The sequence below is a fragment of the Hafnia sp. HMSC23F03 genome, assembly GCF_001816025.1.
Taxonomy (GTDB): Bacteria; Pseudomonadota; Gammaproteobacteria; order Enterobacterales; family Enterobacteriaceae; genus Hafnia; species Hafnia paralvei.
Window position 1 is genome coordinate 1 of record NZ_KV824242.1, and the last position, 57,671, is coordinate 57,671.

A 57,671-nucleotide genomic window follows, 5' to 3' on the forward strand; every position below is an offset into this window, starting at 1 on the left:
GTGTCGATGGAGGCGCATTATAGGGAGTTCTCGCGGGCTGACAACCCCTAATTTCACTTTTTTTTCTATTTGGCTCATTTTCAGCCATATAGTGTACTAAACACGCTGTTTTATCACTTTTGGTAAATCTGCGAGGCTATTAATCACAAAATCAGCTTTAGCTTCTGCTTCTGGCGTGACTGGCTTACCCGTACGGACTAAAACTTTGGTCGCAACTCCCGCAGCTTCGCCCGCAAGTAGATCTTCAATTTTGTCGCCTACTATATAAGAAGCGCTCATATCGATATTTAGTTCTTCTTGTGCAGACAGCAACATGCCCGGCTGTGGCTTGCGGCAATCGCAGGCCTGACGGAATTCTTCTACCGTCCCTTCCGGATGATGTGGGCAATAATAGACACCGTCTAAATCAACGCCGCGATCGGCCAGTGACCAATCCATCCATTCGGTAAGATGCATGAACTGATCTTCGGTAAACATACCGCGAGCAATACCTGATTGGTTCGTGACCAAAACCAAGGCGAAGCCCATCTTTTTCAGTTCAGCCATCGCGTCAATTACGCCGTCTATAAACTGGAAGTTATCGCTTTCATGAACATATCCGTGATCGACATTAATCGTGCCATCACGGTCTAAAAAAATTGCAGGAACAAGCTGGGCCACAGATATTCACTCCTTATGGCGTTAGTTGCTGCTAAGTATCGCATGATTTGCGCTAAAGAGAGAGCACCTAACTCATTCGACTTCTGTTGACTTAGACGTCTAGACGCCTTAACATCCAGTTCAATACTTTGGACCTTCCCAAAGTTTGCTTTTTATCTGCCACGGGCAACACCAAAAGTAAAAATATAAAAATGATTAAACTTACAAATATCACCAAAGTTTTTCAGCAGGGGCAGCGCCAAATTAAAGCGCTATCAGACGTGTCACTGCACGTCCCTGCCGGACAAATATATGGCGTCATCGGTTCTTCCGGTGCCGGTAAAAGCACGCTTATCCGTTGCGTAAATCTATTGGAACGCCCAACCAGCGGCACAGTCCTCGTTGGCGATCAGGATATGACGGCACTTTCTGAAAGCGCACTGACCAAAGCCCGTCGCCAGATTGGTATGATCTTCCAGCACTTTAATCTGCTGTCATCTCGTACTGTTGCAGGAAACATCGCCCTGCCTCTGGAGCTTGATAATACGCCACGCGACGAAATGACACGCCGCGTCAGCGAGTTACTGGATCTGGTTGGTTTAAGTGATAAAAAAGACGCTTATCCTGCAAATTTGTCGGGGGGACAAAAGCAGCGTGTCGCTATCGCTCGCGCTTTAGCCAGTAACCCGCAAGTATTGTTGTGTGACGAAGCGACTAGCGCGCTCGACCCTGCGACAACGCGTTCTATATTAGAACTACTGAAAGATATTAACCGTCGCCTAGGCTTAACAATCCTATTAATCACCCATGAGATGGACGTGGTGAAACGCATCTGCGATCAAGTTGCCGTAATTAGTGATGGTCAGTTGATAGAGCAAGGTACCGTGGGTGAAGTTTTCTCACATCCTAAGACTCCACTAGCACAACAGTTCATTCACTCAACGCTGCATTTGGATATTCCAGACGATTTCGCAGCGCGCATGACGCCAGATCGTAAACCGGATACTCAGCCGTTATTGCGTTTGGAATTCACAGGGCAATCCGTGGATGCACCACTGATCTCTCAAGCAGTACGTCGCTTCAATGTAGATATCAGTATATTAAGCTCTCAAATGGATTATGCCGGCGGTGTAAAATTCGGCGTTATGTTGGCAGAACTGCACGGAGATGATGCTGACGCGTTATCTGCTATTGAATTTTTCAAGAATCATCAAGTGAAAGTAGAGGTACTGGGTTATGTCTGAGGCAATGATGTGGTTGATGGGCCGAGGCATTTGGGAAACCGTCGTCATGACCTTCGTATCTGGCTTCTTTGGCTTTGTTATCGGTCTGCCAGTTGGCGTACTTCTTTATATTACGCGCCCAGGCCAGATCTGGGAAAACGCCAAGCTATATAGCCTACTTTCCGCATTGGTTAATATTTTCCGTTCCATCCCATTCATTATCTTGCTGGTTTGGATGATTCCATTCACTCGCATCATCGTTGGGACGTCTATCGGTTTGCAGGCAGCATTGGTTCCATTAACCGTTGGTGCAGCTCCGTTCATCGCGCGTATGGTTGAAAATGCGTTGTTAGAGATTCCAACAGGCCTGATTGAAGCCTCGCGAGCTATGGGTGCAACGCCGATGCAGATTATTAGCAAAATTCTGCTGCCGGAAGCATTACCAGGGCTAGTTAACGCAGCAACCATCACACTGATTACCCTAGTCGGCTATTCAGCGATGGGTGGTGCCGTAGGAGCCGGTGGTTTGGGACAGATTGGTTATCAGTACGGTTATATCGGATATGACGCAACCGTGATGAATACGGTATTGGTATTGTTAGTCATTTTAGTGTATCTGATCCAATTTAGTGGCGATCGTATCGTTAAAGCGGTTAGTCACAAATAAAGCAGTCCTAATAATAAAAACGGCGCTTGCTATGCCGCGCCATACGATGTTTCAAAACAACGTCTCAAAAACAATGTCTCAAGAACAAGTCAAAAGAAGGATACGGGTATGTCACTAAAGTTTAAGTCGATTGCTGTCGTTGGCGCACTTCTGGGTTCTCTGGCGCTGGCGGGCTGTGGTCAGGAAGAAAAAGATCCAAACCATATTAAAGTAGGCGTTATTGTCGGTGCAGAACAGCAGGTTGCTGAAGTTGCGCAGAAAGTTGCCAAAGACAAATATGGCCTTGATGTAGAGTTGGTTACCTTTAACGACTACGTTTTGCCAAACGAAGCACTAAGCAAGGGTGATATCGACGCGAACGCTTTCCAGCATAAACCTTATCTGGATCAACAGATCAAAGATCGTGGCTACAAACTGGTTCCAGTCGGCAGCACCTTCGTTTACCCAATTGCTGGCTACTCAAAGAAAATCAAATCTCTGAGCGAACTGCAGGACGGTTCTCAGGTTGCACTACCAAACGACCCAACTAACCTTGGACGTTCTCTGCTGCTGCTGCAAAAAGTGGGCTTGATAAAACTGAAAGATGGTATCGGCTTACTGCCAACCGTGTTAGATGTAACCGAGAATCCGAAGAAGCTGAAACTGGTCGAGTTGGAAGCACCACAACTGCCACGCTCTCTGGATGACGCTCAAATCGCACTGGCCGTTATCAATACGACCTATGCTAGCCAGATTGGGCTGACTCCAGCAAAAGATGGTATTTTTGTTGAAGATAAAGATTCTCCATACGTAAACCTGATCGTTGCCCGTGAGGACAACAAAGATGCGGAAAACGTGAAGAAATTCGTTCAAGCTTATCAGTCCGATGAAGTCTACGAAGCTGCAAATAAAATCTTTAACGGCGGCGCAGTTAAAGGCTGGTAATTGCTCTGCTCAATATATCGAGTAATATCTTCAAGACGGGCTTATGCCCGTCTTGTCATTTCTGTCATACCTTGATTCAATAGCAACCACTTTATAAAAATCAGGAAATATTTATGCGCGCATTACCTTTATGCTTGCTCGCTGCCTCCTTGGCTTTGTCCGGCTGCTCTTTGCTGCACACAAAATCAGAAACTAAGACACCCGTTGAACCTGTGAAAACACAGACAAATACAACCAAAACGACAAAAACCACTCAGCAACGAGCTCGTCCAGTCAAAGTCTATGAAAACGCAGAAGACTTGGTCGGCAAACCTTTTCGCGATTTAGGGGAAGTGACCGGCAGCGTTTGTCAGGCCACAGCTCAAGACGCTGCACCTAATTTGGCAACGGCACGTAAGCGCATGCAGATTAAAGCATCGACGATGAAAGCAAACGCCGTGCTACTGCATCAATGCGAAATCGTGACAGACACACCAAATTGCTACCAACAGGCGGTATGTAAAGGTTCCGCGTTAAACGTTTCTCAGCAATGAGTCAGTTTTCTTTCAATACTATCGGGCTGATTCGATCGCCCTATAAAGAAAAGTTCGCGATTCCACGTCAGCCTGGACTGGTTGAAGACGGCGATGGCGAACTGGAGCTTATCGCACCTTATAATCAGCCAGAGTCGGTGCGCGGATTAGAAGAATTCAGCCATCTGTGGATTATGTTTGTTTTTCATCAAACAATGGACGGTGGATGGCGTCCAACGGTTAGGCCACCTCGTTTAGGTGGAAATATGCGGATGGGTGTGTTTGCGACACGTTCAACCTTCCGCCCTAATCCTATTGGCATGTCTTTGGTCGAGTTGAAATCAGTTGAAACTCAAGGCGGTAAGGTTTGTTTGAAATTAGGCAGTCTTGATCTGGTCGACGGTACACCGGTTATTGATATCAAACCTTATCTACCGTTTGCAGAAAGCCAGCCACAGGCGCGTGGTGGTTTTGCTCAAGATGCGCCTCTGGCGGATATGTGCGTCGTTTTCTCTGACGTTGCCCAACAGCAAATCCTGCAGCAGCGTTCGCGTTACCCTCATCTAGAGCGATTTATTCGGCAAGTGTTGGCTCAAGATCCACGCCCTGCTTATCGAAAAGGTGAGAACGAAGAACGCATTTATGCCGTCCATCTGCTTGATTTTAACGTGCGTTGGCAAGTAAAAGATGGCATAACCGAGGTAATAGACCTGAATTCAGTCTAGATTTTCGCGCCCTTCTCTTTTGACAACCCGCCGTCACTGATAAACTAAGCCACTTTTCTTTATTTTGGCCGCCTTATCCCGACGGTCTGATACATATTGCGTTCTAACGGAACATATACACATGCGTACAAGCCAATATCTGCTCTCCACTCTGAAGGAGACTCCAGCCGACGCCGAAGTTATCAGTCATCAACTGATGCTACGTGCCGGAATGATCCGTAAACTCGCCTCCGGTCTGTATACCTGGATGCCTACCGGTCTGCGTGTTCTGAAAAAAGTTGAAAACATCGTCCGTGAAGAGATGAACAACGCCGGCGCAATCGAAGTTTCCATGCCCGTGGTTCAACCGGCGGATTTGTGGCAGGAAAGCGGTCGTTGGGAACAGTATGGCCCAGAGCTGCTGCGTTTTGTCGATCGCGGAGAACGTCCATTTGTATTAGGCCCAACTCACGAAGAAGTGATCACCGATATGGTGCGTAACGAGATCAGCTCTTATAAACAGCTGCCGTTAAACTTCTTCCAGATCCAGACTAAATTCCGTGATGAAGTTCGCCCACGTTTCGGCGTAATGCGTTCGCGTGAGTTCGTGATGAAAGATGCATACTCTTTCCACACTTCTCAGGAATCCCTGCAGGAAACCTACGACAAGATGTTTGCTGCCTACAGCAAAATCTTTAGCCGCATGGATTTGGATTTCCGTCCAGTGCAAGCTGATACCGGCTCTATCGGCGGCAACGCTTCTCACGAGTTCCAAGTTCTGGCGCAAAGCGGTGAAGATGACGTCGTGTTCTCCAGCGAGTCTGATTTCGCAGCAAACATTGAGCTGGCAGAGGCCGTAGCACCTAAGGGTGAACGCGCTGCGCCAACAGAAGAGCTGCGCATTGTTGATACACCTAATGCCAAAACTATTGCGGAACTGACTGAGCAATTTAATCTGCCGATTGAGAAAACGGTCAAAACTCTGCTGGTTCATGCAACCAAAGAGAGCGGCCACGCACTGGTTGCTCTGTTGGTACGTGGCGATCACGAACTCAACGAAGTAAAAGCAGAAAAACTGGAGATGGTTGCCAGCCCACTGACATTTGCAACTGAAGCTGAAATTCGCGCAGCCGTAAACGCAGGGCCAGGCTCTCTAGGACCGATCAACATGACCGTTCCTGTTGTTGCCGATCGTACTGTCGCCATGATGAGCGATTTCGGCGCAGGCGCAAATATCGACGGGAAACACTACTTTGGTATCAACTGGGAACGCGATTTGCCGTTACCACTGGTAGCAGATATCCGTAACGTGGTTGAAGGCGATCCAAGCCCAGATGGTAAGGGTACTCTGCTGATCAAACGCGGGATTGAAGTCGGCCATATTTTCCAATTGGGTACAAAATATACCGAAGCACTCAAAGCTACCGTACAAGGCGAAGATGGTCGTAACCAGCTTATGACTATGGGTTGCTACGGGATCGGGGTGACTCGTGTGGTTGCAGCCGCTATTGAGCAAAACCATGACGAGCGCGGCATCATCTGGCCTGACGCTATTGCACCGTTCCAAGTGGCTATCCTGCCAATGAATATGCATAAATCTTTCCGCGTGAAAGATCTGGCTGGGTCGCTGTACAACAGCCTGCGAGCTAAAGGCATCGACGTCATCATGGATGACCGTAAAGAACGCCCAGGCGTGATGTTTGCCGATATGGAACTGATTGGTGTACCTCACACCGTTGTTATCGGCGACCGTAACCTTGATAGCGATGAGATTGAATATAAAAACCGCCGCAACGGCGAGAAGCAAATGATTAAAACCGGCGAAATCGAAGATTTCCTGCTGGCGCAAATCAAACGCTAAGATATCTTTTTCGATAAAACAAAGGCCGACAGTAATGTCGGCCTTTTTTGTAACGGTGTTTTTCTGTTTGACGTTATTTTACTGAGCCTTAGGTGCTACTGGCACGCTGGCTTCAGGCGTTGCCCACGGCATAATTGGCACTGCGCTGATCGCGTTTTTTGGCGAACCATCTACAACTTTGTCAGAGTAAGTCAGATAAACCAACGCGTTACGCGCAGGGTCATAAAAGCGCACTACCTGTAGCTTTTTAAAGACGAGGGATGTCCGCTTACGAAATACCACTTCTCCATCAGACTTTTTGTTCTTAATCTTCTCACTTATCGCTATCGGTCCCACCTGCTGACAGGAGATTGCGGCATCAGCAGTATCTTCAGCCAGCCCTAAACCCCCTTTAATTCCTCCCGTTTTCGCTCGGCTGATATAGCACGTGACGTTTTTGATATCAGGATCATCAAATGCCTCTACCACGATTTTGTGGTCTGGCCCCAAAATTTTAAATACCGTATCAACTGAGCCAATCTGCTCAGCATGAGCGGATGTAAAGGCCGCAGCTACGGAGAAACATATGCCTACAAAATATTTGTTCACCTAAGTACCTCTGATACTTATAATCACGACGGTTATTAATATTACGAACTTAATTGCACAGCGTATAAGTTATATAAATTTTACATTACAGCTCACGTCTGCATAGCACTCTTTGCACTGAAAAAACCTTAATATAAGTCTAAGGCCAAAAAAATTGCTATCATGCCGCTTAGTTGCTATTTAAGTTCATTACTGCTTTTGAGGATGCTCTATGGATCAGGCCAGTATTATTCGTGACCTGTTAAGTTGGTTGGAAGGACATTTGGACCAACCTTTATCGCTCGATAACGTTGCAGCCAAAGCGGGATATTCTAAATGGCACCTGCAACGGATGTTTAAAGAAGTGACCGGACAGGCAATAGGTGCCTACATTCGCGCCCGCCGTTTATCTAAGGCCGCTGTCGCGCTACGCCTAACGAGCCGCCCTATTCTGGATATTGCGCTACAGTACCGTTTTGACTCACAACAAACATTCACCAGAGCCTTTAAAAAGCAATTTAACCAAACGCCAGCACTGTATCGTCGTGCGGAAGATTGGCACGCTTACGGTATGTGCCCGCCAATTCGTCTGGGATTGAGCAATTTGGTTCAACCTGAGTTTATTACGCTACCAAGCACATCGCTGGTCGGTATCACTCAATGTTATACCTGCACGCTAGAACAAATTAGCAAAGTACGTACCGAATTACGTAGCCAGTTCTGGCATGATTTCCTGCATGATGTGAAAAATCTGCCACCGGTGCTTTATGGCCTTCATCATTCTCGCGCAAGCCTTGAAAAAGATGACGAGCAGGAAGTGCTGTACACCACCGCGCTTGAAATTCAGCATCTGCCGCCAGATGTCACTAAAGAAGTGCAATCCATCACGCTGCTTGGCGGGGAATATGCACAATTCTGTTATAACGGCCCCGCAGAAGGATTTCAGGACTTTATCCTAGGCCTCTATGGCACTACGCTGCCAACGCTGAATCTGGTACGTCGTAAAGGCTACGATATCGAACGTTTCCACCCACAGGCAGACTCCTCGCAGCGTCCGCCTCAACACATCTGCTGCGAGTATCTTATTCCGATTCGTCGCGAAGAAGATTAACGCTGAATCTCATCAAGTGCAGGTCTATCCAAATGATGGATATCGCCTGCGCTTTCTACCACCCATCCCGGCGCTAACCACGGACTTTGCTGGTAATCCACTCGAGATAAAGAGCAGTTACGTAGACGCAAACGTCGTTCGGCGTACGGAGGCAATCCCAAGATCGTGCCCAATAATGCCCCTAATGCAATGCCATGGCTCACTAACGCTGGCTGGCTTCCTGCTGGGAGATCAAGACAGCTATTGAGTGCCGCACGCATACGTGTTGCCAACTCAGCCATACTCTCCCCGTCAGGAATTCGCGCATCTGGCGTACCATCGACCATCTGCTTACGCCATTTCTCTTCTTCAGGAGTGAGTGAATCAAGTAAGCGCTCTTCTAATACGCCCATATGCAACTCACGCAAACGTGAATCGAGAATCAACTCGCATCCGCAGGCTTCAGCAATAGCTAGCCCCGTTTGACGCGTTCTTCCCAAATCACTCGCAATCACATGCGTGATCCCCATTTGGCTTAGGCGTGCAGCAACCTGACGCGCCTGAAGTTCTCCTAACTCGGTCAATGGGCTATTGGATTGTCCTTGAATCCGGCGTTCTGCGTTCCACTCGGTTTCACCGTGGCGAATAAGATATACCTGTGTCATGTACTTTTTCCGTATACTGCGAGAAATGCGCTAAAAGGAAGCTAGAAATCATATGTACCATGTTGTAGCTGCAACTACCAACCCTGCAAAAATTAAGGCTATTTCTCTGGCGTTCGACGATGTTTTTGGTCATGACCAGTATCGCATTGAAGGCGTTGAAGTTGATAGTGGAGTGCCCGAACAACCCATCGGAAATCATGAAACGCGAACCGGCTCACGCCATCGAGTCATGTGCGCACGCCAAGTTTGCCCTGAAGCCGATTTTTGGGTCGGTGTCGAAGCCGGTATTGAAGAAAATATGACCTTCGCGTGGATGACGATTGAAAATCACCATATGCGCGGTGAATCACGTTCTGCGAGTCTGATGCTACCCGAAGTTATTCTGCAGGGAATTGCCGAAGGCCGCGCCTTAGGCAGCGAAATGAAAGGAATTACCGGAGTGAGCGATATCGGTCGCCGTGAAGGTGCCATCGGCGTATTCACCAAGGGTATTCTGACGCGTACCAGTGTCTACCATCAGGCGTTAGTGCTAGCGCTGGTGCCCTTCCATAATGAAATTTTCCAGCAGAGCAACGCGAAAAAATAATTACGTACGCAGATGTTTATGAACATTTAACGATGACACTCTAGGGTGCCATCGTTGTTTCTAAACTTTATTTATCAGAGAGCAGTTGCTGTTCCAGCCATGCTTTCAAATCTGCGGGGGCCGTTTTCAAGCTATTGGAACCACGCGTAATAGTAGCAATACCGGCTCCAAGCTGGCTTTTAAGTTCACGCTGGCTGATTTCACCTTTCATCAATTCTTCAATGATTCGCACCCGCGTCGCCAGCGCCGTTCTTTCATCTGGCGTCAAAAACAGCTGAAGCATAGGGCCTTGTAAATCTTCGGCAAACGCCTGCCTTAACAATTCAACAAAGCGTTGCCAGTCATCGTTTTCTTGTGCGCTGAGCGCAGGATCGGTCAGGGATCGGTTTGTCATGATTAGCTGCCGTACTCTTGGTGAGAAAATACTCATTAACTAGTACGGCAGCATACCACAAACTTTGCGCAGTCAAAGCGGCCTAACACAGAAATCAGTAACGGCGCTCCCACTCTGCGTCAGTTAAGATTTTGGTTGGGCGCTTCATAAAGTAGCGATAGTAAGCGTCATAGGCCAAAACATTCTTCACATAACCACGCGTTTCAGAGAAAGGAATGCTCTCAATAAAAGCAACGGCATCAACGCGTCCCCCGGTATTTCCAAGCCAGGTATTCACACGTGACGGACCCGCGTTATACGCTGCGCTAGATAAGATTCGGTTACGCCCCAGACTTTGATACACATATTCTAGATAGCTGGTACCGATCTGGATATTTGTCACCGGATCCAGTAACTGGCTGCTATTCATATAATTGCTCAGATTAAACATCTGCGCGGTATGCTCGGCGGTTTTTGGCATCACCTGCATGAGTCCGCTAGCCCCCACCGGCGACTGAGCCTTAGGATTCCAAGCGCTTTCCTGACGAGCAATTGCCATGGCGTAAGACTGAGAAATACCTTTATCTTCTGTAGCCTGACGGAACTGCTGCGACCACGCCATTGGGAAACGCTCTTCTAAATGATCCCAAAGTTTCGCAGTGATCGTTGCCTGAACGCTCAGATCCGCCCAATTTTGTTCATAGGCATAGCGAGCCAGCGCAGCCTGATCCTGTTTAGATTTACTGCTCACGAGAGAAACCCATTCGCTGCGAGCCGTATTGTCCATGTTCCAATACATCAGTTCACGAATACGATCGATCGCAGGATCTTTCGTCAGCGCTGCGGTCGGTTTATTCGCAACCTCAACCTGAAGTGGATAGGTAATCCCCAGTTTTTGCGCGGCAACCATTGGGTAGAAGCCGCGCTGCTGTGTGAGCGCACGTAAGATACTTTCACCTTCGCTACGCTTTCCATCCTCAATCATCACCGTGGCATTCCAATAACGCCACTCATCTTTATCGCGCACGTCCTGCGGCAATAACGCCAGCCAAGTACGGATTTCCTTCTTATTACCGTTACCCAAGGCCAAACGCACACGTCGCTCGATCAATGAAGCGCTATTGCTATTCTTGATAACGTTATCTCGCCATTGAATATCTTCGGTCGTGGCATCGTTACCCATCAATCGCCACGCAATGCTATCTTCCATGGCCTGTCTCTGCTTAGCATCGATCTTCTGCAGACGAACCAGCGTTGGCAACATTGCCCGAGCTGCGTCTGCGTCCTGACGCGCTAAACTTGAGAAAGCAATTTCAGTGGCATCACGGGTAAAATCGGTTGGACCAACATTACGCGCAAAAGCTTCAACATTGCGCGGATCGGCTTGTAGGCTCGCTAGCGCATCGCCCATCGTTTGATAATCCGCCGGCAGTTGCTTAGCCAAGAAACTCACTAAGCCATTATTGCCTTTCTTGAGCGCCAAACGCATGCGCTCAAGAACAGTCAGCGGAGTCTGATCGCCAGACGCTTTCCAAGCGTCAAACAGCTTGTCACAGTTTGTTGGCAAAGATTGTCCACTCAGCCAGATATCACGCGCCCCATCCCATGCCGTCTTCTGATGTCCCGTTGCATATTGGGCATAGTAGTAGTTACAACGCGCAGCAATGGGCTTAGGCGGTTGAGGGCTAAACACTAACAGCCCAGTCCAATCTTGACGGCGTGAGAGTTCGTTAACATAGCGAGCTGGCAGCGATTTTGCTGGGGGCAACGTTGGGTTGCGGGCGATAAAATCTTTAATCTCTATCGTCGTAGCCTGACCAAGATCCTGTGTCAGTTGGCGGTATTCAAGATAAGGGTAGAGCGGATAATCACGCAGCGTTGGCATGAGCTGATTAACCGTCATCATCTGGTTGCTATCCCAGGCCTGTTTCACCTGTAAGTAACGCTGACGCTGAGCATCCAAAGAGTCAGCAAAACTGCTCCCGGACACAGCGACTAAACATAAACCAATACCCCAAGCACGCCAATTGTCCGCCATGACCATCTCACCTTTCCTCGCGTTAAAACAATACTACTCATAGACAGCGATTTTAGCAGAGCATTCCCTCAGCCCCTGTCTTTCTTCACAACTTTTACTTTCAGCCTGTAGAGTACCAACATAAACAGCCAATGCTGCAAAACAAAGCAGTAGCGAATTTTAGGCATAAAAAAACCCGCTCAAGGCGGGTTTTTTTCGTTCTAGTATTCTTTAACTGCTCAGGTCTATACCGTCATCGCTATCGTAAACAATACTAAACTATTGAGATTACAGAGCGACTACGTTCGCTGCTGCTGGGCCTTTAGCGCCATTCTCGATAGTGAACTCAACTGACTGACCTTCGTCCAGAGATTTGTAGCTATCGCTCTGGATTGCAGAGAAATGTACGAATACATCTTTGCTGCCGTCAGCAGGAGAAATGAAGCCGAAACCTTTATCAGCGTTGAACCATTTTACTAAACCAGTCATTTTATTAGACATTAGATACTTCCTTTCAATTTTTTAAGCCACATTATTGCAGCGAACGAGGTTCGTCGTCAGAGCTAGCTTATGGGGGCACTTAGGAGGAGACTCACGAGAAGAAGAGGTATCTAAGGATAACGCTTGAACTGAGGACTGCTTTACTAAAACTGCTTTCACATAAGGTCTGTGTTCCAAACCGATGACGCTATTTACTCATGCCTAAGGTTTATAAGCAACACCTATTTTCTAATCATCTCGAATAACCCGCAGTGATTTCATGGGTAAATCCTGTGCTGACGCGGCCTGTAGGAAAGAAAATTCTTATCTATTTATTTCTCGCTTGAGAGAAATAAACCAGATATTCGGCATAAATGATGAGCGCTGTCTCTACAATTTAAGCGGAAAGCGCCGGCATGATGCGACGATGGCTGGGATAAAACGCCAAAACGGGCTAAACTCCGCCTTCATAAAATGCCCTGTCGCGCCAATGACAGAACGTCATTTAAATGCTTATGCCCCGCCTGTGTCCCATGAAAGCATGAGGCAGAGGTAAAACCCTTATAAATCAAGGAGTATATAGCCGTGGCTCAATACGTCTATACTATGCACCGCGTCGGCAAGATCGTTCCGCCGAAGCGTCACATCTTGAAGGACATTTCTCTTAGTTTCTTCCCTGGCGCCAAAATCGGCGTTCTGGGTTTGAACGGTGCAGGTAAATCTACTCTGCTACGCATCATGGCGGGTATTGATACTGAAATCGAAGGTGAGGCTCGCCCTCAGCCTGGGATCAAAATCGGCTACCTGCCACAGGAGCCCAAACTCAATCCAGAACAAACTGTTCGTGAAGCCGTTGAAGAAGCCGTTGGCGAAGTAAAACGCGCTCTGACCCGTCTGGATGAAGTGTATGCGCTGTATGCCGATCCTGATGCAGACTTCGACAAACTGGCGAAAGAACAGGGTGAACTGGAAGCCATTATCCAGTCTCACGACGGACATAATCTGGATAACCAGCTAGAGCGTGCCGCCGATGCGCTGCGTCTCCCTGCATGGGATGCGCAGATTGCTAATCTGTCCGGTGGTGAACGCCGTCGCGTTGCGATTTGCCGTCTGCTGCTGGAAAAACCAGACATGCTGCTGCTTGACGAACCAACTAACCACTTAGACGCAGAGTCTGTGGCATGGCTGGAACGCTTCCTGCACGACTATGAAGGAACCGTTGTGGCAATTACCCATGACCGTTACTTCCTCGATAACGTTGCAGGCTGGATCCTCGAACTTGACCGTGGCGAAGGTATTCCATGGGAAGGCAACTACTCTTCTTGGCTGGAACAAAAAGATCAGCGCTTGGCACAAGAAGCTTCTGCCGAAGCCGCTCGCCGCAAATCCATTGAGAAAGAGCTGGAATGGGTGCGTCAGGGTGCCAAAGGCCGCCAATCTAAAGGTAAAGCGCGTTTGGCTCGCTTTGAAGAACTCAACAACGTTGAGTATCAAAAGCGTAACGAAACCAGCGAATTGTTCATTCCACCTGGACCTCGTCTAGGTGACAAAGTGCTGGAAGTACAGAATTTATCTAAATCCTATGGCGATCGCCTACTGATTGAAGATCTGTCATTCTCACTGCCAAAAGGCGCGATCGTCGGTATTATCGGCCCGAACGGCGCAGGTAAATCGACCCTGTTCCGCATGATTTCAGGGAAAGAACAGCCAGATTCAGGCACTATCGATCTGGGTGAAACCGTGGTGCTGGCCTCTGTCGATCAGTTCCGTGACAGCATGGATGACAAGAAAACCGTTTGGGAAGAAGTTTCCAACGGTCAAGACATTATGCGTATCGGTAACTTTGAAATGCCAAGCCGTGCCTACGTTGGGCGCTTTAACTTCAAAGGCGTCGATCAGGGTAAACGCGTAGGCGAACTGTCTGGTGGTGAACGTGGTCGTTTACATCTGGCCAAACTGTTACAGGTTGGCGGCAACATGTTGCTGCTCGACGAACCTACCAACGACCTCGATATTGAAACCCTGCGCGCACTGGAAAACGCCTTGCTGGAGTTCCCTGGTTGCGCAATGGTCATTTCCCATGACCGCTGGTTCCTAGACCGTATCGCAACCCACATTCTGGATTATCAGGATGAAGGTAAGGTTGAATTCTTCGAAGGTAACTTCACCGAATATGAAGAGTACAAAAAACGTACTCTGGGTGCTGAAGCCCTTGAACCGCATCGCATCAAATATAAGAAAATGACTAAGTAGTCATTTTTAATGCAAAAGGCTCCCAACGGGAGCCTTTTTCTATTCCGTTCAATCGTTTCATTGTCTATTAACGGAGTGCCTGATTGTATTCAGCAAAAGAAGCATGGTTGAGAGCCATTTCAATAAAGCGATCCAGCGCAGGAGAATTCAATTTTCGACTAGGATAAACAAGATACAGCTCATTTCCCTCAGCTTCCCACTGAGGCAACACTCGGACTAAACGTCCCTGCTCCACCAGCTCCTGCGATAAAAATGCGGGCAGAAGCGTAATCCCAGCGCCGGCCAGAACACACTCGCGCACATACAGTAAATTATCAGCAGCATGATCCATCGGCAGCTCCCAGCGATAGAACTCACCGCCGCGCTGCAATACCCATTCATGCCACGCACGATGGGCAATGCACTGGTGCCGCTCTAGCTGTTTTGGATGCTCCAGCTCTGGATGTTGAGCAAGATAGGAGGGAGAGGCCAATAAATAGCGCGGCGAATATCCTAAGCGGCGTCCCACCAGCGAAGAGTCCTGAGGTTTCCCCGTGCGTAACGCAACGTCAAATCCTTCCTGAACTAAATCGCGCATGACATCTGAAATGAAGATTTCCAAACTCACTTCTGGGTAGCTTAGGCGAAAATCGCTACATACATGAGCTAATAACGTCGCGCCAATCCCAGCCGGAGCAGTAATTCGAAGTCGCCCGCTCGGATTTTCCTTCAAACGTTGCAAGCTCAGATCGGCACGTTCGGCCGCCTGAATCATCTCTCGACAGTGCACTAAATAGCGCTCTCCGGCAAACGTGAGATTTAACTGCCTCGTCGTTCGATTTAGCAAACGTAGGCCAAGCTGCTGCTCTAAATTGCTCACCCTCTGGCTCACGCTAGACTTAGGCAACCCTGCGCGCTGTGCCGCCGACGTAAAGCTTCCGCACTCGACCACCAGCGCAAATAAGGCCATGTCCTGTAATTGATTAAACATTTCACTCCATTGTTCGCTAAATCAGAACACTTCGTTAGTGATTGTCCATCTTATCATCAAGGTTCGGCTCATCTACACTGGTTTCATGCAACGCAATCCTGCCCCCTACATCGGAGTTTCAACATGACTATTACCGCAATCGCAGTAAATCCCGCCAGCCCACAAGAATTTACCGTCATCCACCCGCAAATATCAGCGCCAACGGATTACGATTTGCTGGTTGAGGTCAAAGCCGTTTCCATCAACCCCGTAGATACCAAAGTGCGTGCCAACCTCATTAAAAACGGGCTGGAACAGCCACGCATTCTAGGATGGGACGCCAGCGGCGTCGTGCTATCTGTAGGCAGTAAAGTCAGCGGATTTAGCATTGGAGATGAAGTGTGGTATGCCGGTGACATCACTCGTCCCGGTAGCAATAGCACCCAACAGCTTATCGACTCACGCATCGTGTCGCACAAGCCTAAAAGTATGAACTGGGCACAGGCTGCCGCAATGCCACTCACCACGCTCACCGCTTGGGAAGGTTTGTTTGAACGCTTGAAAGTTCAAGACGCCGATGCGGATAAAACGTTACTGATCATCGGCGGTGCAGGCGGCGTGGGTTCGCTCGCCATTTCGCTGGCTGCCCTGAATAGCAAAGTGAAGGTTATCGCCACGGCTTCAAATAAATCCTCGGCTCAATGGTGTTTAGAACGCGGAGCCGATCTCACCGTGGATTGGCATGATCTAAAAAGTGGTCTTGCTGAGCACAATATCAAGCAGGTTGATTACATCTTCTGTCTTAACGACACTGACGGACACTGGGCGGCAATCAGCGATCTCATCGCACCACAGGGACAAATTTGTACCATCGTGGAAAACAGCCACCCATTAGATCAGTCGGCACTAAAAATGAAAAGCGCTGCTCTGCACTGGGAACTCATGTATACCCGCAGTATGTTCAATACGCCGGATATTGCCGAACAGGGCAAAATTCTGCAACAGGTCGCGGCATTGGTTGATGAAGGTAAGCTACAGGGAACCCTCAGCGATACATTGCATGGTTTTTCTATCGAAAATCTGGAAAAGGCCCATAACAAAGTTGCCGAAGGACGCATGCGCGGCAAGATGGTGATTGAGTTTTAATGATTTCGCTCTCAGCCTCCCCGTTAAGGGGAGGCTTTTATGCATTAATGAGACTGAACGACCTGCCAATTTTTATCAGGATCGAACAGGCTGATTTTGCGCGCCAACGCGTCGCTATCAACACCTAAATCTCGCTGATATACCACGCCATCCTGATTCACCATAAAACTCATTATTCCGCTGTGACCATACGCTACCGGCCATGCCAGCATCGCAAAACCTTTAGTCATCTTTCCGTTATCCAGATAGCTAAGCTCACCGCCTTTAGCCGAAGCGCCTTGCGCAGAGAGAATACGATAGTAATAGCCATGATAATCGGTACCGGGATGATCCTGTCCAAAGGCAGGGCCTAACGGACTAGGTGCTTCTCCCTCCTTCACCGGCCAGTACAAGCCATCTTTTTTCCCATCGCTGCTGATAATCTTCTGTGCATACTGATCCATACCACGCGCCCAATACTCTTTCTGCGCATCCACAAAGGCTGACATCGCACCGATGGCCGAAAGCTCATTACGACCGATGTTGCGAGTTTCGATCTCATCAGCCGCTTTTTGCATATCAAAGGACCAACCGTTTTGAATTTTTACCATCGGTAAAGGCAGTTGCCAGTTATTATCACCAACATTGAGATAAGCGGAATCACCTTGTTGTTCAATATGATGAGATACCTGCCAATCGCGAAGAAAACGATCTACCGCTGTTTGATCCACGCTGTCTTCGGGCAGATATTGGCGCCAGTCGTCACCGAGAATATTTTTTAACGCTTCACTATCATTATCGGCGATAGCTTTCACAAGAGCCTGCGCGGCCTGCTCTGGCTGTTCGAACACCTGTTGCGCTAGTGCCGATAGGGGCAGAGCTAGCATGCTCGCCGCAATCAGGAAATGCCTTATTTTGCTCATCATAATTCCTCGTAAACTAGCGACGATGCAGTTGCAAATTATTGTGCTCAGGTAACGGGCGCGACGGCGCATGATGGGTCGGCGCACTACTCATCCGTTGACGACTCTGATTACCGCGCTCTTGCTGTTGATGCCAATTCGGGGCGCTGCTAGCGTTACCACTGAACAGATTCGCGTGTTGCTGTCGATTAAATTGGTTTACCGCTTGCGGGTTATTATGCTGCTGGAAGCCATTCTGCTGGCTATGATTCTGCGCCGCACTAAAATGTGACTCCCCCACCTGATTGTTATGGGCGGGTCGTTGCTCCACTGAATTTCTGGCCGCAACAGGATGTTGATTCACTGATGGATTCACGGATGGATGTACTGATTGACGTGCAGGGGTCGATGATTGGGCCCGTTCGTGCAAAACAGATTCAGCATTACGCCGACGCTGATCGGGTTGGTTAGCCGCCGCTCCGCCTAACGAATTATGCTGAGCTTGTTGGTTGAAAACCGCCGCTGCATTTTGTCTCTGTTCATCCGTTCCCGTCATACGGGTCGCACCGTTATCAAAACCACGCAGGTTATCACGCTGGGCAATGGCCTTCAGATTCTGACTTGCAGGTGAGTGAGTCTGACCGGATAACACCGACGGGTTTCCGTCTTGAGTATGCAGTGAACTAAGATCGACTTTTTTGGCCGAGCTGCCCCCCACGTTGGCCTGAGTCGCTCCGGAGATAAACTTCTGCGAAGTGGCTGGGTCATGGTATGGCACCCCTCCACGATAGGCAGGATTATGTTGCCACTGCGTTGCACCACCGATATTTCCCCCGGTGATGTGGTTATAGTTGTTGACGTTGATATTCACATGGCTGTTATTGGCGTAGTTATTGCCTTGATGATAATTCCCCCCGCCATGGTAATCATCGTGATGCCCATCGTCATGGTGATAATCGTCGTCGTGGTGGTGATCGTCATGATGGTCATCATCCCAATCCAGACTGCTGAACAAGGCATAGGTCGTCGCGACACCAATCCCAAAACCGATTCCTGAAACTAGACTATTGGTAAACACTTCTCCCGGGGGCGGTGGCAAATAAACAGGCGGATAGGCAGGCGTCGCCCAAGTGCCATACACCACATTAGGATTATAGCTTGGTACATAAACAACCTGAGGATTGGTTGGCTGAATGATGATGGTCTGCGGCTGCGATTCAACTACGGTCGTCGATTTACTGGTGCTATGACCATTCACAGCATTTTTGGCCGGTTGGACAATCACCTTTTGTTGCGCATTAGAGGTCAGAGATCCATTTTTCTGCGCCGCCTGCCGCAGCTTTTGTACCGTGTTCATCACATCATCTGGCTGAGCTAAAAACGCATCTCCCAAATTTTGTACCCATTCAGGATTTTCCCCCATCAGGGCAAGCAACTGCGGCAACGCAACTAATGACTTAACGCTAGGATCCCACGGCTGATTCGCGACTAACTTAACCGCAGAATCCCCCTGAGCCTTAGGATTATCACGTGACCACTGCACGGCCTGCACCACGTTAGAGGGATAAGTAGATGCCATCAGGATCTGCGCTAAAACCGGATCGGGATACAACGCGATAGGTGCCACGAGCTGATCGAGCTGTGGCTGAGTGAAGGTTTTGGCCGCGGGCGCGACTGGCGGCGTCTCCGGCTGAGTTTCTGCGGCCTTGGGCTGTTGCCAGCTAATGTATCCATTTTTCACCAAAACCGTACCCGCAACCGCAACAACGCCAATGCCGCAAAGCAGTGCAATCATTGACGGTTTAAATGACATACTCATTCTAACTCTCCCAGAAACCAACATACGGAGTGCATGGCGATGCTACTAATCATAGTGCACGCCTAATAACAGCAAATTAATTCAACAGCGATGAAGCGGTAAAATAAGAGAATGGATTAAAATCCCTATGACATATCACTATGACAATGCACAGATAAATTAGTTAGCTTGGTAGGCAACAGCAGAAAATAGATGGTTCACCCGCGCTCAGACAATGTAGAGCCAGAGAGAATACACCTAGTTATTATGCGGGTAAAAAGAGTTGAATAAAAAATTCTGTCATATCAATACATAAGAAAGCTTACTGAAAAATAATTAAAATGAAGAGTCAAAAAAACGGCGGGGGAAATTCATATAGAAAATAATACCGAAAGCATCATTCAAAAATCACATAATAAATATGATAGAAATACATACTTAATAACATTAAGTCACACAATTTAGGCCGAGTCAGTGTTTTTTGCCTATTTTCGACGCTGAAAATGAATAGACAATTAGCTCTTCTATTCACTTTCAGCTGAAATTTTAAGCCTGCTCCGTATTCTCACCCAGCATCTGCTTAACCAATTCGACGCAGCGCAGGAAGCGTTCGTCATAGTCGGATGACTCAACGCGAACAAACTCCATATTATTCTTTCGCAGCATTTGCTCTAACAGGTCCTGAAATTCTCGGCGTTCTGCTGAGCTTCCCAAACTACGCAACCCATCCGCCACCCACGGCGTATTGTTCTCCAGCAGAATAATGAGATCGAAACGGTATTCATCAATCAACGCCTGAACAAACGGATGCTCCCGCCCTTCGTATTTTTTACAGAATGCCTGCGTAGTAACAAAATCTGTATCAATAAACGCCACTTTATTGGCATATTTTACTGCAAAATCAATATACTGAGCGTGCCCTAATGCAATTTTATCGTAGTCAGAATACTGCAGAGCCATCTCATCACCACCGAGGTGTGAAAAGACATAGTCGCGACCATACTCCCACGCACTGGTGGTATTGAAAATGTTCGCCAACTTATTCACCAGCGTTGATTTTCCACTGGACTCGCCACCAAGAATTGCCACGGTGCGCACGAAGAAAGGCTTCACTTCGGTGGGGATGTATTCCCAATATCTAAACGGATCGTGACGGATCTGCCCTCCGCTTATGTTCATAAATGAACGCTCGGGATCAATCAATGTCGTCTCCATACCAAAGAATTCGTGATACACCGGCGCATCTTGGCTGTCACCGGAATAGATCACGCTCGGTGTAATCCCGTTTTCGGTCATAAACGCCTTCATCCCGTCGCTCCACACTTTCCACCCGTGTGGATAAGGCTCTATACCTTGTTCGTCAAAGGAATGAATGCGGATATTTTTTTGGTATTTGAATGTCTGCAACAACCAACGTAGGCGATCGCTCACGGTCGGCTGTTGTGACATCGCGCTGTTTTCGAACAGTTCTCGGTCGCGAGGCTCATCGTGGCATAAAATCACATGCAGTTCGTCGACCTGACTACAGGCACGCTGAATTAAATAAATGTGTCCCGTATGCAAGGGGTAGAATTTGCCAAAGACCACGCCAACGCTCTTGGCTTTTCGAGGAAATTCAATATCGAGGAAGCGGTGAATAGCCTCAAGCTTTTGCGCACTTGGGCTTTTGATCTTTTCATTCAGCAGTTGGCTAAGGTAGCCCTTGGTCATTCCGCTGGCATCAGCCACCTGCTGTAATGTGCAGCCTTTTTGCTTAATGGCGGTCTTTAGATAATCAAACTGCGACATTCACGCCTCCTCACGTTTAGTTAACTAAACAAAAGTAGCATGAATGCCGCGATTATACGCGAGATAATTCGCGCGGTAGGACGGGTAAAAACTTATAAATCTTGCAGCACATCTAAAGCGTCAGAGAGCTTTTTCACCCCAAAGACCTGCATATTTGGCAACGGCTTTTTCGGCATATTCGCATGAGGAACAATAGCGCGCTTAAATCCATGCTTTGCAGCCTCGGAAATTCGTTCCTGACCACTGGTGACTGGGCGTACTTCTCCCGCCAATCCAACCTCACCAAACACCACCAAATCTTGCGGTAATGGGCGATCGCGCAGGCTAGAAACCAGTGACATCAATAGCGCCAAATCGGCTCCAGTTTCCGTCACCTTAACGCCTCCAACGACGTTGACAAACACGTCCTGATCCGCCATCTGCAAGCCGCCATGACGATGCAAAACAGCAAGTAAAATGGCTAAACGATTTTGTTCCAATCCAACCGCTACGCGGCGCGGATTTGACATCATCGACGTATCTACCAGCGCTTGAATTTCGACCAGCAGCGGGCGCGTTCCTTCCCAAACCACCATCACTGAACTACCCGAAGTAATCTCTTCACCACGGCTCAAGAAAATCGCAGAAGGGTTGCTCACTTCGCGCAGCCCTTGCTCAGTCATGGCAAACACGCCTAATTCATTCACCGCGCCAAAACGGTTCTTGTGGCTGCGTAAGGTACGGAAACGAGAATCCGCATCGCCATCCAGCAACACGGAACAGTCGATACAGTGCTCTAAAACTTTCGGCCCCGCCAGTGAACCATCTTTAGTTACGTGCCCAACCATCACGATAGCAACACCGCGAGTTTTGGCAAAACGAGTCAAATAAGCCGCCGTCTCACGAACCTGCGCCACACTGCCCGGCGATGACTGGATATCGGCCATATGCATAACCTGAATCGAATCGATCACCATCAGCTTTGGTTGCTCTTGTTCGGCGATCAGGCAAATCTGCTCGATGCTGGTTTCCGATAGCATATTCAGCCCATCGGTAGGTAGTCCCAAGCGGTGGGCTCGCATCGCGACCTGCTGGAGAGACTCCTCCCCCGTTACGTACAAGGTTTTCATCTGCTGTGAGAGCTTGCACAATGTTTGCAGCAACAGAGTACTTTTCCCCGCGCCAGGATTACCACCGATAAGAATCGCGCTGCCTGGCACCACACCGCCGCCCAAGACTCGGTCAAACTCGGCGAATCCGGTTGAAAAACGCGGCAACGCTTCGAGACTAATTTCAGACAGTTTCTGTACTTTACTAACGCCCGCGTCGCCCGCATAACCTGACAACCGCTCCGCACGCGCCACCGCAGGGGAAGCCGCTAAACGGACTTCAGTAATGCTATTCCACGCCTGACAGGCACTGCATTGCCCTTGCCAACGCGGATAATCCGCACCACATTCGTTGCAGACAAAGGCTCGTTTGATTGCTTTCGCCACGAAGACTCCTAGAACGGTGTTAGTCACAAATGAAGATGGGGAATTCTAACAGGAGATAAGGGATATTTACTGTTTTTTTATACAGACTCTTAATGATTACGGCAGAAAATGCAGAGTAGATATCATCGTCGAGCTCCCCTCAATCAAGAGGGGAAACTGAAACGGGATGAAACGGCTAGCGTTCCTCGTGCTTCAAACTTGCACTCAGAACGCACAGTACTCCCATCAAATCCGCATGGCGAATAGCCACCGAAGCCTGTGCATATACCTTTGGCTTCGCATGGAAAGCCACACCTAAACCGGCCGCCTGAATCATTTTTAGATCGTTGGCACCATCCCCGATAGCGACCGTTTGCGACAACGGTATTTCCAGCTTTTCCGCCAGCTTTAACAGGGTATCCGCTTTGTATTGAGCATCAACAATCGGCCCAATAACTTTGCCTGTGAGTTTACCATCCTTAACCTCGAGATGATTTGATACCGCGTCTACCAGCTCAAAGCGATCGCGTAGATGGTCAGCAAAATAGGTAAACCCGCCGGACGCGATGGCGACATGCCAATCCAAAGATTGAAGCTTACGTATTAGGCTACTCAGCCCCGGCATTAGCGGTAACGTTGCCCGCACCGTTTCGAGCACCGAGACATCAGTGTCCTTTAGTTTACCGACTCGCTCACGCAGGCTGGCTTTAAAATCCAGCTCACCGCGCATTGCACGCTCGGTGACCGCTGAAACTTCCTCACCGACGCCTGCTAATTTCGCAATTTCATCGATGCATTCAATTTGAATGGCGGTGGAGTCCATATCCATGACCAGCAAACCGGGCGTGCGCAAATGAGGAATTTTACCCAAGGTGGCGATATCCAGCCCCTGTTCATCGGCTAGCTTTTTCGCACGAGCGGGGAGATTACCCGCAAGTCGGATCACCTGATAATCCTCGATACACCATGCGGTTACCACCACCATGGCCGCGCCGAGACGACGTTGAAAAGCGCATAGCGCGGTCTTATCCAGATTGCGTCCATAAAGAAGCCATCCGGTGTGACCAGCGCGATAATCCAGCGGCATCACTTCATCGCCGCTCAGGGAAAGGGGTAAGCCCGGCCAACGATAAATTTCCGCAGGCAAATCGCAATAAGTCAGACTGTTTGGCATAACAACAACTCCTTTGAAGACTTCAATCGCCACCACAAAACCGAGCATCAAGCTATCCTATCGGTAAGGCTTCTGGCAACATAAAGTGATAAACCTCTTATAGGGCTAGCTATGGTTAAGGCTAAAATTAAATTCAGGCTCCATCGCACCGCTATTGTGCTGATTTGTTTGGCCTTATTAGTGCTTTTAATGCAAGGCGCTTCCTATTTCAGTTTAAGCCACCAAATGGCACGTTCTGAACAGGTGGAGGAACTGGCACAAACGTTGGCCGAACAGGTTTCCGATCGCCTCATTCCATTGATGAATACCGGCAACGACGATCCTGACAGTGAAAAAATCACGCAGATCCTAAATCGACTGACAGAGCATAGTCGTATTTTAGATGCTAGCGTGTACGACGTTGATGGCACGATGGTCGCCCGTTCAGGGGAAAAAGTGGCGGTGCGTGACAGGCTGGCTCTCGATGGAAAACGCGCAGGCAGCTACTTTAACCACCAGATAGTACAAATGATCAGTACCAAAGATGGCCCGATTGGGTTTCTGCGTATGACGCTAGATACTCATGTGCTGGCAACCGAATCTCAGCAAGTGGATAACACCACCAATCTGTTGCGGCTGATGATGCTGTTGTCTCTAGCGATAGGTATTATTCTGGCACGCTCGCTGTTGCAAACGCGGCGTTCACGTTGGCAACAATCACCTTATTTACTGACGGCCAATACGCCGGTGGAAGAAGATCCTGAAGAACATAGCGACGCCGATTCTACCACTGAAAGCCCGCAGTCGTCGGAAAAAGACCAGAAGAAGCACATATAACCCAAATAATTTGAGTTGCAGGACAATCCTTTTGAACAGCGCAAAGCGCGCAACGGATATATGATGCAAAAAGCCCCGCCAAGCATAAGCTTCGCGGGGCTTTTTAACGAATGAGGGAGTTGACCGGTAAGCCGGGTTCTGTCGTGGACAGTCATTCGTCTAGGCCAGCAATCGCTCACTGGCTCAAGCAGCCTACCCGGGTTCAGTACGGGCCGTACCATGTGAACCCCTATTTGGCCTTGCTCCGGGTGGAGTTTACCATGCCACGGACTGTTGCCAGCCGCGCGGTGCGCTCTTACCGCACCCTTTCACCCTTACCTGATCTCGCTTGCGCGAGCCATCGGCGGTTTGCTCTCTGTTGCACTTGTCGTAGGCTTGCGCCTCCCAGGCGTTACCTGGCACCCTGCCCTATGGAGCCCGGACTTTCCTCCCCTCCATCTGTCTCCCCGAAGGGGACGGCAATGAAGCGGCGACTGTCTAGTCAACTCCGCGGCGGATAATAGGGTATTACGCCCTATTTGTCACCCTCTGCGTTCTCAAGCGCGTATTTATACAGCGCATTCTTCTTCACGCCATGGATCTCCGCCGCCAAAGCAGCCGCTTTTTTCAGCGGCAGCTCTTTTTGCAGCAGGCCTAAAGTACGCAATGCCTCAGCAGGAAGGGCATCCTCATCGGCCTTGTGGCCTTCAACGATCAGCACCATTTCACCACGGCGGCGCATATCATCGTCTAATACCCAGTCGAGTAACTCGCCCACCGGTGCGCCGTGGATATTTTCCCATGTTTTGGTCAGCTCACGCGCTAATACCACATAGCGATCGCGCCCCATCACTTCCACCATATCTTTCAGGCTATCAATCAGACGATGGGTAGACTCATAAAAAATTAACGTGCGTGGCTCTTCCAACAACGCCTGCAGCGTATCTTTACGCGATTTGGTTTTCGCTGGCAGGAAACCTTCGTAGCAGAAGCGGTCAGAGGCAATCCCTGACGCGCACAGAGCAGTAATGGCCGCACAGGCACCTGGCAGAGGAACGACGCGAATACCGGCCTCACGGCACCGGCGAACCAAATGGTAGCCAGGGTCATTGATAAGAGGCGTACCGGCATCTGAGACTAATGCAATGCTTTGACCTTCTTGCAGTTTTGTAATCAACTGGTCTGCTTTTTGTTGTTCATTATGGTCATGTAGAGCGAAAAGACGGGCATTAATAGCAAAATGCTGTAACAGTAGGCCTGTGTGTCGAGTATCTTCTGCTGCAATCAAATCGACCGCTTTCAAAGTATCCAAAGCGCGCTGGGTAATGTCGCCGCGATTCCCGATTGGAGTCGGAACGACATACAGCGTTGCAGTAGAAATTACAGCTTGATCGTCTTGATTCATTGTTTCATCCGGTTTACCGATTTAATATTGAGCATCTTTGAAAAAACTGCACTGGATACAGTATGCTTTCCTCACTCATAGTCCGTACCAAGTCCGGACGCATTATCCCCGTCGTACTCGCCGCTATGTTAATGGCGGGTTGCCCGGGACGAGCTCCACAGACACCAGCGGCAGATATTCAGGCTGAAGCAACGTCTTCATCCGAATACTACCTGCAACAAATGCAGCAGAGCAGCGATGATAACAAGGCTGACTGGCAATTACTCGCCATTCGTGCCCTGATCCGCGAAGGAAAGCTTCCACAAGCTGCGGAATTGCTGGGCAAGCTACCGCAAGAGCTAACTGATGTCCAACGTCAGGAAGAACAGTTAGTGAGCGCTGAACTCTACATTGCTCAAAAAAACATGCCTAATGCATCGGCAATTTTGACCAAGCTAAACATCGATTCGCTCTCTGATAGCCAAAAGGCACGCTATTATCAGGCGGTCATCGACGCGAGCCAAGGCAAAGCCTCGCTGCCTGTTATTCGTGCCTATATAGCTCAAGAACCTTTGCTCAACGACAAACAGCGCGTGCAAAACATCAATGGTACTTGGGCCGCATTAACTCAACTGACACAGGCCGATCTCAATAGTCTGGTGATCAACGCGGACGAAAACGTTCTTCAAGGCTGGCTGGATCTGCTGCGTCTCTATCAAGACAACAAGCAAGACCCAAGCCTGCTCAAGGCCGCAATTAAAGATTGGCAAACACGTTACCCAAACAATCCAGCGTCAAAAGTTTTACCGACTGCGCTGGATAACGTGCTGAATTTCAAACAGGCATCAACCTCAAACGTCGCTTTATTACTGCCGATGAATGGTCAGGCTCAAGTTTTTGCTAACGCCATACAGGCGGGCTTCAATGCAGCGAAAAATGGGGCAATAACTCAAAGCGCACCAACTCAACCACAGCCTGCCGCAGCGCCTAGCGATACCAACGCAACGCAGCCAACCACAACAGATCCAAACGCTAACGGCGCAGTCAGCACCAGCGGTACACAGCCCGCTACCGAAGCAGCACCAATAGCACCAACAACACAAGCGGATGCTGATGGCATGCCGATTGCGCCTATCGTGCCGCCTTCAGCCAGCAATGCGCAGATTAAAGTCTATGATACCAGCAGCCAGCCACTGCCGGCGCTTCTGGCACAGGCCAAGCAGGACGGCGCAACGCTGGTCGTCGGCCCATTACTTAAAGAGAACGTTGATCAGCTATCTACCACCAGCACGCCGCTGAACGTATTAGCACTTAACCAGCCAGAACAAGTACAGAACAATCCAAATATCTGTTACTTCGCGCTGTCACCAGAAAATGAAGCTCGTGATGCGGCGAAACATATCTGGGAGCAAGGTAAACGCTCTCCGCTGATTTTGGCACCACGAGGTTCATTGGGCGATCGTGTGGCGAAAGCCTTTGCGCAAGAGTGGCAACAACTCGGCGGTTCTACCGTTCTCCAGCAAGGCTTTGGCTCAACGGGAGAACTTCGTCAAGCCATCAACGGCGGCTCTGGTATTCGTATGACTGGCCAGCCAGTCTCGGTCGCCGCGGCATCACAGCCTCAGTCTGTCACGATTGCGGGTTTAACTATTCCGGCGCCTCCTGCTGATGCAGGTGCTGTTTCCACCTCCAGCGGCAACGTGGATGCGGTTTACATCATCGCAACACCAGCTGAACTGACGTTGATTAAACCTATGATCGATTTAGCCAACGGTTCGCGTAACGGACTAGGCTTGTATGCCAGCTCACGTAGCTATCAGGCAGGCTCTGGTCCTGACTTCCGTTTAGAAATGGATGGACTGCAATTTAGCGACATTCCATTACTGGCAGGAGGCAATCCAGCGTTACTGCAGCAAGCCGCGTCTCAGTTTAAAAACGACTACTCTCTGGTACGCCTGTATGCCATGGGTGCTGATGCTTGGGTTCTTGCGAACCACTTCTCGCAGATGCGCCAAATTGGTGGTTTCCAATTAAATGGCTCAACCGGTGTTCTGAGTGCTGACAGTAACTGTGTCATCAACAGGAAGTTGCCATGGCTTCAGTACCGCTCAGGAACCATCGTTCCGATGCAATAGTGGGTAAGCCTAAAAGTAACCGGCGACAAATCGGCGCGCAGTATGAATTACTCGCGCGCCAGTATCTTGAACGTGCCGGACTTCGTTTTTACGCCGCTAACGTGACGCTACGTGGCGGCGAGTTAGACTTGATTATGTGCGATGGCGATATTTGGGTGTTTGTTGAAGTTCGCTATCGTAAATCCTCTCTCTATGGCGACGCGGCTGCGTCGGTCAGCTATACCAAACAGCGCCGATTATTGCGTAGTGCCGCTATCTGGTTGGCTGAGCGCGGCGGCAGCTTCGAAACCACAGATTGTCGCTTTGATGTTTTGGCAATCACGGGTAGCCAGTTACAATGGCTGCCAAACGCATTTACGGCGACTGAATAATTTCGCCTTAGCTACCTGAACCAATGGACATTTACCGTGCTGGAAAGAATTAAAGGCTGTTTTACAGAAAGTATTCAAACTCAGATTGCTGCGGCCGAGGCTTTGCCCGACGCCATTTCTCGCGCAGCCATGACGCTGGTGCAGTCACTGCTGAACGGCAATAAAATTCTTTGCTGCGGTAACGGCACCTCCGCCGCCAATGCCCAACATTTTGCCGCTAGCATGATTAACCGCTACGAGACCGAACGCCCAAGTTTACCCGCCATTGCACTAAATGCGGATAATGTGGTCTTAACAGCGATAGGCAATGATCGGCTACATGATGAAGTGTATGCCAAGCAGGTTCGAGCCCTCGGTCACGCAGGTGATGTTTTGCTAGCGATCTCGACGCGCGGTAATAGCCGTGACATCGTGAAAGCCGTTGAAGCAGCAGTCACCCGCGACATGACCATCGTGGCGCTAACAGGCTATGACGGAGGCGAACTGGCGGGGCTGCTTGGACAGCAGGATGTGGAAATCCGCATACCTTCACACCGCAGCGCACGCATTCAAGAGATGCACATGCTTACGGTCAATTGCCTCTGTGACTTAATTGATAATACGTTGTTCCCCCATCAGGATGATTGAAGGAGTCTCGATGACTAAGCGTTCCCCGTTAACCCGCTGTTTTCCAATTGCACTCGTCGTGATGAGCGCGCTATTGCTTCAGGGATGTATCGCCGCTGCCGTTGTCGGTAGTGCTGCCGTGGCCACCAAGACCGCCACCGATCCCCGCAGTGTAGGGACACAGGTCGATGATGGTACGCTCGAAGCCCGTGTGTCGAATGCACTCGGCAAAGATGAGCAATTGAAGAAAGAAACCCGTATCGTTGCCACCGCTTACCAAGGCACCGTATTGTTAACCGGTCAGGTACCATCAGCCGATCTGGGCGCTCGAGCCAAACAGATAGCCATGGGCGTAGATGGAACTAACGCTGTCTACAACGAAATTCGGACCGGCAAACCTGTGAGCTTAGGCACAGCCTCCAGCGATACTTGGATTACCACCAAGGTGCGTTCACAGCTATTAACTAGCGATTCCGTTAAATCTTCTAACGTGAAAGTGACCACCGAAAATGGCGAAGTATTTCTACTTGGCTTAGTCACTCAGGAAGAAGGTCAGGCTGCAGCCAAAGCGGCCAGTCAGGTCAGCGGCGTGAAGCATGTCACTACCGCATTTACTATTCTCAAATAACCTGACGATGGTACTCGGTTAGAGACAAAAATCCCCGCTTCAGCGGGGATTTTTATTAGCATTGAGCGGTGACAAACTAATACGCCGCTTAATTCAATTTATTTTGCTTGAGATAACTTTCCCCACCGAGCTGCCTCATCTGGCGCAAAATCCACTGCTGACGACGCAACACATAGCCTGAAGGGGCTTTGACGCTAAAGCGATGCGGATTAGGTAACACCGCAGCAAGCAATGCGGCTTCAGACGCCGTCAAACGGCTGGCTGGCTTATGAAAGTAACGACGTGCCGCTTCTTCCACGCCAAACACGCCAGGACCAAACTCGACGATGTTGAGATAAACCGTGAGAATGCGGCGTTTAGTCCACACCACTTCGGTTCCCAACGTCAGCCCTGCTTCCAAGCCCTTACGAATCCAGCTACGTCCATCCCATAAAAACAGGTTTTTAGACGTTTGCTGTGAAATAGTCGACGCCCCACGAACCGGCTTATCGCCCTTTTCACTACCGTCGATGACCGATTCAATCGCCCCAAGATCAAATCCCCAGTGCTGAGGAAACTTTTGATCCTCTGCGGCAATCACGGCAAGAGCCATATAGGGAGAGATTTCATCCATTGGCACCCAATCTTGGTGGGCTACATAGCCAAAATCACCGGTAAGCCATGCACCAAATTGACGCTCCACCATCACAGCAGAAAACGGAACGGGCAGAAAGGCAAAGATAACAATGCCAGCCAACCAAACGCCGATAATGCCTAAAATGACTCTTTGGCTCCAAATGCGCACTCGTCCTAACAAACCGTGTTTCTGCCCGCGCCGCCTACTCATTCAGCCAGTTCCAGCACTCTTGCAACCAGCTTATCAATACCTTGAGCGGCTTCACCGATCGAATTTGCCAGCATATAGGCCGGCGTTGTCACCACGTTCTGATCCAAATCGACCACAATATCATCCACTGGGCAAACTACATGCTCACCGCCCATGGCATCAATCGCTTCGGCAGTATCAGGATCGTTGCCAATAGTTAAACGAGTATGTACACCTAGCAACTTAGGCAGCAAAGCGGGCGCGATACAAATAAAACCTAACGGTTTTCCGGACTGATGCATCTGCTGAACCAGACGTTGTAGCTCGGCATCAACAGAGCACTCTGCGCCTTGCGTAGCAAAAGAGCTTAGGTTTTTGGCTGCGCCGAAACCGCCGGGGACGATGAGCGCATCAAGCTCACCAGCATCGGCCTGAGACAGTGGTTTGATGTTCCCACGTGCAATGCGTGCAGACTCAACTAACACATTGCGGCTTTCACTACTCTCTTCGCCAGTAAGGTGATTAATCACATGCATCTGCGGCTTATCAGGCGCAAAGAAATGAACCTGAGCCCCCGCACGATCTAACGCCAACAAGGTTAAGACAGACTCATGGATCTCCGCGCCATCAAAAACACCACAACCACTTAAAACTACACCGACTCGTTTCATATTCGTCTCCCAATCACGGCGGCACCACGCTCATGGATATACATTACAAATACAAAGGTATGCACGCTAAGCATTAGTAACGTTTACCAATCACCGTTTATGATGCCTTGGATAAAATAAATACTGGAAATGTCCTAGTAACTATCTAGAGTTAAGTCAACCACTAAAACGTTTGTATTAGCAAACAATAGCCCACATCACACATTTTAATGAATCAACTAACAAGCAGGAAAACATGTTGGTATGTTGGTTCAGTTTCGCGTGAAACCCATAAATTATGTTTACGCAATTGATCCAACTTAATACCTTTAGAAAAACTTAGCGTAAACATTCAGTTTCCCTGGTGTTGGCGCAGTCGTTGCGCACCCCAGCCTAGGCTGGGGTCATTTTTTCTATTTCTTGGTTGCTTTATCAGCCCAATCTCGCAGTACTTTCACATCGTGCCGCCATTCATGCTTGAGTTCATCCACCCACTCTTGGACATTATCCCACCATGCAGGCAGCGATGACGTCTGGATTTGCTGAGCAACCTGCTGTAAATGGCGTAAACCGACAGAACCCGCGGCACCTTTAATTTTGTGCCCTTCTTCGGTGATGCCTTTTTGATCGCGAGCAGTCATATTCGACTCCAGCACGGCTAAATACCCAGGCATCATTTTCTCAAACATATCAACGCTTTGATAGATAAGTTGAGGGCCGACTAAATCAATGTACTGTTGCAGCATGTCAGTATCTAAAAGGTCTTCGGTATTCTGGATCACTTTTTTACTCTCCACCTTTTTCTCTTTAGCCTTCGGCGCCTCATCCCAGAATTTCTTGATCATGGCCGTGAGAGCGGGAACCGAAAGCGGTTTGCTCAGCACATCATCCATACCAGCATCAAGATATTCTTTTTTGTCTTTCAGCACGTTAGCCGTTAACGCCACCAGCGGTGGCAGATCATCATCGCCATAGTTCTCACACAGGCTACGAGCAATATCCAGCCCCGTCATATCAGGTAGCTGAATATCAAGCAGTACCAGGTCGTATTCACCCGGCGTAAACATGTCTAACGCCTGCTGTCCCGTCATGGCAACATCAACGCTATTACCCAACTTTTCTAATACCGAACGCGCCACAATCACGTTCAGTTCAATATCTTCCACCAACAGCACATGCAGCGCTGGCAATGGCAATTCTTCATCTTCAGGCTGTGGCGATAGCGCTTCTTCAACGACTGGAGCATCAATTGAGAGGGTAAAGCATGAACCTTCCCCTGGAGTGCTGCGGACTACGATATCACCGCCCATGTTCTGAGCCAGACGCTTGGAAACCGCAAGTCCAATCCCTGTGCCTGTCGCGGGTTTTCCGCCGTTTTGATCTTTAACCTGATAGTACATGGCAAAGATTTTATCTTGTTCATCCTGCGGGATTCCGATACCACTGTCTTTCACTTCAAAGAACAGTTTGCCGTTGTTTTCACGCCATACCTTCACGTTGACGCCCCCTTTCTGGGTGAACTTGACCGCGTTACCAATCAGGTTCCACAGGATCTGGCGCAAACGAGTCCCATCGGCAAGAATTTTGTGCGGTAGATTTGGCTGGTGTTCCAGGGTGAAATCGAGTTTTTTCGGCTGCACCAGCAGGCCGGAGAGGTTCTCCAAATCGGTTAAGAAACCGGTGAAGTCTATCGGCTGGTTATCAAGCTGGACTTTACGGCGTTCAAGCTTATCCATTTCAATAATGTCATTGAAAATATTACCCAGCGTAATCGCACTCACATGGATGGTTTTGAGATAGTTAAGCTGCTCTTGATTTAGCTCGGTATCCAGAAGAATACGGCTTAGCCCTACAATACCGTTTAACGGCGTACGTAGCTCATGGCTGATGGTAGAGATAAAGGTCGTCTTATCACGGCTGGCGTTCTCCAGCGCATCCTGATAGCGCTTACGTTCGGTAATATCACGACCAAAGCCCATCAGACCATGACGTTTACCCACACGGTCATAAAACGGTACTTTACGTAGCTCAAAGCAGGCTTTACGCCCATCTGGATAAACCAACCACTGCTCGTAGGTCAACGAAACGTTATGGCGGAATACTTTCTCATCGGTTTCGATCACTTTCTTAGCGATATCTTCGTCGTAGACATCTTCTGGCTTCAAGCCAATTAACTGCTTCTCGCTCTTACCCGTTAACAGTTCCATCGCTCGGTTACAGCCGGAAAACTCTTCGTTCTCATTACGGTAATAAACCAAATCCGGAGAGGCATCGAGGAAAGAACGTAATAAAGCCGACTGCTGCTCCAGCTCAATCTGCGCCTGCTCACGCTGGTCGATCTCGTGCTGCAAGGTATCAAGCACCTGCAAGCGAGCATCTTCAGCCTTTTCACGCTCGGCAATTTCCTGATTGAGTTGGGAAATATTGTTTTTCAGCTGTTGATTAAGTTCGAGATCGCGATAGCGCATCTCTTCCAGCTTATTAACCAGCTTGGAAAGACGTTGGCGCGACTCTTCTAATTGCTCAACGACGACAGAAAGGAAATAAACCGCCCACGGGGTGATCAATAAACCAAAGAATACCGAACGCACAACATCAATGCTTTCCACCTCTCCGCGCAGCAGCATAGTCACCGCCATCTGCACCACGATAGCCAGAATAACCAGCACCGAAGCCAGTAGGATGGAAAAGCGCACCAGCCCAAGTTTTACCATTAAATCGACGTAATACTGGGCTAATACCCGGATTTGCTTCATGTGCTACTCCCTTGGTTTACGGTCTTTTAAATCATACCGTAAAAGAATAAATAGTGAGGCGAGATTAATTCGGATAATTTAGAATTTTGGACATGAACTCAGGATTAATCGGGTTATACCGCTACAGTAGCTTATTATCTGTCTGGCTTATATTCGGCATGGTTCAGGCTAAAGTTCATGAGGTAGTAAAGGCTTTCAATAACTGCGGGTAGGCTAGATTCACGCTATAGGATGAGCCCGCTGTATCCATATGGAACAAGGAAATATTCATGTTCAGCCATGAGCTATTCAGCACAAAATATCATCACAGCCCGCAGCTATCGTTGAGCCTGATAACGGCAACCATACTAACCATCTCCTTCCCCGCCAATGCTTGTGGACCGGATTTTATCAATCGTTTATTGGTCGATCGTAATAATACGCTGCTGTATATGCCCGAAGGCAACTTTGCGTTTGAGGCCGACAAGCTCGCTGAGATTGATAAAACGCTGCCAATCTGGAAAGAAGCAGAAGCCACCCCCCAAGAAAAAATCACGGCGGAGATGAGCCCTGAGGATCTGAGAACCAGCAAAATAGTCGAGCAAATGAGGGCCAGCAATAGCATTGAGCAAGCGGATGCGCTTAGCATAGGATTATCCGCTGAGGAGCGGCTGTACACCCTCGGCGCGGTGGCGTTTAGGTTAATGGATAAGAAAGCGATAGATTATTTCACTCAGGTCACAGCATTGCCGGAAGATGAACAAGAAGATTATGGGCTGGAAGCGCAATATTCCTTGGGGCGAGCCCTTATGGAAGACTATTCAGATGAAAAGCAGGATGGAACCCTTCGTACGATGGATTCTCATCCCGATAAAGCGCAATTAACGCTCGCGCTAGCCGCTTTCCAAAAGGTCATTGATCGCGTGAAAAACGGCGAACGTGACGTTGGCTTCTTGTCACTCACCAGCCTTGGGCAGCAAGCAAAAATTCATATCTGGTTAGGTAATCTCCCAGCTGCCGCACATCTGTATGCCCAACAATCGGCACAAGGCGATGAAAGCGGAAATATATCTCTTCGCCTTTTCACCGATATGCTGGTTAAACCGCAAAACGAAAAACGTCTAGAAACAGCCATTGAAGACCCCCTAATACAGCAGCTAGTGACAATCCAATTGTTTAGTAACAAATGGACCGCTCTGGACTATGATCAAGAGAGTGAAAAACCCAAGATTGCCGAGAGATTGTTTACTTTAGTCACTAATGCATCAGCAGAATCTCGTTTTCAAGGCCGCGATCGTCTGGCCGCTCTCGCTTACCGTACTGGCCACTATGATCTGGCCGCTACCCTGCTAAAAACATCAGGGGATAGCGCGTTAAGCTGGTGGCTACGGGCAAAAATGGCGCTGCGCGGGGGAGACATAAAAGCAGCGACTGCAGCCTATGCCAAAGCCGCCGCAGGATTCCCTTCAGCAGAAATCTGGGCTACCGATCCGAGAGAGCCCAATATGCTATATGGCAGTGATATACAACCGACCTGCCGAATCGCCGGTGAGCAAGGCATTCTGGCTCTCAATCGAGGCGATTATTTACAGGCGATGACGCTATTTTATCGAGTAAAAGATATTTATCTTCCTGACATCATGGATATCGCTGAACGCGTATTAACGATTAATGAACTCAAAGATTTTGTGGATAAAAACGTACCTTCAGTTGATGTAACGCCCCCTAAATTCAAACAAGAGCTGTATGAGTATGGCAATATCAATGGCGGCCAAGCTTTGGCTCCTGAAAACGCACTACGAAATCTGTTAGCTCGTCGCCTGATGCGGGCCGGACGTTACAACGAAGCACTCACTTATTTCCTACCGGGTAAGCAGCGCCAATGGGCTAAACAATTTGCCGATTACCTTAATATTGCCCGTGATTTAACAGCCGATAAACTGACTCGCGCTCGAGCTTACTATCAGGCGGCTGAGTTACAACGTTTTGAAGGTGTGCAATTATTCGCCTATGAAATGACGCCAGACTACGCCATTTATGGTTCCAACTACTCATACGTTGGCGATTCTTACAATCGCAAAGATTGGCAGGGTGGCAATTGGCTGCGTGAAGAGCAGACGTCAAATAATGTCGCCGCAGCCCCCGTGCCATTTAAAAACTGGATAACCTCAAACGAAGCCGCAAGAGCTAAAGCCGCGCTTCCCAAAACCAATAATATGTTTTTGCACTATCGCTGGAAAGCCGTTGATTTAGCGTCGCAATCAGCCAATCTTTTGTCGACCAACAGCCAAGCCTACACGATGGTTTTATGCAACGCTGAAAGCTGGATCCGTTATAAAGACAAAGGTTGGCTGAAGCTATATCACCGCTATACGAAAAAAGGCACTTTCTATTCCAAGATGATTCAGAATCCTGACTCTTCTTTCAAATGCACAGCACCTGATTTTGCTGGAAGCGTTAATGTGAAGTGAGGGATATGGGCCTGTTAGTGTTTATGTTTCTATGGAACCCTTGTGCAGGCGTCCGAGTCGGGGGCACCGCTATAAACCCGAAGCCTGCCCACCAAACTCCAGCATATACCGATTCAATTCAACCATTCCTGTCCAACGATTCTCGCACCATAACGGTGCCAACAATGTTGGGCGACGAGCGCTCGCCGAGATGCGGTGATAAACGATATCCATCGGCGTATGACGTATCATTTCACCCGCGATAGTGACATATTCCGCCAACGGCAGTTCACGTAAACGCCCAGCCTGCCATGCCTTGGCCATTGTGCTACCGGTGACAATATGTAATGGATGCAGCTTGATACCATCGACGCCGGTATTAACGACCTGCTCTAACGTCCGCATGCACTCTTCTTTACCCTCACCCGGCAAACCAACAATCAAATGGCTACACACTTTCAAACCGCGTTCTCGCGCCGCTCGCGTGGTCTTTTGGTAACAGGCGAAATCATGGCCGCGATTGATGCGTTTCAGGGTTTTATCCTGCGCGCTCTGCAAACCAAGCTCAAGCCACACTTCATAGCCCTTATCGCGGTAGTCACTCAGCAAATCCAAGACACTATCCGGCACGCAGTCAGGGCGGGTACCAACGCAAATGCCCACCATATCGGCCTGCTGTAGCGCTTCCTCATACATGTTCTTTAAGGTACAGACTTCTGCATAAGTACTCGTATAGGCTTGAAAATAAGCGAGATAGCGATTGGCACGATTGACCTTGCGCGCCTGCGCCGCCAGCTGTTCCGCGATGCTCTGGCGCTGCATTTGTTCGTCCGCAAAAGAAGCCACGTTACAAAAAGTGCAGCCACCGCGCCCCAATGTGCCATCACGATTAGGGCAGTTAAAACCACCATGCAGGGTAAGCTTATGAATTTTTTCACCATAGCGGCGCTGGAGATCGGCACCGAACATATTTACGAGTTGCTGCAACTGCATAGTCTGAAGATTCGCCTGTACACATCACGGAAAAACTGAGGGCGGTGATCCTATCTCATACTTCGTTTTGCTGCGCTGATGGAGATCAATCATCGCCATGCGACCAAACGGAATAAAAATTCATTATTAATGATAATAAATTCACCCGCACTGTAATAAAGAATTCTTATTATTTTCAATACACTGACACAATGATGTTGCTGAGATGAAAAATAGTCATAACCAACGTGAAAACTTAATTTTACAATATAATTCACTATTAAAGTGAAATGCTCTAGCACGGTGCATAAATAATAGGCTTGCACTACAGTGAGTCAGCTCACATTTTTCTCGGCTTGCCTTGACTTCCATAAAGAGCCAAAACCGACACTTTATAGTTATTAATCAATAAAATAACCATTATTCATCAGATTAAAAGTGTGAACCGCCCCACATTTGACCTGCGTACTCTTTCTAGATAAGTTGAAAGACCGCTGGAAGCTAAATGTTTTTTTAACGACTTTTTCTAGACGGGCTAATGTCTCGTCATTTTTATGTAGTCATTTACGACTCCCTCGAAACACGTTATTGACCACTGCTGGAAAGATTCCAAAAGTGCAATAACCGAGGCGGATGCGCGTGCCGAATGGTTATGCACTATCCCACTCGCAGTAAGATGGAAAGTAATGCAGAGCCTCGGGAGGTTCACAGAAATGCTATACGATGCATCCCTTGAAAAGGACAACTGTGGTTTCGGTCTGATCGCCCATATAGAAGGTGAGCCAAGCCATAAAGTAGTTCGTACCGCCATCCACGCCCTTGCGCGAATGCAACACCGTGGCGCGATTTTGGCCGATGGTAAAACCGGTGACGGATGCGGTCTGTTGCTGCAAAAGCCCGATCGTTTTTTCCGTATGGTGGCCGAAGAGCGCGGCTGGCGTTTAGCCAAGAACTACGCTGTAGGCATGATTTTCCTCAGCCAAGATGAAAGCGAAGCGCGCGCCAGTCGCCGCATCGTAGAAGAAGAGTTGCAGAACGAAACGCTGTCGGTCATCGGCTGGCGTGAAGTTCCTATCAATTCTGACGTGTTGGGTGAAATTGCGCTTTCTTCTATGCCACGCATCGAACAAATTTTTGTTAACGCCCCGGCAGGCTGGCGTCCGCGCGATATGGAGCGCCGTCTGTTCGTCGCTCGTCGTCGTATTGAAAAACGTATTGAAGATAAAGATTTCTACGTCTGTAGCCTCTCTAACCTGGTGACGATCTATAAAGGCCTGTGCATGCCGGCCGATCTGCCACGTTTCTATTTGGATCTGGCCGATCTGCGTTTGGAATCCGCCATTTGCCTGTTCCACCAGCGCTTTTCAACCAATACCGTGCCACGCTGGCCTCTGGCTCAGCCATTCCGCTATCTGGCACACAACGGTGAAATCAACACCATCACCGGCAACCGCCAATGGGCGCGCGCTCGTACCTACAAATTTAAAACGCCGCTGATCCCTGATTTGCAGGACGCAGCGCCGTTCGTCAATGAAACCGGCTCAGACTCCAGCTCGCTCGATAATATGTTGGAACTGTTACTGAGCGGTGGCATGGATATCGTGCGCTCCATGCGTTTACTGGTACCACCAGCATGGCAGAATAACCCCGATATGGACGCCGATTTACGCGCCTTCTTCGACTTCAACTCCATGCATATGGAGCCGTGGGATGGCCCTGCCGGTATCGTCATGTCTGATGGCCGCTTTGCTGCCTGTAACCTAGACCGTAACGGCCTGCGCCCTGCGCGCTATGTCATCACCAAAGACAAACTTATCACCTGCGCTTCCGAAGTCGGGATCTGGGATTATCAGCCTGATGAAGTGCTCGAAAAAGGCCGAGTTGGCCCCGGCGAGCTGATGGTCATCGACACCCGCAGCGGACGTATTCTTCATTCGGCAGAAACCGATGACGATCTGAAAAGCCGCCATCCTTATAAAGAGTGGATGGAGCGTAACGTTAAGCGCTTAGTACCATTCGAAGATTTACCTGACGATCAGGTGGGTCAGCGCGAACTCAGCGACGATGAACTCCTCACCTTCCAGAAGCAATTTGCTTACAGCAGCGAAGAGCTTGACCAAATCCTGCGCGTGCTAGGCGAGAATGGACAGGAAGCGACAGGTTCAATGGGCGATGACACGCCATTTGCCGTACTCTCTAGCCGCCCGCGTATTATTTACGATTACTTCCGCCAGCAGTTTGCGCAGGTCACAAACCCGCCAATCGATCCGCTGCGTGAAGCCCACGTGATGTCTCTGTCGACCAGTATTGGCCGTGAGATGAACGTATTCAGCGAAGCCGAGGGTCAAGCTCATCGCCTGAACTTCAAATCACCTATTTTGCTGTATTCAGATTTCACCCAGTTAACCACACAGGACAGCGAACATTACCGCGCAGAAACGCTCGATCTGACGTTTGATCCGCAGCAAACCGATTTACAGCAGGCGATTCATGCGCTGTGCGAAGAGGCAGAGCAGAAAGTGCGTGGCGGTGCCGTGCTGCTGGTTCTGTCTGACCGCAACATCAGCGCTGAACGTTTACCGGTACCTGCGCCAATGGCGGTTGGCTCTATTCAGCAACGTCTGGTGGAAAAGAATCTGCGCTGCGACGCTAACATCATTGTTGAAACCGCCAGCGCTCGCGATCCCCACCACTTTGCGGTACTGCTTGGTTTCGGCGCGACGGCAATCTATCCGTATCTGGCATATGAAACTCTCGCCAAGCTGGCCGACTCCCACGCTATCGACAAAAAATACCGTGACGTGATGCTGAACTATCGCAACGGCATCAACAAAGGTCTGTACAAAATCATGTCGAAGATGGGGATTTCTACCATCGCATCATATCGCTGCTCCAAACTGTTTGAAGCGGTTGGTTTACATCGTGAAGTCAGCAATCTGTGCTTCCCTGGCGTCGTCAGTCGTATCGGTGGTGCAGGTTTCAGCGACTTCCAACAGGATCTGCAAAACCTGTCTAAACGGGCGTGGCTAAAACGCAAACCGTTGGATCAGGGCGGTCTGCTGAAATTCGTTCATGACGGTGAATACCACATGTACAACCCTGACGTGGTTAATACCCTACAGGCAGCGGTTAAAAGTGGTGAATACGAAGATTATCAGAAGTATGCCAAGCTGGTGAACGAACGTCCGGTATCCACTCTACGTGATTTACTTCAAATCACACCGAAAGGTGAAGCTATTGCCGTGGATAACGTTGAGCCTGCTAGTGAGCTATTCAAACGTTTTGATACCGCGGCTATGTCGATTGGGGCACTGAGTCCAGAAGCTCATGAAGCGCTGGCTGAAGCCATGAACGGTTTGGGCGGATTCTCTAACTCCGGCGAAGGCGGCGAAGATCCTGCACGCTACAAAACCAACAAAGTTTCCCGCATTAAGCAGGTCGCTTCGGGACGCTTTGGCGTCACACCAGCCTATCTGGTCAACGCCGACGTGATTCAGATTAAAGTGGCTCAGGGAGCAAAACCTGGCGAAGGTGGTCAGTTACCGGGCGATAAAGTCACGCCGTATATCGCCAAGTTGCGCTACTCCGTACCTGGCGTAACGCTCATTTCACCGCCACCGCACCACGATATTTACTCTATCGAAGACTTAGCACAGCTGATTTTCGATTTGAAACAGGTCAACCCAAAAGCATTAATCTCGGTCAAATTGGTCTCTGAGCCCGGCGTTGGCACTATCGCGACCGGTGTAGCCAAAGCCTATGCCGATCTCATCACCATTGCTGGCTACGATGGCGGAACGGGGGCAAGCCCGCTGTCATCGGTGAAATACGCAGGCTGTCCGTGGGAACTTGGGCTGGTTGAAACTCAACAAGCTCTGGTGGCAAACGGCTTACGTCACAAGATCCGCCTACAGGTCGATGGTGGCCTAAAAACCGGCGTCGATATTATTAAAGCAGCCATTTTAGGCGCTGAGAGTTTCGGCTTCGGCACCGGTCCAATGGTCGCGTTGGGCTGCAAATATCTGCGTATTTGTCATTTGAACAACTGTGCAACCGGTGTGGCTACGCAGGATGAAAAACTACGCCGCAACCACTTCCACGGTTTACCGGAGCGCGTAGCCAACTACTTCCAATTCATTGCCCGTGAAACTCGCGAGCTGATGGCGGAGCTGGGCGTAACTCGTTTGGTCGATCTGATTGGCCGCACAGATTTACTGCTGGAACTGGATGGTTTCACCGCCAAGCAAAACAAACTGGATCTGTCGGCGCTGCTGAAAACCGCAGAACCTAAACCAGGCAAAGCCGTGTATTGCACTGAGAGCAATCCTTCGTTTGATAAAGGTTTACTCAACAAGGAACTGCTGGCGCAGGTACAGGCCAATATTGAAGCCAAGCAAAGCAAAACCGTGTTCTTTGATATCCGCAACACCGATCGTTCCGTCGGCGCATCGTTGTCTGGCGCCATTGCTGAACAGCATGGCGATCAGGGGCTAGCAAGCGATCCGATCAAAGCGCAGTTCACCGGCACTGCTGGGCAAAGTTTTGGCGTGTGGAACGCAGGTGGCGTAGAGCTCACCTTAACGGGTGATGCGAACGACTACGTCGGTAAAGGTATGGCGGGAGGCAAGATTGTGGTTCGCCCTCCCGTCGGCTCCGCTTTCCGTAGCCACGAAGCCAGCATCATTGGTAATACCTGTTTGTACGGCGCAACCGGAGGAAAACTGTTTGCCGCTGGCCGCGCAGGAGAACGCTTCGCTGTGCGCAACTCCGGCGCAATCACCGTGGTTGAAGGCATTGGTGATAACGGCTGTGAGTACATGACCGGCGGTATCGTTTGTGTTATGGGACGGACTGGCATCAACTTCGGCGCGGGTATGACGGGTGGCTTTGCCTATGTGCTGGACGAAGACGGCGAGTTCCGCAAACGCGTTAACCCTGAACTGGTAGAAGTGCTAAGTATGGATCAGTTAGCGATCCATGAAGAACATCTGCGAGGTTTAATCACCGAACATGTACAGCTAACGGGATCGAGCCGTGGCGAAGAGATCTTAGCGCACTGGCCAGAATGGGCACCAAAGTTTGCGCTGATCAAACCAAAATCCAGCGATGTGAAAGCACTGTTAGGTCACCGTAGTCGTTCCGCAGCTGAGCTGCGGGTACAGGCGCAGTAAGGGCGGAGAAAAAAATGAGCCAGAATGTTTATCAATTTATTGACCTACAGCGCGTTGATCCGCCTAAGAAGCCGCTCAAGATCCGTAAGATCGAGTTTGTAGAAATTTACGAGCCCTTTTCTGAAACACAGGCTAAGTCGCAAGCAGACCGCTGTCTGTCATGCGGCAATCCATACTGTGAGTGGAAATGCCCGGTACATAACTACATTCCGAACTGGCTGAAGCTGGCAAACGAAGGCCGCATTATGGAAGCCGCCGATCTGGCACACCAGACCAACAGCCTTCCCGAAGTATGTGGACGCGTATGCCCACAGGATCGTCTGTGTGAAGGTTCTTGTACGCTTAATGACGAGTTTGGTGCCGTGACCATCGGCAATATCGAGCGCTATATCAATGATAAAGCGCTCGCCATGGGCTGGAAACCTGACATGTCACACGTGCAGCCAACGGGGAAACGCGTTGCCGTTATTGGCGCAGGCCCCGCAGGTTTAGCCTGTGCTGATGTGTTAGCGCGCAACGGCGTACAAGCCGTCGTATTCGACCGCCATCCAGAAATTGGTGGCCTGCTTACCTTCGGAATTCCAGCCTTTAAGCTGGAAAAAGAAGTCATGACCAAGCGTCGCGAAATTTTCACCGGTATGGGGATCGAGTTTCGTCTGAATACCGAAGTGGGTAAAGACGTGCAAATCAGCGAGCTACTGAATGAATATGACGCCGTTTTCCTTGGTGTGGGCACCTATCAATCTATGCGCGGTGGCTTAGAAAATGAAGATGCCAGCGGTGTATTCGACGCGCTGCCGTTCCTCATCGCTAATACTAAACAACTGATGGGCTACGACGCTAGCGAAGAAGAGCCTTACATCAGTATGGAAGGCAAACGCGTGGTGGTGCTCGGCGGTGGTGACACCGCGATGGACTGCGTTCGTACATCCATCCGTCAAGGGGCGACGCAGGTCACCTGCGCATATCGCCGTGATGAAAAGAATATGCCAGGCTCTAAACGCGAAGTGAAAAACGCGCGCGAAGAAGGCGTGGAATTCATGTTCAATCTGCAACCATTAAGCCTTGAACTCAATAGCTCTGGCCGAGTCTGCGGCGTGAAGATGGTGCGTACCGAACTGGGTGAGCCTGACGCTGCTGGACGTCGCGTAGCGCAGCCTATCGCCGGTTCTGAACATGTTTTGGATGCAGATGCCGTTGTCATGGCATTTGGTTTCCGCCCTCACTCGATGAGCTGGCTGGCAGAGCATGATGTGAACTTGGATAAACAAGGACGCATCATCGCACCAGAAGGAAGCCATAATGCTTTCCAGACCAGTAACCCTAAAATCTTCGCCGGCGGTGACGCCGTGCGTGGTTCTGACTTGGTCGTCACGGCCATAGCAGAAGGCCGCAAAGCCGCAGAAGGGATCATGAGCTATTTGGAAGTGTAATTCGGCAGCGTAAAATCCCTTCGGATAGCAACTTCCCCAAAAAACGGAGCTTCGGCTCCGTTTTTTGTTTCTCGCGGTCGACTTTATGACCCTGTTCACATTTCAGCCAATGAATACTTGATGTCGTTCCACTCCGTCGAATATTGTATTTTGGAGTTAAACTTCAAATAATCTTTTTGGATGGAGCAAAATGTCACTACTAGCCGATTTAGAACAGCGCGTGCGTGAACAGGGAGGATTGATCGTTTCTTGCCAACCTGTGCCTAATAGTCCAATGGATCGTCCGGAAATCGTCACCGCAATGGCTCAAGCGGCTGTGTCGGCTGGCGCTGTAGCCATACGAATCGAAGGCATTACAAACTTAAAAGCCGTTCGGCCGCATATTTCAGTACCGATCATCGGGATCGTCAAACGTGATCTAGAAGATTCACCCGTACGTATTACACCTTATTTATCTGACATCGATGCGCTCGCTGAAGCCGGAGCCGATATCATCGCTTTCGACGCAACGTTCCGCTCAAGACCCGTCGAAATTGACGATCTGCTGGCACGCATACGCCATCACGGTCTATTGGCTATGGCTGACAGCTCGACACGGGAAGAAGGCCTTGAGTGCCAACAAAAAGGCGTCGAATTTATCGGCACAACGCTGTCTGGTTATACCGGTGGAGAAATACCTGACGAGCCAGATTTGACGATGGTGTCTGAGCTAAGCAACGCAGGCTGTCGCGTCATTGCCGAGGGACGATACAACTCTCCGGCGCTGGCCGCCAAGGCCATCGAACAGGGGGCTTGGGCCGTTACCGTTGGTTCAGCAATCACCCGCATTGAACATATCTGCCAATGGTTTAGCCAAGCCGTTAAGCGCTAACAGGGAGCTGCTGATGAACATACTCGCCATTGATATTGGTGGAACTAAGCTGGCAGCAGCGCTTATCAACGCAGACCAGCAGATATCGCAGCGTCAGGAAATATCAACACCGGCTAGTTCATCGCCGCAAGCATTGACCACGGCGTTGACACAGCTTGTCTCCCACTACCAAGGTCAAGCACAATGCGTTGCCGTAGCCTCTACTGGAATCATCGATAACGGTATTCTCACCGCACTCAATCCAGATAACTTGGGAGGGCTTAATCAGTTTCCGCTGCAAAACACCTTAGAAAATCTGACCAAGCTTCCCTGCTATCTTTTGAACGACGCACAAGCTGCCGCATGGGCTGAATACAGCCACTTAGCGGAACAGTTCAGGCATATCGTATTTATCACGGTATCTACGGGCGTCGGCGGTGGCATTGTTATCAACGGTGAGCTGTTGACCGGCCCCCATGCGTTTGCGGGACATATTGGCCACTCATTAGCCGACCCAAACGGGCCGCGCTGTGGATGCGGACGTACGGGATGTGTCGAAGCCATCGCCTCTGGCCGAGCGATTGCCGCCGCCGCTCAGCACGAATTACAGGGGAAAAATGCCCGACAAATCTTCGCTGAAGCACAAAACGGAAACCAACAAGCTCAGCAGCTAGTGGAAAAATCCGCACAAAGCATTTGCCAGCTTATCGCAAACCTTAAGGCATTACTGGATACCGAATGCATTGTTTTAGGAGGAAGTGTCGGTTTAGCGTCTGGTTATCTACAGCAGGTAAAGCAGCAGCTCAGTTTACTTCCGGCACCATTTCACGTGCCTATCGTTGCCGCGCATTACCAACACGATGCTGGATTAATCGGCGCAGCATTATTTGCCGCACAGGCTCATTCCGTTCAATAAGGGATAACTTCTATGATCCTTGGAAAGATTTCAGATCTCAGCGTACAAACAGGGTTATCAAGCTCACTGCGCGCAATCATAAAACAAGCCTTGACCCGAGAGCTCGCAACGCTAGACGCTGGTCGCTACGAGATTGATGGAGAGGATATTTTTATCAATGTGATGGCCTTTGACACGTCAGCCGCAGAAAGTAAGCGCTACGAGCTGCATCGGGAATATCTGGATATCCAAATATTACTCAGCGGTGCAGAGCGCATTGATTTTGGCCTAGAGGGTTCGGCACAACAGCCTGATATCTATCATGAAGATGATGACTACCAGCTATGCGACAGCCTCGAACAACGACAGACCGTCCATATGGCGCCTGGAATGTTCGCTATTTTTCTACCGAATGAGCCACACAAGCCGGGCTGCACGATTAATGATTCTCAGAAGATTAAGAAAGCTGTGATAAAAGTTCACCACAGCCTCCTCGCTAAATAAGTCATCAAAGATAATAATAACAATACGATAGTACCACTGCTCCTCTTTGACCGCGTGATAGACATGTACCCCCTATATGTATATCACGCTTTTTTTAGCGCCCTACTCTTGCTACGCTCTGATGCATTAGCTCTCAGCTGCGATAACCACGTCAGCACGTATAAACAGGGAATTTATGGAGTCACAAGCCCCTCGCCTCAAACCGGGAAAAATTCTCGATACATTAGGTGCAATGCAAAACAGCCTAACCCGCGTTGCTCAACGCATTGCACACTATATTCTTCAATCGCCGCTGCGTGTCACACAGCTTTCGATTGCCGAGCTTTCGCGAGAAACTCAGGCGGGAGAAGCCACGGTGATCCGTTTTTGCCGCACGCTGGGCTATAAAGGATTTCAAGATTTTAAAATGGATTTGGCGATCGAGCTGGCCACCTCCGATGCTGAAGCAAGCAGCCCACTGCTAGATGCGGAAATCACGGCGTCTGATGATGCTCATACCATCGGACGGAAGCTGCAAAATACTATTAATAACGTGCTGTCTGAAACATTGAACCTGCTTGATATGCAGCAAGTGAGTCTGGTGGTCGATGCCTTGAGAAACAGCCAATCGGTATATATTTTTGGTGTCGGTTCATCGGGGATCACCGCCGAAGATATGAAACATAAACTGATGCGCATTGGATTACGCGTCGATGCCGTAACCAATAACCACTTTATGTATATGCAGGCAACCCTACTCAAAGCGGGCGACGTTGCGGTTGCCATCAGCCATTCAGGTGATTCTGATGAAACCGTGCATGCGCTTAAACTGGCTAAACAGGCCGGAGCCACTACCGTTGCGCTAACACACAATCTTGGTTCACCGCTGAGCGAAACTGCGGATTTCAGCCTGATTAATGGAAACCGACAGGGGACACTGCAAGGCGATTCGATGGGTACCAAAACTGCACAGCTATTTGTGATAGACCTGCTCTATACCCTGCTGGTACAGGCCGCACCGGAACAGGCAAGAGAAACAAAATTACGGACTATGGCTGCACTGAATCTAGCCAAGTAAGTGGCTATTTTTGAGATTTCAAAAACAAAAAAGCCAGTCATATGACTGGCTTTTTTACTGTCTTCAAGAGATTACTTCACGACGCGAAGTGAAGGACGACCACGCGGCGGCGGCGTTGGCTCATCGCCATCATCATCAGACTCTGTCGATGAATCCGGTAAATTGCCATCAATCACCGTCATGCTAGGCTCGCTCGACGCCTCTTCATCTTCCACTGACATCAGTGGCATCTCATTCTCATAAGCGGGTTCTGGTTCAAACATCGTGCCAGCGCCATTTTCACGCGAATAAATTGCCATCACAGCAGAAATCGGCACATACACGTTGCGAGGAACGCCACCGAACCGTGCATTGAAACGAACGGCATCATCACCCAGCTCTAGATTACCCACAGCCCGCGGTGCGATGTTCAACACGATTTGCCCATCGCGCGCAAACTCCATCGGCACCATCACACCATGGCGGTTAACATCAACCACCAGATGCGGCGTAAGCTGGTTATCAAGTAACCACTCATAGAAGGCACGCAGCAAGAAAGGGCGGCGTGGCGACATTTGAGACAATTCCATGATTAGCCTCGGGTGTGCAGACGCATTTCGCGCTCAGCTTCGGTCATAGAAGCCAAGAATGCATCACGCTCAAAGACACGAGTCATGTAGATTTTCAATTCTTTAGAACCTGCACCAGACAGTTCAATGCCCAGCACCGGCAGACGCCACAACAGCGGAGCCAAATAGCAGTCAACCAGGCTGAACTCGTCGCTCATGAAGAATGGCTTCTGAGTAAAGACAGGGGCGATTGCCAGCAACTCTTCACGCAGCTGTTTACGCGCGTTATCAGCTTCCTGAGCGGTGCCTTTTTCAATTTTGTGCAGCAGTGAATACCAGTCGTTTTCGATACGATGCATCATCAGACGGCTTTCACCACGGGCAACGGGATAAACTGGCATCAGTGGTGGATGAGGGAAACGCTCGTCCAGATATTCCATGATGATGCGGGATTCATACAGAGTCAGTTCACGGTCAACCAACGTTGGTACTGTGCGGTACGGGTTGAGGTCAATCAGATCCTGCGGCAGGTTATCCATCTCGACCTGCTCAATCTCGACGCTGACACCCTTTTCAGCCAGTACGATACGTACTTGATGGCTAAAGATGTCGGTCGGGCCGGAAAACAGCGTCATTACCGAACGTTTGTTGGCAGCGACAGCCATGAAAACCTCCAAGTTTATCTAGAAAACGGTATGAATAGTCGCCATTAAGAGCGCTATCCAGAGATTTGTTGTCACACCTGTAAACCGCATAAGCTATAAAATCGACGCATAAATAATGGGTTAGATTATTTACAGCCTCTATTGCTCAACAATTGTACGGATAACAGGGCGCAAAAGTGGGAGATAGTTTAACAGAATTTGGCCGTGTTGTGGGGAAGCGTTGGTTATTTCATAGTGTAATAAGTTTACAACACGTAAATTTCCGAGCTTTCTGGAATTTTATAGGTACAAAAAAGCCCGGCAAGCCGGGCTTTTAGTATTAATGTTCTGCCGAAGCAGAAAAACATTAACGTTTGGAGAACTGAGGACGACGACGTGCTTTACGCAGACCGACTTTCTTACGTTCAACCTGACGAGCATCACGGGTAACGAAACCTGCTTTACGCAGTTCGCCACGCAGAGACTCATCATATTCCATCAGTGCACGAGTGATACCGTGACGGATTGCACCAGCCTGACCAGAAATACCACCACCTTTAACAGTGATGTACAGGTCAAATTTACCAACCATGTCGACCAGTTCCAGCGGCTGACGAACTACCATGCGGGCAGTTTCGCGACCGAAGTACTGTTCCAGGCTGCGCTGGTTAATTACGATGTTACCACTACCCGGCTTGATAAAAACGCGAGCGGCGGAGCTTTTGCGGCGACCAGTGCCGTAGTATTGAGTTTCAGCCATTGCCTATAATCCCGATTAAATGTCAAGAACTTGCGGTTGCTGTGCCGCGTGATTGTGCTCGTTACCTGCGTAAACTTTCAGTTTACGGTACATAGCACGACCCAGCGGGCCCTTCGGCAGCATGCCTTTAACCGCGATCTCAATGACACGCTCAGGGTGGCGAGCAATCATCTCTTCAAAGGTCGCTTGTTTGATACCACCGATGTGGCCGGTGTGATGGTAATAAATCTTGTCAGAACGCTTGTTGCCAGTTACAGCAACTTTTTCTGCGTTCAGAACGATGATGTAATCACCAGTATCAACGTGCGGAGTGTATTCCGCTTTATGCTTGCCACGCAGGCGACGAGCCAGTTCAGTAGCCAAACGGCCCAGAGTCTTGCCGTCTGCATCAACTACGTACCAGTCACGTTTTACGGTTTCTGGCTTAGCTGTAAAAGTTTTCATTAAAAGCTTACCCAATTTAAGTTACACGTTGGTGAACACCCAAACGCTTACCTGTGTAAAAAAGTAAATGTATTAGAGGCTCACACGACCATCGTCCAGCAAACCTACCCCTTCGAATAGCCAATGCCGGCACATAAAGTTTTTGGGAAAAAAAACTTCGTTGTAACGTGGGGTCGCAAGATTATAGAGAAGTAGAATCTAAAGATCGAATAATTTTTCGGGGTAAAATTGATTTTGTGACTGCATCCGGTAGACAGCAACACCGGATGCGAGTGTTTTTTAAACAAACCTTTACGGTAAATGCTCTAGACGCAGGTAATCTTCACTCTGCATCTCCTGTAGGCGCGACAAACAGCGCTGATATTCAAACTTAAGATGCTCGCCCTGATAGATCTCAAACATCGATAACTCAGCGCTAATGATCAATTTTACATGCCGCTCGTAGAATTCATCAACCAGCGCCAAAAAACGGCGAGCGGCATTTTCGTTTAGCTTGTCCATCTTTTTGACGTGATGCAAAAAGACAGTGTGATAGCTGCGAGAAAGCGCTATGTAATCAAGCTGGCTGCGCGCGTCTTCGCACAGCACCGAAAATTCAACGGATAATACGCCTCCGGAACGGCACAACGCTGGGAGCGGGCGATGATTAATCTCTAATACTGGATTGATTTCCCCCACGTTACCGGCCAGTTTGGCAAACATCTCATCCATGTGGTGGCGTGTTTCATTATTCATCGGCGAAAAATAGAGCCCCGCCTGTGTCAGGGTACGCAAGCGATAATCAATGCCGGCGTCCACGTTCATCACGGTACAATACTGCTTTATAAGATCGATCGCGGGCAGGAAGCGCGCACGCTGCAAACCGTTATAGTAAAGATTATCCGGCGGGATATTCGATGTTGATACCAGCGTAATGCCGCGAGCAAAGAGAGCCTGTAATAAGGTACCGAGCAGCATAGCGTCGGTAATATCAGACACAAAAAACTCATCAAAGCACAACACGTCAGTTTCGGCTTTAAAACCGTCGGCGATGATTTCAAGCGGATTTTCATGCCCCTGAAGCGCGACCAATTCTTCCTGAACACGCAACATAAAGCGATGGAAATGCAGGCGCAGTTTACGTTCACCGGGAAGACTGTGGAAAAACATATCCATCAGCCATGTCTTCCCGCGGCCAACACCGCCCCACATATACAGACCTTGGACGGGCACTTGCTGCTTAGACGTGGGCTTCCCCCATAGTCGCTGCAAGCGGCCGCGCAGTCCGCCGCTCTCTGGCGGTAGCGTTGCATTCTCTTTTTCGATAAGCGCTTGCTGAATAACCGTCAGGGCATCGACGGTTTGCCGCTGCACGGCATCAGGCTGGTAATCTCCGGCATCTAACGCCTGCTGGTACAGCATTGCAGGCGTCATCACGGACGTTGTGCGATTTGATGGCATCAGGTACAGGGTCCCTACTGAATTATTATCTTTGTTGTAAACAATTTTAAAAATCACGAACGCTGCTTTTCGCGCAGCTTAACGACCAATTGTCGCCTGTTAACGATGTTTTGTCTCGTAGCGCTGATTGTTTTTGCACGAAAACCTCTCAGCAATACACCTTCAGGATTCCACTCAGACAAGGTTAACGGTTATAGTGTGCTTATGTGTAGGATATGTCGTTGAACCCCTACTAAGTAAAATAGCAAACGAAAGCACATTCTATATACAGATAGGAGTCATCATGACCTGGGAGTATGCGCTTATTGGTTTAGTCGTCGGTATCGTGATTGGTGCGGTAGCGATGCGTTTTGGCAACCGAAAACTCCGTCAGCAGCAGGTGCTGCAAAACGAGCTGGAAAAAAGCAAAAACGAATTGGAGCAATATCGTCAAGAGTTAGTGAGCCACTTTGCTCACAGTGCTGAACTGCTGGATAACATGGCGAGCGATTATCGCCAGCTTTACCAACATATGGCGAAAAGCTCAAATAACCTGCTGCCGGATATGCCGCCACAGGACAATCCATTCCGCTATCGTCTGACCGAAGCCGATAACGATCAGGCCCCCGTAGAATTCCCACCTCGTGATTACTCCGAAGGTGCATCAGGTTTGCTACGCGCTGAACGTCGCGACAAATAATCGCTCTTCGGTGGCTGTTTTTCTAACAGCCACCCTTTTAATCTTTCTTCCTAATACCCACTTTATTATTCTGAAATTGTGGAACTTAATACGTGCTCTTCGTTCTGAGTAACACAGTGAATTCAATTCGCCTGAGACACATTGACACCTTATATAGGCCATGAGAAACCATTCAATGATGAAGAAAAAATCTTTATTACTCAGTACACTTGCTTTAAGCATGGGCTTAACAATGTTGTCTGCGCCGATAGCCAATGCCACCTTGCCGCCCATTGTTGCCGGACAAAATGTTCCGAGCTTGGCGCCAATGCTGGAAAAAGTGTTGCCAGCCGTGGTCAGCGTTCACGTTGAAGGCATGCAAAATACCAAACCGACACCGGAAACTAAGGGCGGAGAACGCCAGTTTGAAGGTTTGGGCTCTGGTGTCATTATTGATGCCGCCAAGGGCTACGTCCTCACTAACAACCACGTCATTAGCAACGCAACAACGATCAAAGTACAGCTTAACGACGGTCGCGAATACGTAGCCAAACTGATTGGCCGTGACGAACAATCTGATATCGCGCTAATCCAACTGACTGATGCAAAAAACCTGACTGCGATAAAAATCGCGGATTCAGACAAACTGCGAGTGGGTGATTTTGCCGTCGCCGTTGGTAATCCATTTGGCATTGGCCAAACTGCAACCTCAGGGATTGTGTCCGCATTAGGCCGTAGCGGTTTGAACCTTGAAGGTTTAGAAAACTTTATTCAGACCGATGCAGCGATCAACCGCGGCAACTCCGGCGGTGCTCTGATTAACCTCAACGGTGAGCTCATTGGCATTAATACCGCTATTTTAGCGCCTGGCGGCGGTAACGTCGGTATCGGCTTTGCCATTCCTAGCAATATGGCTCAGAGCCTGAGCGCCCAATTGATCAAATATGGCGAAGTCAAACGCGGAGTGCTCGGCATTCGCGGCCGTGAAATGACGGCTGACTTGGCTCAGGCCTTCAAGTTAGAAGCCCAACGCGGAGCCTTCGTTAACGAAGTTCTGCCTAACTCTGCCGCGGCCAAAGCCGGCATTAAAGCAGGTGACGTCATTACAGCCTTAGATGGCAACCCGCTCAGTAGTTTCGCCGAGCTGCGCGCTAAAATAGGCTCTGCGGCACCAGGCACCGTATTGAAACTTGGCCTGCTGCGTAATGGCAAACCGCTCGTCATTCCTGTGACTTTGGAAAATAGCGGAGTAACCACCACTCAGGCAGAAAATATCAGCCCAGCGCTGCAGGGCGCCACCTTGAGCGATGGTGATGTCAAAGGCACTCCGGGTATCAAGATCGACGACGTGGCAAAAGGCTCCGTCGCCGCTCAGATGGGAATGCATAAAGGCGACCTGATCATCGGCGTCAACAGCGAACGTATCCGCGATATCGCGTCCTTACGTAAAGCGCTGGCAGCTAACCCACCGGTTATCGCTCTGCACATGCTGCGCAACGGTGAAGGTCTGTATCTACTGATTCGCTAATATTGCTTTAACAAAAGCACAAATTATACAAAAACCGCACAAAAATCGGGCATAGGCGTGTGCCGTGCCCGATTTTCTCTGTTATCCTTCGCCTATCTTTTATTACCCTTTCAGAAACTTCATGTTTACTAAGATATTACGCTCAGTTTTTCTGGGTTTTGTGGTAGCCATCATTTTGCTGATTGCGGTGCCATCACTGCGTCCGGCAGGACTGTTCTCGCTGTTTAAAACGGCGTCGTTTGAAGAGTCTCCCGTCAGCTATAACTCTGCGGTGAAACGTGCAGCCCCTGCCGTCGTTAACGTATACAACGGCAGCATGAGCAACAACGGTCAGGGCAATAATGGATTGGCGATCAAAACTCTGGGTTCAGGCGTTATCATGGACAGCAAGGGTTACATTCTTACCAATAAACACGTGGTCAGCGGCGCAGACCAAATCGTCGTCGCGTTACAAGATGGTCGTGTCTTTGAGGCCATGCTGGTCGGTTCTGATACGCTCACCGATTTAGCCGTGCTGAAAATTGAAGCCACTAATCTGCCCGTCATTACGATAAACCCTTCGCGGGTTCCTCATATTGGTGACGTAGTGCTCGCCATTGGTAACCCCTACAACATTGGGCAAACGACCACGCAGGGAATTATCAGTGCTACTGGGCGTGTCGGTTTAAGCACCTATGGACACCAGAACTTTTTGCAGACCGATGCTTCCATCAATCACGGCAACTCTGGCGGGGCATTGGTTAACACGCTGGGCGAACTCGTCGGCATCAACACGCTATCACTAGACAAAAGCAACGATGGCGAAACCCCTGAGGGTATCGGTTTTGCTATCCCTACCGCGCTTTCTAGCAAAATTATGGCAAAACTGATCCGCGACGGACGCGTTATTCGCGGCTTTATCGGCGTGAGCGGGCGTGAAATAGCGCCAGCAAGAAACCAGCCTCAGGCCAATGCAATGGAGCGAATTCAGGGCATTATCGTGCGGGATGTTGCGGCTAATGGCCCAGCCGCAAATGCCGGGATCCAACCCGGAGATATCGTGCTTAATGTGGATGGCAAGCCTGCCGTCAGCGCCGCCGAAACCATGGATCAGGTTGCTGAAATTCGCCCTGGCACCGTTGTCCCCGTTATCATTATGCGCAATGGCGAGCGCATGACGCTTAGCGTGACAATTGAAGAATTCCCGAACGTAGATTAACTTGTTCAGCTAGCTTGATCAGCGATCATAAAAAACGCCATCGAAAGATGGCGTTTTTATTTTTAAGCTCAGGCCGAGTTACTCGCCTTTAACACGCTCGATGTTTGCGCCCAAGGCGCTTAATTTGTTCTCGATGCGGTCATAACCACGGTCGATGTGGTAAATACGATCGACGATAGTTGTGCCTTCCGCGACGCAGCCTGCAATAACCAGACTTGCAGACGCACGCAGGTCAGTTGCCATAACCTGTGCACCAGACAATTTCTCCACGCCGTAGCAAATCGCCGTATTACCTTCGATCTCAGCATGAGCGCCCATACGGATAAGCTCAGGAATATGCATGAAGCGGTTTTCGAAGATGGTCTCAGTGATCACACCGGTACCTTCAGCCACCAGATTCAATAGGCTGAACTGTGCCTGCATATCCGTTGGGAACCCCGGATGTGGCGCGGTACGTACGGTAACCGCTTTCGGGCGCTCGCCATGCATATCCAGCGAGATCCAATCTTCACCCACTTCAATATCTGCACCCGCTTCGCGCAGTTTCGCTAATACCGCATCCAAAGTATCTGGGCGCGTATTACGGCAAATGATTTTCCCACGAGTCACTGCAGCAGCGATCAGGAAAGTACCGGTTTCAATACGATCTGGCAATACGCGGTAAACACCGCCGCCTAGACGAGCAACGCCTTCAATAGTAATGCGATCTGTACCGGCGCCCGAGATTTTAGCGCCCAGCGTATTGAGGAAATTCGCAGTATCCACGATCTCCGGCTCACGCGCGGCGTTTTCAATCACGGTTGTCCCTTCCGCCAGCGTCGCTGCGCTCATGATGGTAACGGTCGCGCCAACGCTAACCTTATCCATGACGATATGCGCACCTTTCAGGCGACCATCGACAGAGGCTTTAACGTAGCCCTCTTCCAGCTTAATCTCAGCACCCAGCTGTTCTAACCCTGTGATATGCAGGTCAACCGGACGCGCGCCGATCGCACAACCGCCGGGCAGAGAAACCTGACCATAACCAAAACGTGCGACCAATGGACCTAACGCCCAGATAGAAGCACGCATGGTTTTCACCAGATCATAAGGTGCGCACAGCTCATTAACGTTGCTCGCATCCACATGGACTGAACCATTACGTTCGACGCGTACACCCAATTGGCTTAACAATTTCATCGTCGTGTCGATGTCTTTCAACTTCGGCACGTTTTGAATTTCTACCGGCTCTTCAGCCAGCAATGCAGCGAACAAAATTGGCAGAGCTGCGTTCTTCGCACCAGAAATGGTGACCTCGCCGCTTAGGCGAGTGGGCCCCTGCACACGAAATTTATCCATTATTACCGATCTCAGTTAATCATTTAAAACAACCATCACCGCGAGCGGTAATAGCGAGTATGGGGATCACAATGCGTTAAGCTTGCGGTCGCGCTGCCATTCTTCAGGCGTGAATGCCTTAATCGACAGAGCATGAATTCTGTTATCTGCAATGTATTCCATTAGAGGCGCATACACTGTCTGCTGTTTTTTGACTCGGCTCATACCGGCAAACTGTTCACCGACAACAATCACCTGAAAGTGGCTGCCGTCACCGGTCACATGGGCTTCCTGCAGGGATAATGCGTTCATCAACACATCTTTAATTTCATTGTTGTCCATGGGCGCTCAATCATTGAATTATAAAAAATAAGAAAATCATTTTAGCATTCTTGGCCAGATGCTCTTCATACCCGAGATAATTCGAAGCACATACTGACGGCAATCAAGCTAGCCATCAGGACTTACGTGGGGATGTGTCTAAGGTAAACGAAGACCGCCAACGCATATGCAACGGGTATAAGCCAAAAAGAACTTAAGCCGCCCATATTAGAGGAAATACGCCCCATCTTAAACAAAGAAAAGCCCCCGATAGCATCGTTATCGAGGGCTTTAGAAATAATCCTAATAATTGCACTAAGTTAGGATGATAACAAAGCGCTATCTGTCAAAAGTATGTCATTAAGATTGTAGAGTGCGATCAGCGTGCGTAAACGCTCACTCACACCGGTAATAACGATCTGAGGGGCGCTAGTGGCACCGGTGTTTTGCACATGAACCAGCATCGCTAGCCCCGCAGAGTCCACCCGTTCTAATCCACTCAAATCCAGACGTTTCTTACCTTCAAGCAAAGTGTGGCGATCGTCCCAAAAGCTCATCAGCGAATCTCTGTCGAGAATGCCAATCAGCTTGAGAGTATCCTCTTCGCTACGCCATTGCAGGACATTCGCCGCCATTATTTTTGATCCAGCGTAATAGGCTGCTGGGCAGAAGAAATCAGCTGCTTAGTCAAACCATCAACGCCGTTCTGACGCAAAATGGACGCCCACTCGTTTTGCTTCGTGGTGATCATACTTACACCCTCCGCAATCATATCAAATGCCTGCCAATTTCCCGTTTGGCTGTTCTTACGCCATTGGAAATCCAGACGTACTGGAGGGCGGCCCTGCGGATCAATGATAGTCACACGAATAGGAACGATAGTCGCATCGCCCAGAGCACGTTCAGGCGCAATATTGTATGTCTGGCCGTGATACATGGCTAACGCTTGACCATACGCCTGCTCTAAGTAAGATTGGAACGCTTTGAAATAAGCTTCACGCTGCGCGGGTGTCGCACCGCGATAGTACTGACCCAACACCAAAGCGCCAGCATATTTTACCTGTACATAAGGCATGAGTTCTTCATGAACGATAGTACGCAGGTAATTTGGATCTTGCTTAATCTTCGGCTGTTCATTTTTCAGACGATCAAATGTCTGCTTAGCCGCAGCATCCATCAGTTTGTAAGGGTTCGTCTGATCAACGGCGGCATTTGCCAGTGTTGAAGACATTGGCGCCACGACCAGCAGCGCCACCATCAAAATACGTTTAAACATGTATAAATCCCCTAAATTAATGTGCTGCCGGAGCCTCAGCTGGCGCAGAAGCGTCATCTGAAGCGCTGTCTTTCTTGTTGGCATCATCGTTGCCGCTCTTATACAAGAACTGGCCGATCAAATCTTCCAACACCATGGCTGATTTGGTGTCCTGAATCGTTCCGCCATCTTTTAAAATAGCAGTCCCCATCTCAGGATCTTCAAAACCGACGTTTAATGCGAGAAATTGCTCACCTAGAAGCCCTGAGGTACGGATAGCCAATGAGCTCGTGTCCGGAATATTGTTGTATTGCTCGTTGATATCCATCGCCACGCGTGGCAAATAGGTTTTAGGGTCTAGCGTAA

The 57,671-nt window shown here is 49.4% G+C and carries 52 protein-coding genes and 1 other RNA gene (1 of these 53 running past the window's edge); 25 read left to right on the forward strand and 28 right to left on the reverse strand.

Going from position 1 to position 57,671, the window contains the following annotated elements; genetic code table 11:
* Positions 1-96: 96 nt before the first annotated feature.
* Positions 97-660 (reverse strand): D-glycero-beta-D-manno-heptose 1,7-bisphosphate 7-phosphatase, encoded by a 564-nt coding sequence (gmhB, locus tag HMPREF3091_RS18570; protein ID WP_004091341.1) that lies wholly within the window; start codon positions 658-660, stop codon positions 97-99.
* A gap of 191 nt (positions 661-851) precedes the next feature.
* Between gmhB and metN the strand changes: the two genes are divergently transcribed.
* The 6 genes from metN to proS all read left to right on the forward strand — a co-directional run bounded on the left by metN (position 852) and on the right by proS (position 6,530).
* Positions 852-1,883 carry a methionine ABC transporter ATP-binding protein MetN gene (gene metN / locus HMPREF3091_RS18575; RefSeq protein WP_004091340.1) on the forward strand — a complete coding sequence of 344 codons (1,032 nt, stop codon included), beginning with the start codon at positions 852-854 and terminating at the stop codon, positions 1,881-1,883.
* The gene (locus tag HMPREF3091_RS18580) at positions 1,876-2,529 is read left to right on the forward strand and encodes a methionine ABC transporter permease MetI (RefSeq protein WP_004091338.1); all 654 of its coding nucleotides are present in this window, start codon (positions 1,876-1,878) and stop codon (positions 2,527-2,529) included. The genes metN and HMPREF3091_RS18580 overlap by 8 nt, the downstream gene beginning before the upstream one ends.
* Before the next feature lie 108 nt (positions 2,530-2,637).
* Positions 2,638-3,453, forward strand: a complete 816-nt coding sequence (locus HMPREF3091_RS18585) for a MetQ/NlpA family lipoprotein (protein ID WP_004091337.1) — start codon at positions 2,638-2,640, stop codon at positions 3,451-3,453.
* 113 nt (positions 3,454-3,566) lie between these two features.
* Positions 3,567-3,986 (forward strand): Rcs stress response system protein RcsF, encoded by a 420-nt coding sequence (gene rcsF, locus HMPREF3091_RS18590; protein ID WP_070717912.1) that lies wholly within the window; start codon positions 3,567-3,569, stop codon positions 3,984-3,986.
* Complete coding sequence (gene tsaA, locus HMPREF3091_RS18595) at positions 3,983-4,690, forward strand: tRNA (N6-threonylcarbamoyladenosine(37)-N6)-methyltransferase TrmO (RefSeq protein WP_070717915.1); 708 nt, start codon at positions 3,983-3,985, stop codon at positions 4,688-4,690. Before rcsF ends, tsaA begins: the two co-directional genes overlap by 4 nt.
* Positions 4,691-4,811: 121 nt before the next feature.
* The gene (proS, locus tag HMPREF3091_RS18600) at positions 4,812-6,530 is read left to right on the forward strand and encodes a proline--tRNA ligase (RefSeq protein WP_070717919.1); all 1,719 of its coding nucleotides are present in this window, start codon (positions 4,812-4,814) and stop codon (positions 6,528-6,530) included.
* A gap of 78 nt (positions 6,531-6,608) precedes the next feature.
* Here proS and creA read toward each other — a convergent pair whose 3' ends face one another.
* The gene (gene creA / locus HMPREF3091_RS18605) at positions 6,609-7,118 is read right to left on the reverse strand and encodes a protein CreA (protein WP_004091331.1); all 510 of its coding nucleotides are present in this window, start codon (positions 7,116-7,118) and stop codon (positions 6,609-6,611) included.
* A gap of 211 nt (positions 7,119-7,329) precedes the next feature.
* On the opposite strand from creA, the gene robA reads away from it, so the two are divergent.
* Entirely contained in the window at positions 7,330-8,208 is an 879-nt protein-coding gene (gene robA, locus HMPREF3091_RS18610; RefSeq protein WP_004091330.1) for an MDR efflux pump AcrAB transcriptional activator RobA, read from the forward strand.
* Here the strand turns inward: robA and gpmB are convergent.
* Positions 8,205-8,852, reverse strand: coding sequence for a 2,3-diphosphoglycerate-dependent phosphoglycerate mutase GpmB (gpmB, locus tag HMPREF3091_RS18615; RefSeq protein WP_070717920.1), 648 nt, complete (start codon positions 8,850-8,852; stop codon positions 8,205-8,207). The two genes, robA and gpmB, sit on opposite strands and share 4 nt — an antisense overlap.
* Before the next feature lie 52 nt (positions 8,853-8,904).
* Here gpmB and yjjX point away from each other — a divergent pair, with 52 nt between their 5' ends.
* Positions 8,905-9,438 carry an inosine/xanthosine triphosphatase gene (gene yjjX, locus HMPREF3091_RS18620; protein ID WP_070717923.1) on the forward strand — a complete coding sequence of 178 codons (534 nt, stop codon included), beginning with the start codon at positions 8,905-8,907 and terminating at the stop codon, positions 9,436-9,438.
* Between the two features lie 67 nt (positions 9,439-9,505).
* On the opposite strand, the gene trpR is transcribed toward yjjX, so the two are convergent.
* The 3 genes from trpR to cspA form a co-directional block, all read right to left on the reverse strand.
* Positions 9,506-9,832 (reverse strand): trp operon repressor, encoded by a 327-nt coding sequence (gene trpR / locus HMPREF3091_RS18625; protein WP_004091325.1) that lies wholly within the window; start codon positions 9,830-9,832, stop codon positions 9,506-9,508.
* 94 nt (positions 9,833-9,926) lie between these two features.
* Complete coding sequence (gene sltY / locus HMPREF3091_RS18630) at positions 9,927-11,855, reverse strand: murein transglycosylase (protein WP_070717925.1); 1,929 nt, start codon at positions 11,853-11,855, stop codon at positions 9,927-9,929.
* Between the two features lie 261 nt (positions 11,856-12,116).
* A complete protein-coding gene (gene cspA / locus HMPREF3091_RS18635; RefSeq protein WP_004091319.1) occupies positions 12,117-12,329 on the reverse strand; it encodes a transcription antiterminator/RNA stability regulator CspE in 213 nt (70 codons plus the stop codon).
* A 564-nt stretch (positions 12,330-12,893) separates the two neighbouring features.
* Between cspA and ettA the strand changes: the two genes are divergently transcribed.
* Positions 12,894-14,561 carry an energy-dependent translational throttle protein EttA gene (gene ettA / locus HMPREF3091_RS18640; RefSeq protein WP_008815182.1) on the forward strand — a complete coding sequence of 556 codons (1,668 nt, stop codon included), beginning with the start codon at positions 12,894-12,896 and terminating at the stop codon, positions 14,559-14,561.
* A 67-nt stretch (positions 14,562-14,628) separates the two neighbouring features.
* Here the strand turns inward: ettA and HMPREF3091_RS18645 are convergent, their stop codons facing one another.
* Positions 14,629-15,531, reverse strand: a complete 903-nt coding sequence (locus HMPREF3091_RS18645) for a LysR family transcriptional regulator (RefSeq protein WP_004091317.1) — start codon at positions 15,529-15,531, stop codon at positions 14,629-14,631.
* A gap of 123 nt (positions 15,532-15,654) precedes the next feature.
* On the opposite strand from HMPREF3091_RS18645, the gene HMPREF3091_RS18650 reads away from it, so the two are divergent.
* Positions 15,655-16,656, forward strand: a complete 1,002-nt coding sequence (locus tag HMPREF3091_RS18650) for a zinc-binding alcohol dehydrogenase family protein (protein ID WP_070717929.1) — start codon at positions 15,655-15,657, stop codon at positions 16,654-16,656.
* Between the two features lie 44 nt (positions 16,657-16,700).
* On the opposite strand, the gene HMPREF3091_RS18655 is transcribed toward HMPREF3091_RS18650, so the two are convergent.
* The 5 genes from HMPREF3091_RS18655 to serB all read right to left on the reverse strand — a co-directional run bounded on the left by HMPREF3091_RS18655 (position 16,701) and on the right by serB (position 23,751).
* Positions 16,701-17,558 carry a DUF2950 domain-containing protein gene (locus HMPREF3091_RS18655; RefSeq protein ID WP_070717933.1) on the reverse strand — a complete coding sequence of 286 codons (858 nt, stop codon included), beginning with the start codon at positions 17,556-17,558 and terminating at the stop codon, positions 16,701-16,703.
* A gap of 16 nt (positions 17,559-17,574) precedes the next feature.
* Positions 17,575-19,356 carry a DUF3300 domain-containing protein gene (locus tag HMPREF3091_RS18660; protein WP_070717934.1) on the reverse strand — a complete coding sequence of 594 codons (1,782 nt, stop codon included), beginning with the start codon at positions 19,354-19,356 and terminating at the stop codon, positions 17,575-17,577.
* Positions 19,357-19,881: 525 nt separating this feature from the next.
* The gene (gene nadR / locus HMPREF3091_RS18665; RefSeq protein WP_070717939.1) at positions 19,882-21,123 is read right to left on the reverse strand and encodes a multifunctional transcriptional regulator/nicotinamide-nucleotide adenylyltransferase/ribosylnicotinamide kinase NadR; all 1,242 of its coding nucleotides are present in this window, start codon (positions 21,121-21,123) and stop codon (positions 19,882-19,884) included.
* A 92-nt stretch (positions 21,124-21,215) separates the two neighbouring features.
* Positions 21,216-22,598 carry a DNA repair protein RadA gene (radA, locus tag HMPREF3091_RS18670; RefSeq protein ID WP_008815188.1) on the reverse strand — a complete coding sequence of 461 codons (1,383 nt, stop codon included), beginning with the start codon at positions 22,596-22,598 and terminating at the stop codon, positions 21,216-21,218.
* Between the two features lie 175 nt (positions 22,599-22,773).
* A complete protein-coding gene (serB, locus tag HMPREF3091_RS18675) occupies positions 22,774-23,751 on the reverse strand; it encodes a phosphoserine phosphatase (RefSeq protein WP_035502904.1) in 978 nt (325 codons plus the stop codon).
* Between the two features lie 111 nt (positions 23,752-23,862).
* Between serB and HMPREF3091_RS18680 the strand changes: the two genes are divergently transcribed.
* The gene (locus HMPREF3091_RS18680; protein ID WP_070717942.1) at positions 23,863-24,567 is read left to right on the forward strand and encodes a YtjB family periplasmic protein; all 705 of its coding nucleotides are present in this window, start codon (positions 23,863-23,865) and stop codon (positions 24,565-24,567) included.
* A 111-nt stretch (positions 24,568-24,678) separates the two neighbouring features.
* Here HMPREF3091_RS18680 and rnpB read toward each other — a convergent pair.
* Positions 24,679-25,056: RNase P RNA component class A (gene rnpB / locus HMPREF3091_RS18685), an RNA gene on the reverse strand.
* 25 nt (positions 25,057-25,081) lie between these two features.
* A complete protein-coding gene (rsmI, locus tag HMPREF3091_RS18690) occupies positions 25,082-25,951 on the reverse strand; it encodes a 16S rRNA (cytidine(1402)-2'-O)-methyltransferase (protein WP_070717945.1) in 870 nt (289 codons plus the stop codon).
* 62 nt (positions 25,952-26,013) lie between these two features.
* Here rsmI and HMPREF3091_RS18695 point away from each other — a divergent pair, with 62 nt between their 5' ends.
* Genes HMPREF3091_RS18695 through dolP form a run of 4 tightly spaced genes read left to right on the forward strand, consistent with a single transcriptional unit; the run spans position 26,014 to position 29,670 of the window.
* Positions 26,014-28,065, forward strand: coding sequence for a penicillin-binding protein activator (locus tag HMPREF3091_RS18695; RefSeq protein ID WP_070717946.1), 2,052 nt, complete (start codon positions 26,014-26,016; stop codon positions 28,063-28,065).
* Positions 28,023-28,436 (forward strand): YraN family protein, encoded by a 414-nt coding sequence (locus tag HMPREF3091_RS18700; RefSeq protein ID WP_035502891.1) that lies wholly within the window; start codon positions 28,023-28,025, stop codon positions 28,434-28,436. The genes HMPREF3091_RS18695 and HMPREF3091_RS18700 overlap by 43 nt, the downstream gene beginning before the upstream one ends.
* A 36-nt stretch (positions 28,437-28,472) precedes the next feature.
* Positions 28,473-29,063 carry a DnaA initiator-associating protein DiaA gene (gene diaA / locus HMPREF3091_RS18705; RefSeq protein WP_004091302.1) on the forward strand — a complete coding sequence of 197 codons (591 nt, stop codon included), beginning with the start codon at positions 28,473-28,475 and terminating at the stop codon, positions 29,061-29,063.
* A 10-nt stretch (positions 29,064-29,073) separates the two neighbouring features.
* Positions 29,074-29,670: a division/outer membrane stress-associated lipid-binding lipoprotein gene (gene dolP, locus HMPREF3091_RS18710; RefSeq protein WP_070717949.1), complete on the forward strand. Its 597-nt coding sequence runs from the start codon at positions 29,074-29,076 to the stop codon at positions 29,668-29,670.
* A gap of 88 nt (positions 29,671-29,758) precedes the next feature.
* On the opposite strand, the gene mtgA is transcribed toward dolP, so the two are convergent.
* From mtgA to arcB, 3 genes are all read right to left on the reverse strand, one after another.
* Positions 29,759-30,496, reverse strand: coding sequence for a monofunctional biosynthetic peptidoglycan transglycosylase (mtgA, locus tag HMPREF3091_RS18715; protein ID WP_070717952.1), 738 nt, complete (start codon positions 30,494-30,496; stop codon positions 29,759-29,761).
* Positions 30,493-31,146 carry an isoprenoid biosynthesis glyoxalase ElbB gene (gene elbB, locus HMPREF3091_RS18720; RefSeq protein WP_004091299.1) on the reverse strand — a complete coding sequence of 218 codons (654 nt, stop codon included), beginning with the start codon at positions 31,144-31,146 and terminating at the stop codon, positions 30,493-30,495. The genes mtgA and elbB overlap by 4 nt, the downstream gene beginning before the upstream one ends.
* Positions 31,147-31,538: 392 nt before the next feature.
* Positions 31,539-33,881, reverse strand: coding sequence for an aerobic respiration two-component sensor histidine kinase ArcB (gene arcB, locus HMPREF3091_RS18725; RefSeq protein WP_070717955.1), 2,343 nt, complete (start codon positions 33,879-33,881; stop codon positions 31,539-31,541).
* A gap of 269 nt (positions 33,882-34,150) precedes the next feature.
* Here arcB and HMPREF3091_RS18730 point away from each other — a divergent pair, with 269 nt between their 5' ends.
* Positions 34,151-36,331 (forward strand): hypothetical protein, encoded by a 2,181-nt coding sequence (locus tag HMPREF3091_RS18730; protein ID WP_070717958.1) that lies wholly within the window; start codon positions 34,151-34,153, stop codon positions 36,329-36,331.
* A 69-nt stretch (positions 36,332-36,400) separates the two neighbouring features.
* On the opposite strand, the gene HMPREF3091_RS18735 is transcribed toward HMPREF3091_RS18730, so the two are convergent.
* Complete coding sequence (locus tag HMPREF3091_RS18735) at positions 36,401-37,303, reverse strand: tRNA modification radical SAM protein MnmL/YtqA (RefSeq protein WP_004091296.1); 903 nt, start codon at positions 37,301-37,303, stop codon at positions 36,401-36,403.
* Between the two features lie 692 nt (positions 37,304-37,995).
* On the opposite strand from HMPREF3091_RS18735, the gene gltB reads away from it, so the two are divergent.
* From gltB to HMPREF3091_RS18765, 6 genes are all read left to right on the forward strand, one after another.
* Positions 37,996-42,453: a glutamate synthase large subunit gene (gene gltB / locus HMPREF3091_RS18740; protein ID WP_070717961.1), complete on the forward strand. Its 4,458-nt coding sequence runs from the start codon at positions 37,996-37,998 to the stop codon at positions 42,451-42,453.
* A 14-nt stretch (positions 42,454-42,467) separates the two neighbouring features.
* Entirely contained in the window at positions 42,468-43,886 is a 1,419-nt protein-coding gene (locus tag HMPREF3091_RS18745; protein ID WP_070717965.1) for a glutamate synthase small subunit, read from the forward strand.
* A 190-nt stretch (positions 43,887-44,076) separates the two neighbouring features.
* Positions 44,077-44,757 carry an N-acetylmannosamine-6-phosphate 2-epimerase gene (locus HMPREF3091_RS18750; RefSeq protein ID WP_070717968.1) on the forward strand — a complete coding sequence of 227 codons (681 nt, stop codon included), beginning with the start codon at positions 44,077-44,079 and terminating at the stop codon, positions 44,755-44,757.
* 13 nt (positions 44,758-44,770) lie between these two features.
* Positions 44,771-45,652, forward strand: coding sequence for an N-acetylmannosamine kinase (locus HMPREF3091_RS18755; RefSeq protein ID WP_070717972.1), 882 nt, complete (start codon positions 44,771-44,773; stop codon positions 45,650-45,652).
* A gap of 12 nt (positions 45,653-45,664) precedes the next feature.
* Positions 45,665-46,135, forward strand: a complete 471-nt coding sequence (nanQ, locus tag HMPREF3091_RS18760; protein WP_070717974.1) for an N-acetylneuraminate anomerase — start codon at positions 45,665-45,667, stop codon at positions 46,133-46,135.
* Between the two features lie 175 nt (positions 46,136-46,310).
* The gene (locus HMPREF3091_RS18765) at positions 46,311-47,192 is read left to right on the forward strand and encodes a MurR/RpiR family transcriptional regulator (RefSeq protein WP_070717976.1); all 882 of its coding nucleotides are present in this window, start codon (positions 46,311-46,313) and stop codon (positions 47,190-47,192) included.
* 71 nt (positions 47,193-47,263) lie between these two features.
* Here the strand turns inward: HMPREF3091_RS18765 and sspB are convergent, their stop codons facing one another.
* The 5 genes from sspB to zapE form a co-directional block, all read right to left on the reverse strand.
* Positions 47,264-47,761 carry a ClpXP protease specificity-enhancing factor gene (gene sspB / locus HMPREF3091_RS18770; RefSeq protein WP_008815204.1) on the reverse strand — a complete coding sequence of 166 codons (498 nt, stop codon included), beginning with the start codon at positions 47,759-47,761 and terminating at the stop codon, positions 47,264-47,266.
* 2 nt (positions 47,762-47,763) lie between these two features.
* Positions 47,764-48,405: a stringent starvation protein SspA gene (sspA, locus tag HMPREF3091_RS18775; RefSeq protein ID WP_004091284.1), complete on the reverse strand. Its 642-nt coding sequence runs from the start codon at positions 48,403-48,405 to the stop codon at positions 47,764-47,766.
* A gap of 346 nt (positions 48,406-48,751) precedes the next feature.
* Positions 48,752-49,144, reverse strand: a complete 393-nt coding sequence (rpsI, locus tag HMPREF3091_RS18780; protein WP_004091282.1) for a 30S ribosomal protein S9 — start codon at positions 49,142-49,144, stop codon at positions 48,752-48,754.
* 15 nt (positions 49,145-49,159) lie between these two features.
* On the reverse strand, positions 49,160-49,588 hold the full coding sequence (rplM, locus tag HMPREF3091_RS18785; RefSeq protein ID WP_004091281.1) for a 50S ribosomal protein L13: 429 nt from the start codon (positions 49,586-49,588) through the stop codon (positions 49,160-49,162).
* A gap of 291 nt (positions 49,589-49,879) precedes the next feature.
* Positions 49,880-51,001, reverse strand: a complete 1,122-nt coding sequence (zapE, locus tag HMPREF3091_RS18790; protein ID WP_070718381.1) for a cell division protein ZapE — start codon at positions 50,999-51,001, stop codon at positions 49,880-49,882.
* A 310-nt stretch (positions 51,002-51,311) separates the two neighbouring features.
* On the opposite strand from zapE, the gene zapG reads away from it, so the two are divergent.
* The 3 genes from zapG to degS all read left to right on the forward strand — a co-directional run bounded on the left by zapG (position 51,312) and on the right by degS (position 54,412).
* Positions 51,312-51,707, forward strand: a complete 396-nt coding sequence (gene zapG, locus HMPREF3091_RS18795; protein WP_004091279.1) for a Z-ring associated protein ZapG — start codon at positions 51,312-51,314, stop codon at positions 51,705-51,707.
* Positions 51,708-51,885: 178 nt separating this feature from the next.
* Complete coding sequence (locus HMPREF3091_RS18800) at positions 51,886-53,214, forward strand: Do family serine endopeptidase (protein ID WP_035502898.1); 1,329 nt, start codon at positions 51,886-51,888, stop codon at positions 53,212-53,214.
* A 121-nt stretch (positions 53,215-53,335) separates the two neighbouring features.
* Positions 53,336-54,412 carry an outer membrane-stress sensor serine endopeptidase DegS gene (gene degS, locus HMPREF3091_RS18805; protein WP_004091271.1) on the forward strand — a complete coding sequence of 359 codons (1,077 nt, stop codon included), beginning with the start codon at positions 53,336-53,338 and terminating at the stop codon, positions 54,410-54,412.
* 78 nt (positions 54,413-54,490) lie between these two features.
* On the opposite strand, the gene murA is transcribed toward degS, so the two are convergent.
* The 5 genes from murA to mlaD all read right to left on the reverse strand — a co-directional run.
* Positions 54,491-55,750: a UDP-N-acetylglucosamine 1-carboxyvinyltransferase gene (gene murA, locus HMPREF3091_RS18810; RefSeq protein WP_008815208.1), complete on the reverse strand. Its 1,260-nt coding sequence runs from the start codon at positions 55,748-55,750 to the stop codon at positions 54,491-54,493.
* Positions 55,751-55,816: 66 nt separating this feature from the next.
* Positions 55,817-56,071, reverse strand: a complete 255-nt coding sequence (gene ibaG / locus HMPREF3091_RS18815; RefSeq protein ID WP_008815209.1) for a BolA family iron metabolism protein IbaG — start codon at positions 56,069-56,071, stop codon at positions 55,817-55,819.
* Positions 56,072-56,370: 299 nt separating this feature from the next.
* Entirely contained in the window at positions 56,371-56,685 is a 315-nt protein-coding gene (gene mlaB / locus HMPREF3091_RS18820) for a lipid asymmetry maintenance protein MlaB (RefSeq protein WP_070717979.1), read from the reverse strand.
* Positions 56,685-57,326 (reverse strand): phospholipid-binding protein MlaC, encoded by a 642-nt coding sequence (gene mlaC / locus HMPREF3091_RS18825; protein WP_004091265.1) that lies wholly within the window; start codon positions 57,324-57,326, stop codon positions 56,685-56,687. Before mlaC ends, mlaB begins: the two co-directional genes overlap by 1 nt.
* Before the next feature lie 16 nt (positions 57,327-57,342).
* A protein-coding gene (gene mlaD, locus HMPREF3091_RS18830) for an outer membrane lipid asymmetry maintenance protein MlaD (protein WP_004091264.1) crosses the window boundary here: on the reverse strand, positions 57,343-57,671 show its 3' portion. Its footprint extends 211 nt past the window's final position; the window shows 329 of its 540 coding nt (coding positions 212-540); the start codon falls outside the window, past its right edge; it ends in the stop codon at positions 57,343-57,345.

What these genes read in the sequence shown, in the direction of transcription:
- metN (WP_004091340.1), top strand. Translation starts at nt 852, where the DNA reads ATGATTAAACTTACAAATATCACCAAAGTTTTTCAGCAGGGGCAGCGC.
- HMPREF3091_RS18580 (WP_004091338.1), top strand. Translation starts at nt 1,876, where the DNA reads ATGTCTGAGGCAATGATGTGGTTGATGGGCCGAGGCATTTGGGAAACC.
- HMPREF3091_RS18585 (WP_004091337.1), top strand. Translation starts at nt 2,638, where the DNA reads ATGTCACTAAAGTTTAAGTCGATTGCTGTCGTTGGCGCACTTCTGGGT.
- rcsF (WP_070717912.1), top strand. Translation starts at nt 3,567, where the DNA reads ATGCGCGCATTACCTTTATGCTTGCTCGCTGCCTCCTTGGCTTTGTCC.
- tsaA (WP_070717915.1), top strand. Translation starts at nt 3,983, where the DNA reads ATGAGTCAGTTTTCTTTCAATACTATCGGGCTGATTCGATCGCCCTAT.
- proS (WP_070717919.1), top strand. Translation starts at nt 4,812, where the DNA reads ATGCGTACAAGCCAATATCTGCTCTCCACTCTGAAGGAGACTCCAGCC.
- robA (WP_004091330.1), top strand. Translation starts at nt 7,330, where the DNA reads ATGGATCAGGCCAGTATTATTCGTGACCTGTTAAGTTGGTTGGAAGGA.
- gpmB (WP_070717920.1), bottom strand. Translation starts at nt 8,852, where the DNA reads ATGACACAGGTATATCTTATTCGCCACGGTGAAACCGAGTGGAACGCA.
- yjjX (WP_070717923.1), top strand. Translation starts at nt 8,905, where the DNA reads ATGTACCATGTTGTAGCTGCAACTACCAACCCTGCAAAAATTAAGGCT.
- trpR (WP_004091325.1), bottom strand. Translation starts at nt 9,832, where the DNA reads ATGACAAACCGATCCCTGACCGATCCTGCGCTCAGCGCACAAGAAAAC.
- sltY (WP_070717925.1), bottom strand. Translation starts at nt 11,855, where the DNA reads ATGGTCATGGCGGACAATTGGCGTGCTTGGGGTATTGGTTTATGTTTA.
- cspA (WP_004091319.1), bottom strand. Translation starts at nt 12,329, where the DNA reads ATGTCTAATAAAATGACTGGTTTAGTAAAATGGTTCAACGCTGATAAA.
- HMPREF3091_RS18645 (WP_004091317.1), bottom strand. Translation starts at nt 15,531, where the DNA reads ATGTTTAATCAATTACAGGACATGGCCTTATTTGCGCTGGTGGTCGAG.
- HMPREF3091_RS18650 (WP_070717929.1), top strand. Translation starts at nt 15,655, where the DNA reads ATGACTATTACCGCAATCGCAGTAAATCCCGCCAGCCCACAAGAATTT.
- HMPREF3091_RS18655 (WP_070717933.1), bottom strand. Translation starts at nt 17,558, where the DNA reads ATGAGCAAAATAAGGCATTTCCTGATTGCGGCGAGCATGCTAGCTCTG.
- HMPREF3091_RS18660 (WP_070717934.1), bottom strand. Translation starts at nt 19,356, where the DNA reads ATGAGTATGTCATTTAAACCGTCAATGATTGCACTGCTTTGCGGCATT.
- nadR (WP_070717939.1), bottom strand. Translation starts at nt 21,123, where the DNA reads ATGTCGCAGTTTGATTATCTAAAGACCGCCATTAAGCAAAAAGGCTGC.
- serB (WP_035502904.1), bottom strand. Translation starts at nt 23,751, where the DNA reads ATGCCAAACAGTCTGACTTATTGCGATTTGCCTGCGGAAATTTATCGT.
- HMPREF3091_RS18680 (WP_070717942.1), top strand. Translation starts at nt 23,863, where the DNA reads ATGGTTAAGGCTAAAATTAAATTCAGGCTCCATCGCACCGCTATTGTG.
- rsmI (WP_070717945.1), bottom strand. Translation starts at nt 25,951, where the DNA reads ATGAATCAAGACGATCAAGCTGTAATTTCTACTGCAACGCTGTATGTC.
- HMPREF3091_RS18695 (WP_070717946.1), top strand. Translation starts at nt 26,014, where the DNA reads ATGCTTTCCTCACTCATAGTCCGTACCAAGTCCGGACGCATTATCCCC.
- HMPREF3091_RS18700 (WP_035502891.1), top strand. Translation starts at nt 28,023, where the DNA reads ATGGCTTCAGTACCGCTCAGGAACCATCGTTCCGATGCAATAGTGGGT.
- dolP (WP_070717949.1), top strand. Translation starts at nt 29,074, where the DNA reads ATGACTAAGCGTTCCCCGTTAACCCGCTGTTTTCCAATTGCACTCGTC.
- mtgA (WP_070717952.1), bottom strand. Translation starts at nt 30,496, where the DNA reads ATGAGTAGGCGGCGCGGGCAGAAACACGGTTTGTTAGGACGAGTGCGC.
- elbB (WP_004091299.1), bottom strand. Translation starts at nt 31,146, where the DNA reads ATGAAACGAGTCGGTGTAGTTTTAAGTGGTTGTGGTGTTTTTGATGGC.
- arcB (WP_070717955.1), bottom strand. Translation starts at nt 33,881, where the DNA reads ATGAAGCAAATCCGGGTATTAGCCCAGTATTACGTCGATTTAATGGTA.
- HMPREF3091_RS18730 (WP_070717958.1), top strand. Translation starts at nt 34,151, where the DNA reads ATGTTCAGCCATGAGCTATTCAGCACAAAATATCATCACAGCCCGCAG.
- HMPREF3091_RS18735 (WP_004091296.1), bottom strand. Translation starts at nt 37,303, where the DNA reads ATGCAGTTGCAGCAACTCGTAAATATGTTCGGTGCCGATCTCCAGCGC.
- gltB (WP_070717961.1), top strand. Translation starts at nt 37,996, where the DNA reads ATGCTATACGATGCATCCCTTGAAAAGGACAACTGTGGTTTCGGTCTG.
- HMPREF3091_RS18745 (WP_070717965.1), top strand. Translation starts at nt 42,468, where the DNA reads ATGAGCCAGAATGTTTATCAATTTATTGACCTACAGCGCGTTGATCCG.
- HMPREF3091_RS18750 (WP_070717968.1), top strand. Translation starts at nt 44,077, where the DNA reads ATGTCACTACTAGCCGATTTAGAACAGCGCGTGCGTGAACAGGGAGGA.
- HMPREF3091_RS18755 (WP_070717972.1), top strand. Translation starts at nt 44,771, where the DNA reads ATGAACATACTCGCCATTGATATTGGTGGAACTAAGCTGGCAGCAGCG.
- nanQ (WP_070717974.1), top strand. Translation starts at nt 45,665, where the DNA reads ATGATCCTTGGAAAGATTTCAGATCTCAGCGTACAAACAGGGTTATCA.
- HMPREF3091_RS18765 (WP_070717976.1), top strand. Translation starts at nt 46,311, where the DNA reads ATGGAGTCACAAGCCCCTCGCCTCAAACCGGGAAAAATTCTCGATACA.
- sspB (WP_008815204.1), bottom strand. Translation starts at nt 47,761, where the DNA reads ATGGAATTGTCTCAAATGTCGCCACGCCGCCCTTTCTTGCTGCGTGCC.
- sspA (WP_004091284.1), bottom strand. Translation starts at nt 48,405, where the DNA reads ATGGCTGTCGCTGCCAACAAACGTTCGGTAATGACGCTGTTTTCCGGC.
- rpsI (WP_004091282.1), bottom strand. Translation starts at nt 49,144, where the DNA reads ATGGCTGAAACTCAATACTACGGCACTGGTCGCCGCAAAAGCTCCGCC.
- rplM (WP_004091281.1), bottom strand. Translation starts at nt 49,588, where the DNA reads ATGAAAACTTTTACAGCTAAGCCAGAAACCGTAAAACGTGACTGGTAC.
- zapE (WP_070718381.1), bottom strand. Translation starts at nt 51,001, where the DNA reads ATGACGCCTGCAATGCTGTACCAGCAGGCGTTAGATGCCGGAGATTAC.
- zapG (WP_004091279.1), top strand. Translation starts at nt 51,312, where the DNA reads ATGACCTGGGAGTATGCGCTTATTGGTTTAGTCGTCGGTATCGTGATT.
- HMPREF3091_RS18800 (WP_035502898.1), top strand. Translation starts at nt 51,886, where the DNA reads ATGAAGAAAAAATCTTTATTACTCAGTACACTTGCTTTAAGCATGGGC.
- degS (WP_004091271.1), top strand. Translation starts at nt 53,336, where the DNA reads ATGTTTACTAAGATATTACGCTCAGTTTTTCTGGGTTTTGTGGTAGCC.
- murA (WP_008815208.1), bottom strand. Translation starts at nt 55,750, where the DNA reads ATGGATAAATTTCGTGTGCAGGGGCCCACTCGCCTAAGCGGCGAGGTC.
- ibaG (WP_008815209.1), bottom strand. Translation starts at nt 56,071, where the DNA reads ATGGACAACAATGAAATTAAAGATGTGTTGATGAACGCATTATCCCTG.
- mlaB (WP_070717979.1), bottom strand. Translation starts at nt 56,685, where the DNA reads ATGGCGGCGAATGTCCTGCAATGGCGTAGCGAAGAGGATACTCTCAAG.
- mlaC (WP_004091265.1), bottom strand. Translation starts at nt 57,326, where the DNA reads ATGTTTAAACGTATTTTGATGGTGGCGCTGCTGGTCGTGGCGCCAATG.